63 protein-coding genes (2 of these 63 cut by a window edge) are annotated in these 57,671 nt (G+C 38.7%); 40 read left to right on the top strand and 23 right to left on the bottom strand.

The genetic code is table 11. The features are described 5' to 3' along the window. The 3 genes from ACU696_RS15365 to ACU696_RS15355 all read left to right on the top strand — a co-directional run. Nucleotides 1-745: the 3' portion of an anion permease gene (locus ACU696_RS15365; RefSeq protein WP_004910038.1), read on the top strand. Its footprint begins 728 nt before the window's first position; 745 of the gene's 1,473 nt are visible here — the last part of the coding sequence; its start codon lies beyond the left edge, outside the window; its stop codon occupies nucleotides 743-745. Between the two features lie 640 nt (nucleotides 746-1,385). Continuing rightward, on the top strand, nucleotides 1,386-2,258 hold the full coding sequence (locus ACU696_RS15360) for a DMT family transporter (protein ID WP_110731860.1): 873 nt from the start codon (nucleotides 1,386-1,388) through the stop codon (nucleotides 2,256-2,258). Nucleotides 2,259-2,488: 230 nt separating this feature from the next. Continuing rightward, nucleotides 2,489-2,809: a hypothetical protein gene (locus ACU696_RS15355; protein WP_004910043.1), complete on the top strand. Its 321-nt coding sequence runs from the start codon at nucleotides 2,489-2,491 to the stop codon at nucleotides 2,807-2,809. A 58-nt stretch (nucleotides 2,810-2,867) separates the two neighbouring features. Here the strand turns inward: ACU696_RS15355 and ACU696_RS15350 are convergent, their stop codons facing one another. Next, nucleotides 2,868-3,959: an NADH:flavin oxidoreductase/NADH oxidase gene (locus tag ACU696_RS15350; protein WP_123382052.1), complete on the bottom strand. Its 1,092-nt coding sequence runs from the start codon at nucleotides 3,957-3,959 to the stop codon at nucleotides 2,868-2,870. Nucleotides 3,960-4,499: 540 nt separating this feature from the next. Here ACU696_RS15350 and ACU696_RS15345 point away from each other — a divergent pair. From ACU696_RS15345 to ACU696_RS15330, 4 genes are all read left to right on the top strand, one after another. After that, nucleotides 4,500-5,816, top strand: a complete 1,317-nt coding sequence (locus tag ACU696_RS15345) for a CitMHS family transporter (protein ID WP_109911191.1) — start codon at nucleotides 4,500-4,502, stop codon at nucleotides 5,814-5,816. Between the two features lie 315 nt (nucleotides 5,817-6,131). After that, nucleotides 6,132-6,950, top strand: a complete 819-nt coding sequence (locus ACU696_RS15340) for a VanW family protein (protein ID WP_117162038.1) — start codon at nucleotides 6,132-6,134, stop codon at nucleotides 6,948-6,950. A gap of 227 nt (nucleotides 6,951-7,177) precedes the next feature. After that, entirely contained in the window at nucleotides 7,178-7,888 is a 711-nt protein-coding gene (locus ACU696_RS15335) for an RNA ligase family protein (protein WP_110732277.1), read from the top strand. Beyond that, a complete protein-coding gene (locus tag ACU696_RS15330; protein WP_117162037.1) occupies nucleotides 7,885-9,024 on the top strand; it encodes an AAA family ATPase in 1,140 nt (379 codons plus the stop codon). Before ACU696_RS15335 ends, ACU696_RS15330 begins: the two co-directional genes overlap by 4 nt. Before the next feature lie 46 nt (nucleotides 9,025-9,070). Here the strand turns inward: ACU696_RS15330 and ACU696_RS15325 are convergent, their stop codons facing one another. The 8 genes from ACU696_RS15325 to citC form a co-directional block, all read right to left on the bottom strand. Continuing rightward, nucleotides 9,071-10,123: a 4-oxalomesaconate tautomerase gene (locus tag ACU696_RS15325; protein ID WP_109911195.1), complete on the bottom strand. Its 1,053-nt coding sequence runs from the start codon at nucleotides 10,121-10,123 to the stop codon at nucleotides 9,071-9,073. A gap of 341 nt (nucleotides 10,124-10,464) precedes the next feature. Further along, the gene (locus tag ACU696_RS15320) at nucleotides 10,465-11,898 is read right to left on the bottom strand and encodes an anion permease (RefSeq protein WP_004910059.1); all 1,434 of its coding nucleotides are present in this window, start codon (nucleotides 11,896-11,898) and stop codon (nucleotides 10,465-10,467) included. Nucleotides 11,899-12,151: 253 nt separating this feature from the next. Further along, nucleotides 12,152-13,033: a triphosphoribosyl-dephospho-CoA synthase CitG gene (citG, locus tag ACU696_RS15315; protein ID WP_198634907.1), complete on the bottom strand. Its 882-nt coding sequence runs from the start codon at nucleotides 13,031-13,033 to the stop codon at nucleotides 12,152-12,154. After that, nucleotides 13,020-13,559 (bottom strand): citrate lyase holo-[acyl-carrier protein] synthase, encoded by a 540-nt coding sequence (gene citX / locus ACU696_RS15310; RefSeq protein ID WP_004910064.1) that lies wholly within the window; start codon nucleotides 13,557-13,559, stop codon nucleotides 13,020-13,022. Before citX ends, citG begins: the two co-directional genes overlap by 14 nt. A gap of 2 nt (nucleotides 13,560-13,561) precedes the next feature. Next, nucleotides 13,562-15,088 carry a citrate lyase subunit alpha gene (citF, locus tag ACU696_RS15305; RefSeq protein WP_209101363.1) on the bottom strand — a complete coding sequence of 509 codons (1,527 nt, stop codon included), beginning with the start codon at nucleotides 15,086-15,088 and terminating at the stop codon, nucleotides 13,562-13,564. 10 nt (nucleotides 15,089-15,098) lie between these two features. Next, nucleotides 15,099-15,995: a citrate (pro-3S)-lyase subunit beta gene (citE, locus tag ACU696_RS15300; RefSeq protein ID WP_004910068.1), complete on the bottom strand. Its 897-nt coding sequence runs from the start codon at nucleotides 15,993-15,995 to the stop codon at nucleotides 15,099-15,101. Further along, the gene (gene citD / locus ACU696_RS15295; protein WP_004910070.1) at nucleotides 15,995-16,291 is read right to left on the bottom strand and encodes a citrate lyase acyl carrier protein; all 297 of its coding nucleotides are present in this window, start codon (nucleotides 16,289-16,291) and stop codon (nucleotides 15,995-15,997) included. Before citD ends, citE begins: the two co-directional genes overlap by 1 nt. After that, a complete protein-coding gene (gene citC, locus ACU696_RS15290) occupies nucleotides 16,288-17,364 on the bottom strand; it encodes a [citrate (pro-3S)-lyase] ligase (protein ID WP_004910073.1) in 1,077 nt (358 codons plus the stop codon). The genes citD and citC overlap by 4 nt, the downstream gene beginning before the upstream one ends. Nucleotides 17,365-17,731: 367 nt before the next feature. Between citC and dpiB the strand changes: the two genes are divergently transcribed. Together dpiB and dpiA are read left to right on the top strand one after the other, a co-directional pair. Further along, on the top strand, nucleotides 17,732-19,360 hold the full coding sequence (gene dpiB / locus ACU696_RS15285; protein ID WP_109911200.1) for a sensor histidine kinase DpiB: 1,629 nt from the start codon (nucleotides 17,732-17,734) through the stop codon (nucleotides 19,358-19,360). A gap of 1 nt (nucleotide 19,361) precedes the next feature. Further along, nucleotides 19,362-20,042, top strand: coding sequence for a two-component response regulator DpiA (dpiA, locus tag ACU696_RS15280; RefSeq protein WP_004910133.1), 681 nt, complete (start codon nucleotides 19,362-19,364; stop codon nucleotides 20,040-20,042). 114 nt (nucleotides 20,043-20,156) lie between these two features. Here dpiA and ACU696_RS15275 read toward each other — a convergent pair whose 3' ends face one another. Next, nucleotides 20,157-21,185 (bottom strand): SEL1-like repeat protein, encoded by a 1,029-nt coding sequence (locus tag ACU696_RS15275; protein ID WP_272659113.1) that lies wholly within the window; start codon nucleotides 21,183-21,185, stop codon nucleotides 20,157-20,159. A 957-nt stretch (nucleotides 21,186-22,142) separates the two neighbouring features. Here ACU696_RS15275 and dtpA point away from each other — a divergent pair. After that, nucleotides 22,143-23,609, top strand: coding sequence for a dipeptide/tripeptide permease DtpA (dtpA, locus tag ACU696_RS15270; protein ID WP_109911202.1), 1,467 nt, complete (start codon nucleotides 22,143-22,145; stop codon nucleotides 23,607-23,609). Nucleotides 23,610-23,683: 74 nt separating this feature from the next. Here the strand turns inward: dtpA and glpX are convergent, their stop codons facing one another. After that, nucleotides 23,684-24,661, bottom strand: a complete 978-nt coding sequence (glpX, locus tag ACU696_RS15265) for a class II fructose-bisphosphatase (RefSeq protein WP_196719069.1) — start codon at nucleotides 24,659-24,661, stop codon at nucleotides 23,684-23,686. A gap of 162 nt (nucleotides 24,662-24,823) precedes the next feature. Beyond that, nucleotides 24,824-25,747 (bottom strand): AEC family transporter, encoded by a 924-nt coding sequence (locus tag ACU696_RS15260; protein WP_004910140.1) that lies wholly within the window; start codon nucleotides 25,745-25,747, stop codon nucleotides 24,824-24,826. Between the two features lie 591 nt (nucleotides 25,748-26,338). On the opposite strand from ACU696_RS15260, the gene ACU696_RS15255 reads away from it, so the two are divergent. From ACU696_RS15255 to ACU696_RS15220, 8 genes are all read left to right on the top strand, one after another. After that, nucleotides 26,339-29,203 (top strand): DUF2339 domain-containing protein, encoded by a 2,865-nt coding sequence (locus tag ACU696_RS15255; RefSeq protein WP_209101368.1) that lies wholly within the window; start codon nucleotides 26,339-26,341, stop codon nucleotides 29,201-29,203. Then, on the top strand, nucleotides 29,200-30,687 hold the full coding sequence (locus ACU696_RS15250; RefSeq protein WP_196719031.1) for a DUF3999 family protein: 1,488 nt from the start codon (nucleotides 29,200-29,202) through the stop codon (nucleotides 30,685-30,687). Before ACU696_RS15255 ends, ACU696_RS15250 begins: the two co-directional genes overlap by 4 nt. A gap of 165 nt (nucleotides 30,688-30,852) precedes the next feature. Then, nucleotides 30,853-31,122 (top strand): hypothetical protein, encoded by a 270-nt coding sequence (locus ACU696_RS15245; RefSeq protein ID WP_109911205.1) that lies wholly within the window; start codon nucleotides 30,853-30,855, stop codon nucleotides 31,120-31,122. A gap of 73 nt (nucleotides 31,123-31,195) precedes the next feature. Then, nucleotides 31,196-31,609, top strand: coding sequence for a GFA family protein (locus ACU696_RS15240; protein WP_209101371.1), 414 nt, complete (start codon nucleotides 31,196-31,198; stop codon nucleotides 31,607-31,609). Between the two features lie 183 nt (nucleotides 31,610-31,792). Continuing rightward, complete coding sequence (psiE, locus tag ACU696_RS15235) at nucleotides 31,793-32,200, top strand: phosphate-starvation-inducible protein PsiE (protein WP_371021253.1); 408 nt, start codon at nucleotides 31,793-31,795, stop codon at nucleotides 32,198-32,200. A gap of 295 nt (nucleotides 32,201-32,495) precedes the next feature. Further along, a complete protein-coding gene (locus tag ACU696_RS15230) occupies nucleotides 32,496-34,049 on the top strand; it encodes an AbgT family transporter (protein WP_109911208.1) in 1,554 nt (517 codons plus the stop codon). A gap of 67 nt (nucleotides 34,050-34,116) precedes the next feature. Then, nucleotides 34,117-35,349, top strand: coding sequence for a peptidase T (pepT, locus tag ACU696_RS15225; RefSeq protein WP_109911209.1), 1,233 nt, complete (start codon nucleotides 34,117-34,119; stop codon nucleotides 35,347-35,349). Nucleotides 35,350-35,752: 403 nt separating this feature from the next. Further along, complete coding sequence (locus ACU696_RS15220; RefSeq protein ID WP_447343171.1) at nucleotides 35,753-36,955, top strand: tyrosine-type recombinase/integrase; 1,203 nt, start codon at nucleotides 35,753-35,755, stop codon at nucleotides 36,953-36,955. 11 nt (nucleotides 36,956-36,966) lie between these two features. Here ACU696_RS15220 and xis read toward each other — a convergent pair whose 3' ends face one another. The 8 genes from xis to ACU696_RS15180 form a co-directional block, all read right to left on the bottom strand. Then, a complete protein-coding gene (gene xis, locus ACU696_RS15215) occupies nucleotides 36,967-37,158 on the bottom strand; it encodes an excisionase Xis (RefSeq protein WP_272669109.1) in 192 nt (63 codons plus the stop codon). Nucleotides 37,159-37,175: 17 nt separating this feature from the next. Then, nucleotides 37,176-37,487: a hypothetical protein gene (locus ACU696_RS15210; protein ID WP_447343170.1), complete on the bottom strand. Its 312-nt coding sequence runs from the start codon at nucleotides 37,485-37,487 to the stop codon at nucleotides 37,176-37,178. Nucleotides 37,488-37,510: 23 nt separating this feature from the next. Continuing rightward, nucleotides 37,511-38,056 (bottom strand): DUF2528 family protein, encoded by a 546-nt coding sequence (locus ACU696_RS15205; RefSeq protein ID WP_447343169.1) that lies wholly within the window; start codon nucleotides 38,054-38,056, stop codon nucleotides 37,511-37,513. A gap of 47 nt (nucleotides 38,057-38,103) precedes the next feature. Beyond that, nucleotides 38,104-38,307 (bottom strand): hypothetical protein, encoded by a 204-nt coding sequence (locus ACU696_RS15200; protein ID WP_447343168.1) that lies wholly within the window; start codon nucleotides 38,305-38,307, stop codon nucleotides 38,104-38,106. A 3-nt stretch (nucleotides 38,308-38,310) separates the two neighbouring features. Next, complete coding sequence (locus ACU696_RS15195) at nucleotides 38,311-39,207, bottom strand: hypothetical protein (RefSeq protein WP_447343167.1); 897 nt, start codon at nucleotides 39,205-39,207, stop codon at nucleotides 38,311-38,313. An 11-nt stretch (nucleotides 39,208-39,218) separates the two neighbouring features. After that, complete coding sequence (locus ACU696_RS15190) at nucleotides 39,219-39,494, bottom strand: hypothetical protein (protein WP_447343166.1); 276 nt, start codon at nucleotides 39,492-39,494, stop codon at nucleotides 39,219-39,221. Between the two features lie 304 nt (nucleotides 39,495-39,798). After that, nucleotides 39,799-40,254, bottom strand: coding sequence for a helix-turn-helix domain-containing protein (locus tag ACU696_RS15185; RefSeq protein ID WP_447343165.1), 456 nt, complete (start codon nucleotides 40,252-40,254; stop codon nucleotides 39,799-39,801). Between the two features lie 164 nt (nucleotides 40,255-40,418). After that, complete coding sequence (locus tag ACU696_RS15180) at nucleotides 40,419-41,087, bottom strand: LexA family protein (protein WP_447343164.1); 669 nt, start codon at nucleotides 41,085-41,087, stop codon at nucleotides 40,419-40,421. Nucleotides 41,088-41,192: 105 nt separating this feature from the next. On the opposite strand from ACU696_RS15180, the gene ACU696_RS15175 reads away from it, so the two are divergent. The 7 genes from ACU696_RS15175 to ACU696_RS15145 all read left to right on the top strand — a co-directional run bounded on the left by ACU696_RS15175 (nucleotide 41,193) and on the right by ACU696_RS15145 (nucleotide 46,263). Next, the gene (locus ACU696_RS15175) at nucleotides 41,193-41,414 is read left to right on the top strand and encodes a hypothetical protein (protein WP_447343163.1); all 222 of its coding nucleotides are present in this window, start codon (nucleotides 41,193-41,195) and stop codon (nucleotides 41,412-41,414) included. Nucleotides 41,415-41,911: 497 nt separating this feature from the next. Then, nucleotides 41,912-43,477, top strand: a complete 1,566-nt coding sequence (locus ACU696_RS15170) for a DEAD/DEAH box helicase family protein (protein ID WP_447343162.1) — start codon at nucleotides 41,912-41,914, stop codon at nucleotides 43,475-43,477. Further along, a complete protein-coding gene (locus tag ACU696_RS15165) occupies nucleotides 43,474-44,460 on the top strand; it encodes a DUF7146 domain-containing protein (RefSeq protein ID WP_447343161.1) in 987 nt (328 codons plus the stop codon). The genes ACU696_RS15170 and ACU696_RS15165 overlap by 4 nt, the downstream gene beginning before the upstream one ends. Before the next feature lie 5 nt (nucleotides 44,461-44,465). Then, complete coding sequence (locus ACU696_RS15160) at nucleotides 44,466-44,987, top strand: phage N-6-adenine-methyltransferase (protein ID WP_447343231.1); 522 nt, start codon at nucleotides 44,466-44,468, stop codon at nucleotides 44,985-44,987. Continuing rightward, entirely contained in the window at nucleotides 44,980-45,354 is a 375-nt protein-coding gene (locus ACU696_RS15155; RefSeq protein ID WP_447343160.1) for a RusA family crossover junction endodeoxyribonuclease, read from the top strand. Before ACU696_RS15160 ends, ACU696_RS15155 begins: the two co-directional genes overlap by 8 nt. Continuing rightward, nucleotides 45,351-45,890 (top strand): DUF968 domain-containing protein, encoded by a 540-nt coding sequence (locus ACU696_RS15150; protein WP_447343159.1) that lies wholly within the window; start codon nucleotides 45,351-45,353, stop codon nucleotides 45,888-45,890. Before ACU696_RS15155 ends, ACU696_RS15150 begins: the two co-directional genes overlap by 4 nt. A 25-nt stretch (nucleotides 45,891-45,915) precedes the next feature. After that, nucleotides 45,916-46,263 carry an antiterminator Q family protein gene (locus tag ACU696_RS15145; protein ID WP_070930085.1) on the top strand — a complete coding sequence of 116 codons (348 nt, stop codon included), beginning with the start codon at nucleotides 45,916-45,918 and terminating at the stop codon, nucleotides 46,261-46,263. Nucleotides 46,264-46,287: 24 nt separating this feature from the next. Here the strand turns inward: ACU696_RS15145 and ACU696_RS15140 are convergent, their stop codons facing one another. Continuing rightward, entirely contained in the window at nucleotides 46,288-46,773 is a 486-nt protein-coding gene (locus ACU696_RS15140; protein WP_447343158.1) for a hypothetical protein, read from the bottom strand. Nucleotides 46,774-46,796: 23 nt separating this feature from the next. Beyond that, nucleotides 46,797-47,618, bottom strand: a complete 822-nt coding sequence (locus tag ACU696_RS15135) for a hypothetical protein (RefSeq protein ID WP_447343157.1) — start codon at nucleotides 47,616-47,618, stop codon at nucleotides 46,797-46,799. Nucleotides 47,619-47,850: 232 nt separating this feature from the next. Between ACU696_RS15135 and ACU696_RS15130 the strand changes: the two genes are divergently transcribed. The 8 genes from ACU696_RS15130 to ACU696_RS15095 all read left to right on the top strand — a co-directional run bounded on the left by ACU696_RS15130 (nucleotide 47,851) and on the right by ACU696_RS15095 (nucleotide 51,903). Further along, nucleotides 47,851-48,048, top strand: coding sequence for a TrmB family transcriptional regulator (locus ACU696_RS15130; RefSeq protein ID WP_447343156.1), 198 nt, complete (start codon nucleotides 47,851-47,853; stop codon nucleotides 48,046-48,048). A gap of 141 nt (nucleotides 48,049-48,189) precedes the next feature. After that, on the top strand, nucleotides 48,190-49,242 hold the full coding sequence (locus ACU696_RS15125) for a DNA-methyltransferase (RefSeq protein WP_447343155.1): 1,053 nt from the start codon (nucleotides 48,190-48,192) through the stop codon (nucleotides 49,240-49,242). Nucleotides 49,243-49,367: 125 nt separating this feature from the next. Then, entirely contained in the window at nucleotides 49,368-49,697 is a 330-nt protein-coding gene (locus ACU696_RS15120; protein WP_447343154.1) for a hypothetical protein, read from the top strand. A 65-nt stretch (nucleotides 49,698-49,762) separates the two neighbouring features. Next, complete coding sequence (locus tag ACU696_RS15115) at nucleotides 49,763-50,113, top strand: hypothetical protein (RefSeq protein ID WP_447343153.1); 351 nt, start codon at nucleotides 49,763-49,765, stop codon at nucleotides 50,111-50,113. Between the two features lie 96 nt (nucleotides 50,114-50,209). Next, a complete protein-coding gene (locus ACU696_RS15110) occupies nucleotides 50,210-50,410 on the top strand; it encodes a phage holin family protein (protein ID WP_109913315.1) in 201 nt (66 codons plus the stop codon). After that, on the top strand, nucleotides 50,391-50,957 hold the full coding sequence (locus ACU696_RS15105; RefSeq protein ID WP_447343152.1) for a lysozyme: 567 nt from the start codon (nucleotides 50,391-50,393) through the stop codon (nucleotides 50,955-50,957). Before ACU696_RS15110 ends, ACU696_RS15105 begins: the two co-directional genes overlap by 20 nt. Before the next feature lie 58 nt (nucleotides 50,958-51,015). Beyond that, the gene (locus ACU696_RS15100; RefSeq protein WP_447343151.1) at nucleotides 51,016-51,519 is read left to right on the top strand and encodes a hypothetical protein; all 504 of its coding nucleotides are present in this window, start codon (nucleotides 51,016-51,018) and stop codon (nucleotides 51,517-51,519) included. Between the two features lie 15 nt (nucleotides 51,520-51,534). Beyond that, nucleotides 51,535-51,903, top strand: coding sequence for a hypothetical protein (locus ACU696_RS15095; RefSeq protein WP_447343150.1), 369 nt, complete (start codon nucleotides 51,535-51,537; stop codon nucleotides 51,901-51,903). A 65-nt stretch (nucleotides 51,904-51,968) separates the two neighbouring features. On the opposite strand, the gene ACU696_RS15090 is transcribed toward ACU696_RS15095, so the two are convergent. Next, on the bottom strand, nucleotides 51,969-52,574 hold the full coding sequence (locus ACU696_RS15090) for a DUF2441 domain-containing protein (protein WP_447343149.1): 606 nt from the start codon (nucleotides 52,572-52,574) through the stop codon (nucleotides 51,969-51,971). A gap of 223 nt (nucleotides 52,575-52,797) precedes the next feature. Here ACU696_RS15090 and ACU696_RS15085 point away from each other — a divergent pair, with 223 nt between their 5' ends. The 7 genes from ACU696_RS15085 to ACU696_RS15055 all read left to right on the top strand — a co-directional run. Next, entirely contained in the window at nucleotides 52,798-53,433 is a 636-nt protein-coding gene (locus ACU696_RS15085; protein WP_447343148.1) for a hypothetical protein, read from the top strand. After that, nucleotides 53,421-53,768: an HNH endonuclease signature motif containing protein gene (locus ACU696_RS15080; RefSeq protein ID WP_447343147.1), complete on the top strand. Its 348-nt coding sequence runs from the start codon at nucleotides 53,421-53,423 to the stop codon at nucleotides 53,766-53,768. Before ACU696_RS15085 ends, ACU696_RS15080 begins: the two co-directional genes overlap by 13 nt. Nucleotide 53,769: 1 nt before the next feature. Further along, nucleotides 53,770-53,970, top strand: coding sequence for a hypothetical protein (locus ACU696_RS15075; RefSeq protein ID WP_447343146.1), 201 nt, complete (start codon nucleotides 53,770-53,772; stop codon nucleotides 53,968-53,970). A 126-nt stretch (nucleotides 53,971-54,096) separates the two neighbouring features. Further along, nucleotides 54,097-54,564 (top strand): phage terminase small subunit P27 family, encoded by a 468-nt coding sequence (locus tag ACU696_RS15070; protein WP_071548472.1) that lies wholly within the window; start codon nucleotides 54,097-54,099, stop codon nucleotides 54,562-54,564. After that, on the top strand, nucleotides 54,518-56,260 hold the full coding sequence (locus ACU696_RS15065; protein WP_247047111.1) for a terminase large subunit: 1,743 nt from the start codon (nucleotides 54,518-54,520) through the stop codon (nucleotides 56,258-56,260). The genes ACU696_RS15070 and ACU696_RS15065 overlap by 47 nt, the downstream gene beginning before the upstream one ends. Continuing rightward, nucleotides 56,260-57,597, top strand: coding sequence for a phage portal protein (locus ACU696_RS15060; protein WP_211889666.1), 1,338 nt, complete (start codon nucleotides 56,260-56,262; stop codon nucleotides 57,595-57,597). The genes ACU696_RS15065 and ACU696_RS15060 overlap by 1 nt, the downstream gene beginning before the upstream one ends. Before the next feature lie 5 nt (nucleotides 57,598-57,602). Next, nucleotides 57,603-57,671 carry the beginning of a head maturation protease, ClpP-related gene (locus tag ACU696_RS15055; RefSeq protein ID WP_272686087.1) on the top strand. 786 nt of this gene lie beyond the right edge of the window, so only the first 69 of its 855 coding nucleotides appear in the window; it begins with the start codon at nucleotides 57,603-57,605; the stop codon falls past the right edge of the window.

Below are 57,671 nucleotides of genomic sequence, written 5' to 3'. Positions count from 1 at the left end.
AATGCCCTTGGTTATCTATTTTATGTATAAACCAGAAATTACCTCAACACCGGATGCACCAAATTTCGCCAAAGAACGTTTGCAGCAATTAGGTCCAGTTTCATTGCCTGAAAAAATAACGCTTGGTGTTTTTGGGTTATTACTTTTGATGTGGGCCGGTGTACCTGCAATGATTTTTGGGCCTGCATATAGTGTTAATGCTACCACTGCTGCCTTTATTGGGTTGAGTATTCTATTAGCGACAGGGGTCATTAATTGGGATGACGTGCTAAAAAACAAAGGGGCTTGGGATACGGTTGTCTGGTTCTCCGCTTTAGTGATGATGGCGAGTTTCTTAGGAAAACTCGGTCTCATTAAATGGATGTCATTAACAGTTGGTGCAACCATTGATGGAATGGGCATTAGCTGGGTATGGGGAATGTTAATTCTTGTTTTAATTTATGTGTATTCCCATTATTTCTTCGCGAGTACAACGGCGCATATTACGGCAATGTATGCGGCATTTTTCTCCGCGGGTTTAGCGCTTGGTGCTCCACCAATGTTATTGGCCTTAACGTTAGCATTCTCATCATCACTAATGATGTCATTAACACATTATGGTACAGGAACAGCCCCGATTATCTTTGGGTCAGGTTATGCCACTCTTGCTGAATGGTGGAAAACTGGTTTTGTCATGAGTGTGGTTAACTTAGCCATTTGGTTCTTCATTGGTAGCGTTTGGTGGAAATTCTTAGGTTATTGGTAATTAGCTGAATTAGTTATTAAAAACAACCAATAGAAATCGGGCTATCGGCTCGATTTCTTCTTTTTAATATCCCTTGCTACAAAGAAGTGGCTATTGTGACAACAAGGCCACCTATTATAGAAATCAACATCACTTTCCCCCAACTACAGACTGATGATGATTTTAATGCGTGTTGCCATAACAGACTTATTTCGTTGGCATGTGCATACTTTCTTTTATTGATCGCCGCCTTTACCTTTTTGATTGTATCGTTATCTATCGGTAATGTTTTTTGAATAACCATGCTATGACCTTCCATTAAGTTGAAGATGAAACTTCAATCGGTAAGATTGACACTGTTCGCCTGTCTTAATTATCTCAGGTCATACAAGAAGAAAAATTGATGAGCTTTTATGCAAACTTCCTCTTTTATCCTATTTGAAATGAGATTTAATCTATTTAATAAGGAAAAAGGTAGCTTAAGAGAAAAATCCTCTTTATTAAGAGGAAATGGCTCTTGATTTAAGGTTACATTTATTATTTTTGGGCGAGATATTTTTTATTTAGAGAAGTCGGAGATAAAGGCCATAAATGTGATTGGTTTACATGCAAAAGCCAGTATGATGTAGCTGCGAGTCAGTTAATTCATTCAGAGGAACACATGTATTCACAAAGGAAGGCAGAATTTTTCTTGGTGCTTACCACGATAATTGCAGCTTGGGGATGGGTATTTTCCCGAGAAGCTGTGCAGGGAATGCCAATATTTGCCTTTCTTGGTAGCCGTTTTTTACTAGCTGCTATCATTTTAGCCCCTTTTTGCCGAGGGAAAAAAAATAGAATAACGGTGAAGCAATTACCAAAAATATTAATGACAGGCGGTTGGATGTCATTAAATATGGCGCTCTGGATCCACGCGGTGGCAATAACAGACTCAATTGGCGAAGGGGCTTTTATTATGAGCCTCGCTATGTTATTTGTTCCGTTAGTTGCATGGGTTATTTTAAAAAATAAACCTGTTCGTTATTTCTGGGAAGCACTCCCTGTTGCGGTATTAGGGCTGGCATGCTTAACCCTATTTAAGGCTCAACTTGAATTTAAAGCAAGTCAACTGTGGTTTCTTGGCGCGGCAATTGTCCAAGCTATCTATTTTTGTTATACCAGTTTATATACCCGAACAATTCCTCTTTTACCGTTAACGGCCATTCAACTTGCTTGTACAGGAATGACAGGGCTAGTCTTGTCATTCTTTTTAGAAGAATGGCCGAGCAGCATGACAACGCCTACCATGATGTGGTTTATTGCTAGTGTGGTGATAGCAACGAGTTTGCGCTTTGTGTTACAGCTTATTGGTCAAAAAAATACCACAGCAGGAAATGCGGCAATTATTATGATCCTTGAACCCGTGATGACCGTTTTTGTCGCGGCGATTTGGTACCATGAAAGAATGCCTTTTATCCAAATTGTGGGTTGTGTGCTAATTTTATCATCATTATTCTACTATCGATGGCGCTGTTCTAATTCATTGCCAAGGTAGAATATACATAATAAAAAATGGGTTAATACAGCTTTTTTACCAGAAAACAGCTATGATTGTTATGAATAGTCAGTGATAGGGATATTAATCTTAATAAGAGCGTCTTATTTTGCGTATTAAGATTAATGGTATTGAAAATATAAACGATATATCCAAAATAGCGTGAACTAGGAATAATAGCGGTTTATTATTATCACCTTAGTTAAAGCTGAATAGGAAATGGGCATAAAATGAAAAAATTAGCATTAATATTAGGTATGGCGGGAGCGATGGTTGTGTTGTCTGCATGTTCTGATGAAAAATCAGAAATTGCGGAGTACAAAGAGAATTTTGTGAATACCTGTGTTGTTGCATCAGGAAACCCGCAAGGTGAAACGGCAAATGCGGTCAGTGCAATTTGTGGTTGTGCCTACGATAAAACAATTGAAAAATATGGTTTAGCTGAGTTTAAACGTATGGATGCGGAATTAGAAAAATCAGGTACTGCAGAACCTGAATTCCAAAAAACCATGATTGAATTTGTTCAACAGTGTTCGACTAACGCGCGTTAATTGTTTATTACTCGCAGCTATTTATTATCAATCAACAATAGCTGCGAGTTTATTATTTTTATTTAAATAAATGTTTAAATTGATGTGGAGCACTGCGCAAGTATTGTGGCGCAACATCTATCTGTTCATTCAATTCGCTCGCTGCTCGCCAAGGCCAACGTGGCTCAAATAGGATCCCTCTGCCAATAGCCACCAAATCTGCTTGGTGGGTTGCAATAATGGCTTCAGCTTGTAAAGGTTCAGTGATAAGACCTACAGCAATGACAGGCATCATGGTATTTTCATGAATAGCTTGGGCTAAAGGGACTTGGTAATTTGGGCTCAATGGTATTTGTTGCTCTGGTGATAGCCCACCTGACGAAACGTGAATGTAGTCGCAACCCAAATCCTCTAGTAATTCAGTAAGCTCAATAGATTCAGGTGTATTCCAACCCGATTCAAGCCAGTCTGTTGCAGAGATCCGCACGCCAATTGCAATATTAGGGTTAATCGCTTTTCTCATTTCATGGAAAATATTGATAAGTAATCGAGTACGCCCCTTAAAGCATCCACCATATTCATCTTGTCGTAAGTTTGATACTGGTGATAAGAACTCATGCAGTAAATATCCATGAGCGGCATGGATCTCAATAACGTCAAAACCTGCTTTTTCAGCACGAATAGCTGCATCAATAAACTGTTGTTTTAGCTGTAAAATTTCTTCAATGGTTAATGCATGTGGTACCGCATTATCACCAAAAGCGAGCGCAGATGGTGCAACAGTTTGCCAACCATTAGGTTGTGTGGGCTGGATACTTTTACCTCCCAACCAAGGTAAATCAGTTGATGCTTTCCTGCCTGCATGAGCGATTTGTACCCCTAAGCGTGCATCTGAAAACTGCCTGATATCGTTGAGCATTTGTTGCATTGCAGTCATTTGTTCATCATTCCATAAACCAAGATCTTTGTAGGTAATACGCCCTTCAGGAACAACAGCGCTAGCTTCTACAATAACTAAAGAGGCACCAGATAAAGCAAGGTTCATATAGTGGGCTTTATGCCATGCTGTTGGCATGCCATTTTCTGCGGAGTATTGGCACATAGGGGGAACAATAATTCGATTTTTCAGAGAAACTTGGCCTATTGATACAGGTGAAAAAAGGCGGCTCATTGAAACATTCCTTATTAGCAAACTTAAATTATTCTAATATTATACTCGGTTAGCCAAGTTTTTTTTGTGAGATGGTGTGGTTTTACGGGGAAATTTTATTTTTAGACGGATCGTTGATAGAAAATCAAGTAAAATTTTGCATATTTGATCAAAACCATAAAAAGTATATTTCCCTAGCAACATAATGAAAAAAGAGGGAAAAAATATAAAAAAATGAGATAAAAAATAAAATATAATAATAACTATTATTTTTTGATTGTTATAATTCTGTAACTTATAAATAAAATTAATTACCACCAACTTAGAGTGGCGTTAATTTATGCTTATGGTTTTAATGGTTCTAATAGAGAATAAAGCTATTTTTTTATTTTAAATGATAATTTAAATAAGAATTAATGCATTGTTTGTGAAGCAAAAATATAAAATATTCCTTGCGGTTATATTCAATGGTTTATATAAGAAACAAGCTTGTTAAGCTAATGCGAGCCAAGCTAAATTTTGTGTTCACCTGAAAAATATAATTCTAAGAAGGAAGTAGATGTGCTGACAATTATTGGTATTTTAATTATTTTATCGATAGTAACATTATTGATGATGGGGAAAGTTAGCCCAATTATCGCAATGTCTTGTATCCCCTTTATTGGTGCTTTATTTGCTGGTTACTCTGTTGCTGAAATTTCAGTATTCTTTGAAAGTGGTATTAATAAAGTGTCAAAAGTCGCTGCGATGTTTTTATTTGCGATTTTATTTTTTAGCTTAATGAAAGACCTGCACATTTTTGATCCGTTGATTCGTTTTATGGTTAAAATGACGCGTGGAAATATTATTATTGTTTGTATTATGACAACGTTAATTGCGGGGGTTGTCCATTTAGATGGGTCAGGCGCTGCGACATTCTTAATTATTATTCCTGCCTTATTACCTTTATACCGCCAACTAGGGATGAGCCCTTATTTAATGTTATTGCTGATGTGCGCCAGTATGGGGGTCATGAATATGGTACCTTGGGGTGGCCCATTAGGTCGAGCTTCGGCAGTCACTGGAATTGACGCCTCGACTCTATGGCAACATTTGATCCCTGTACAATTAATTGGCATGGCTGGCGCAGTGGTATTTGCTATTCTGATGGGATTACGTGAGAAAAGACGTATTGCAGCGGCAAGTTTGAAAGGCACTACGCCATATGAAATGGATTCTTTACTACCTGTTAGTGATGACACTGCAGATATAAGCGATACAGTTCAGAAACCCAAAAAACCACTTATCAATGGTGGGTTAATCATCGCATCTGTTATCTGTTTAGCATTCGGATTATTATCAGCGCCTTATGTTTTTATGATCGCACTTTCCATTGCTTTAATGGTTAACTTCCCTAACCCTAGGGACCAAATGAAAATTTTGGCAGCCCATGCACCGCAAGCGTTGGGAATGGTGGCCATAATATTAGCAGCGGGAGCATTCTTAGGTATTTTATCTGAAGGTGGGATGCTTGAGTCAATTGCAACAGACTTAACGGCTATTTTACCAACAGAATGGGTTTCTAAAGTCCATATTTTTGTCGGTATTTTAGGTGTACCGATGGATATTTTTACGAGTACAGATGCTTACTATTTTGCTTTATTACCAATAATTCAACAAATTGCAGCCACAGTTGGTGTTGACCCATCTTCCGTTGTTTACGCCATGGCGATAGGTAACAACGCGGGAACCTTCGTGAGCCCATTTTCACCAGCAGCTTGGTTAGCAATGGGTTTGGCTGGAATTGATATGGGCCGTCACTTACGCTATTCATTTGGTTGGATTTGGTTGTTTAGTTTCTTTTTGTTAGCAGTTGGGGCGCTACTCGGCTTGTATTAATTTGCTCGTTGGCTTCAAAAGTAAACCCTAGTCACATACTTGTGTATGCTCCTAGGGATTTACTTTTTTGCGGCCTAGCTGTGACATGAAATCCTTAGAGCAAATTATCTCTTCTTAAATCCTTATATCAAACCATCTTCATCTTGCTTGCCACCGCGTTTTTGGCTTCAAAAGTAAATTCTAGTGATAGGTAACTAGGGTTTGATTATTTTTTAGCTATTCAACTATCACGTATTAACTATCAGATAGTTACTATGTTGTAATACGAATGGCTATGACATGATTTATTGGTTAATTATATCAATAAGGTTTGTTATGCGTAGGCCACTTTCTTCCTATCATCCTATTCTCTATTGGCTGCGCGTGACTCAAAAGCGCTTAGTTCGAAGATTGCATTGGGTATGTTCTGCCAAGCATTATGCGAAGTCAAAATCCAGTGAACGCCTTGAGTATCGCTACAACAAGCATACATCTAAGCTGATCCGTAAATTAGGTGAATCAGACCTACGTTTGCAATACAACAAAGTAACGAACTTGCGTATTGCTGCCGAAGCGATGAATGGGGTTATTATTTACCCAGGAGAATATTTTTCATTTTGTCGGCTCGTAGGAAAACCGACTTCGCGCAGAGGTTTTCTTGAAGGTATGGAACTTTCATTTGGTGAAGCTCGTTCAGGGATTGGCGGGGGAATTTGCCAACTAAGTAATTTAATTCATTGGATGGTATTGCATTCTCCATTGCAAGTGGTTGAGCGCGCTAATCATAGTTTTGACCCATTTCCAGATGAAGGTCGTGTATTGCCTTTTGGTTCAGGGGCGGCAATCTTTTATAATTATATCGATTTGGTTTTCTATAATCCGACACAAAGTGCTTTTCAATTGGTATTTAATATCGCTGAGCATCAACTCGAAGGGGAATTATTGAGTTGTACCTCACGTGAACATAAATACCATATTTATGAGAAAAACCATAAGTTTACCCGAGAAAATGGAGTTATATACCGGCATAACGAAATTTGGCAAAAAGTGACAACTAAAGGACAAGAACCTAGTACTTTGCAGGATAATTGTTTGTATCGTAATAAGGTGATAGTGAAATATTCCTTAGATGAAAGCCAGATAGCGGTTGAATAATATCGCTAGCAATGAGATTAGGAATAAATTGATAGCCTTTTTCTTGACAATTAGACTAAAATTCAACTGTTTTCCTTCAATTTCGCTAATTTTGACCCTTAGCTAAGTAAAAATGAGGCCGTTACTCGGAATAGATATGTAATACCTACACTTGATTTCTCAACAATTAAAGACGCAAATCTAGCAAAAAGATTTGTGGTTATTTCTATTTCTTTAGAGAAAGCATGATGAATATGCAATCAAGAAAGTATGGTAGAACGTATCACTATCCGTTCTCCCCTGGTACGACTAGTGATGATCGCATTAATCGCGATTGGTGGTCGCACATCCAAAATATAGACAAACTGGTTCACACAGAAAAACTGGACGGTGAAAATAATTGCTTAAACCGTTATGGGGTTTTTGCGCGCTCTCATGGGGCTCCAACTCAATCGGCATGGAGCCAGCAAATTCGCCAACGTTGGCAGTTGATTAAAGACGATTTAGGGGATATTGAACTATTCGGTGAAAACCTTTACGCAATACATTCCATTGAATATCAACATATTGAAGATTATTTCTATGTGTTTGCTGTTAGGCAAGGGGAGTATTGGCTTAGTTGGGAAGAGGTGCAATTTTATGCGGCTTTATTTGATTTTCCAACTGTCCCCCAATTAGATTTATCACTCAGTAAACATATGGACAAGCAAGAATATGCAAGTTTATTAATTACTGCTGCATCATTAGATAGCCAATTTATTGCGCGTGATACTCACACAGGGAAAGCCTGTAGCATGGAAGGGATTGTGAGCCGTGATAGCCAAGGGTTTCATGTGGATGATTTTATGGCACATGTTTTTAAATATGTGCGTAAAAACCATGTCAAAACGGATATCCACTGGAAGCGGCATTGGCAGCGAGCCAAGCTGGCCTTTGAATTACAAGGAGAACAACCATGAGTTGGCAATTAACCCAATATCGTGATTGGGCACAGCTTGAAAGAGAGTTCGATTTTGTGCGTGATATGCAATATGTGCAGCAAGACCGTTTGCACCATGCGGAAGGCAATGTGGCTATTCACACTCAAATGGTGTTAGCGGCTTTGGAGGGGTTACCTGAATATCAACAGCTTCCAGAACTTAAACAACAAATCGTTTGGGCGGCAGCGTTGCTACATGACGTCGAAAAACGCAGTACAACAAAAGAAGATGAAGAAGGGCGAATTCATTCGCCTGGACATGCCAAAAAAGGCGAGTTATCGGTACGCAATATATTATTTCGACAAATAGAAACTCCTTTTGCTATTCGTGAACAAATTGCAGCTTTAGTTCGATTTCATGGTTTACCGCTTTGGTTAATGGAAAAGCCAGATCCTGAACGCACGTTATTTGCCGCCTCGTTGCGCGTTGAAATGTCTTTATTGTGTATGCTAGCGAAAGCCGATGCGATAGGGCGTACGTGTGAAGATAAAGCGGAATTGTTGGTCAGAATCGAACTATTTGAGTTGTTCTGTCGTGAGCAGGGTTGTTGGGATCAACCTAAATCATTTGCTTCGCAAGCTGGGCGTTTCCATTATTTTCATCACCAAAAGGGTACTACAGATTATCAACCTTTTGAAGAAACTGGGAGCGAAGTCGTTATGCTATGTGGTTTGCCGGGGATGGGAAAAGACCATTTTATCAAACAGTTTTACCCACGAACTCCGGTGGTATGTTTAGATGATGTTCGCCGAGAACATAAAATTAACCCAGCAGATAAAAATGCCCAAGGCTGGGTGGCGCAGCAAGTGAAAGAACAGGCTAAGGTTTTTTTGCGAACGAAAACGGATTTTATATGGAATGCGACCTCATTAAGTGCTTCGTTACGTGCCAGTATGATCAGTTTATTTGAACGCTACCAAGCCAAAGTTCATTTAGTTTATTTGGAAGTGCCATTTAAACAGTGGCGACAACAAAATCAACAGCGTAAATATGCGGTTCCAGAGCTGGTTATGGAAAAAATGGCAGGGAAGTTAGAATTACCAACGCCAGATGAAGCCCATCAGGTTTCCTATTATATTGACGGTAATTTTGAACCGTTACTTGCAGAAAAGTAAAATTAATCGCCTGCCTCTTAGCTAGAGGCAGGACGTGATATTAGTTTTAAGGAACGTACACATCGCCCTCGAAGAGTTTTCTCGCTGTACGAATAATTGATGCCTGAATCCCTTCCGGTGAATTGCCTTGCTGGTTTAACGATACGTCAAATTTTCCACTTAAATGTTCAATGGAAATATTATTCATATCAACAGAGTGAATATATTGCTGAGTAATACTATTAGGAACAATAGTACTTGTCGCAATGGCGATAGCACCAGTCACGGCAAGTGCGCCATGGCATTTATGTGGCATAAAATAACGGACATTAATTGTTCCACCGTGAATGGCTGGTGAAATCAATATAGGTTTAGGAATAACTTTTTTGCTAACATCACCAAGTCCCATCACTGCGCCTGCTTGTATACGAATAGCTTCGAGCTTTTGCATAAATTCGGCATCGGCTTCAAGCTGTTCCGCGGTTTCATAACCAGTTTTGTTAAGCTGAGGGGCATCAATTAACACCACAGGCATCGCCATATCAATACAACTAACATCAATACCTTCAATGGTGTCAATTGCATGGCCAGTCGGGAGCAATTTTCCTGTTTTAGTTCCACAAGCATTTAAAAATGTCAGTGCAACAGGCGCGGCATGACCGGGTACACTCGCAATTTCGGTGTCACCATCATAATCGACATGGCCATCAGGCGTTTGTACAGTAGAGTTGACGAAGGTGTTTGTATTGACATTACGGATCCTCACAGTCGTTGTTTCTCCTGTGATGGGCACCAAGCCTTTTTCAATAGCAAAAGAACCTACGGCACAAAGAATATTGCCACAATTTGGTGCCGTATCAACAATGCGCTCAGTAATAGAAACCTGAGCAAATAAATAATCAATATCAGCATCACTGTGAGTTGAAGGGCTAATAATAGCGACTTTACTGGTTTGTGGGCTGCCACCACCAATGCCATCAATTTGCAAAGCATGACCAGACCCCATAATCGCTAGGATCAGCTCATCCCGTTGTTTTATGTCTTTAGGAAGGGAGTCTGCTAAAAGGAATACGCCTTTCGAGGTGCCGCCACGCATTAAGGTACAAGGAATTTTTTTCATCTGTTTACCCGTTATATTTCACGCTGTGCCTGTGTTGGCTACGCTCAGTCACCCAAGTCACATACTTTTGTATGCTCCATGGATGCCTTCACTTGCCGCCTTGCCACAACGTGAACTATTTAGGGTAAACCCGTTCAGCTTCCCGCAGTGGCGGTGTTGGCTACGCTCAGTTACCCAAGTCACATACTTTTGTATGCTCCATGGGATGCCTTTGTTTTGCCGCCTTGTTACAACCCGAACTATTTAGAGGATTAGCGTGAATTACCGTTATATTTGGGTTTAGGGCACAATTTGCATTGCGCCCCATGGAATAATTTAATGAGAGATTAGAATAGAGCGCATTAAATCAGCCCCATGCTAATCAAGATCTCCCACCAACCTAAACCGATAGTCATGTGAACGAATAAGCTAATGAAGGCCACTAACCCGCCAATGATCCACCAAGAACGGATATCGTTATAACCCGCACCGAATACGATAGGTGCTGCGGCGCCGCCATAGTGAGTTACGCTTCCGCCGTAAGCATTCGAGAACAGCAAACCTAGAGCGAGTAACATCGGAGGAGCCCCTGCAACCATACCGACAGTGGCAAATACCGGAACCATGGCTGCAACATACGCACCACCAGAGGCAAATAAGTAGCGAATGGCAACACTGATGAACATGATGACAAAGAAAGCTAGCATCGCTTGGTCACCGAAGGAGAGATATTGACTCATGGTATCGGCGAGCCACTTGAAGAAGCCTGCTTTTGTGAGAACACCAGACATACTGATGATACCACCGTACCAAATCAGGGTATTCCAGCCGCCTTTATTCTTCAGTACGTCATCCCAAGTTACAACACCTAGGATCAGGGTTAATGCCATGACCGCAATCGCGACGCTAGAAGCGCTGACACCGATAAGGTCAGAGAAAATCCAGCCACACAGCGCGATAATGAAGACAATTCCCAGCAATTTTTCACGCATAGTCATTGGGCCTAAGTCTTCCAGGCCTTTGGCCGCGATCTCTTTGTTATTCACCTTTTTCAACTCAGGTGGATACAGTTTGTAGATCATTAACGGTGTCAAAATCAGCATGATTAAACCCGGTACAGAGGCTGCAAGTGCCCATCCACCCCAACTTAAATGGATGCCCATAATGTCACTCATCATGGCAAGGGCGAGTGCATTTGGCGCCATTGCGGTCAAGAACATATAGCTGGTGGTTTTAGTCACCATATAAACGTTGACGAGGAGATAATGGCCTGCTTTACGTGGACTTTTTTCTGGATCAGACCCTAAAGCAACGGCGACACTATTGATGATTGGGAAAACAATCCCTCCTGCACGTGCGGTATTAGAAGGCGTCGCTGGTGCGATAATTAAATCAAGGATTGCGGTTACATAACCGAGTCCTAACGTTGTACCACCTAACTTACCAATCAAGATATAAGAAAGACGTTTACCTAAACCAGTAATAACAAAGGCAGCGCTCAGAGTAAATGCAGCAAATACAAGCCATGTCGTACCGGATGCATATCCACTTAAAACTTCACTTGCTTTGACATCTTTAGTACCTGTTACTCCAATAATTACTGCACTTGCAGCAATAGTGGCTAATAAAATAACAGGCTCTGAATATGGTTTAAGTACCAAACCGACAATAGCGGCAAGATAAAGACCGAATAACAACCACGCAATATGTGGTAGCCCCGTTGGTGTAGGTATTAACGCAATAATAATTGGAATGGCTATTAACACGAATAGCTTCCATATTTTTTCTTTTTGCATAAGCCAATTTCCTTGATTAAATCAATATTAAATTTATTTAATATTAAATTGAATGAACTTTAATATTAGGAATTTGTTAAAATGATAATTTTTAATATGGCTGTATCTTGAATGAAATATAATGATTTTAATTTTCATTAATAATTCACTCTAAGGTATATAATTTAGTTAAATAATTAATTGGTTTTTATTTGGTTAAATTGTTTTATTTTTAAATTATTCCTGTTTTATTAATGTTAAAAAATACGTAATGTTAAATAAAGGATTGATTGGGTAATCGAGCAAAAAACCAAGTTAGAATTAATAAATCCGCACTTCCCCCAGGACTCACATTTAGCTGAATACATTCACTATCGAAATGTTTAACCTTAACTAAGTCATCATGGGTATTTATACCAGCAGTTAATAGCTGTTTTGCACGTTGCTTGATCCACGTTAAACTCTTGATACCACCACGATTGACAATATTCGTATCATCATTCAGGCTCATGAGTAAAATTAAAGTATCAAGTAGAGCGATATCGGCGAGTTTGCCTTTAGCAAGTTGCTGCAAATAATAAGGAAGTGAATGTTTGATTACTAACGAATAACCGCCCTCAGCTTCACCTCTTGCACCTGTTAACCCATGTCTCTGATATAAGCGATGGCCAGCAGTAGGGTTTTCGGTTTTTTGTTTAAGTTCATTGGTAATTCCCTTACACATACTAGCAACCAATAAGCTGATATTTTCAGGTGAGACACATTGTTGTTGTGCAATCAAACGGCCTATTGCGGTTAAAGCTAAACCTAAGGAGAAAATACTGCCTTTATGGGTATTAACCCCTTTTGTTGCACGGAACATCGACTTTTCACAATCCATTCCGATAGGGCGAATATGGGGTAATAGTTGCTCTATAGGACAATTTTTGTATTGAGCGCCTGCTTGCAAAAATTGAGGAAAATGTGTCGCGATGGCATTGGCACTTAAATGAAAATCTGTCAGTGCCATATCTTTATGGGCACCGGTATTATGTTTATCCACTAACCCAGGTTTAGGGGTTAAGTTTACTTCAGCTAACATCGCTTGCCATGCTAATTGGCTGTAATAGTGGGTTAATTTATCATTTATATGGCTGAGTTGTTTAATGGGTTGCATGCGCTAACTCCTCGATACGATTAAGTATCTCAACCAATGAATGTGTCCGCTGACGAGCACAAATTTTCGCTTCATTTTCACAAATTAGGCATTGTCTTGGTGGCAGATTTAATTGACTACGTGAATATTGCTGCCCCTTGGCATCAAACACATCAAAATCCCATAACCGACCAACAGCAGACGATTCTTCCATGCGAATTAACGCTTTTTTAATCTCGATAGCATCTCCGTCAACGGCAACCAAGCATTCCGGCCCCGTTTTTAATGCCCAAGATTGTTGTGATAAAAACACCCACTGCCCGCATGAAGCAATTTGTTTAAGCGCATTTAGGCCCTGATTAAACACATGTCTAACAAGAGAGTTGTCTTTGACAGCTCCAGGAAAAACGACAGTAAATGAAATCAAGGTTACCTGATGGAGACCAATCCACGCTTGTTGGCGAGCCTGACGGGCATCTCGGCTATCCAACAGTTCAGGTAAAGAAATATCAAATTGCTCTTGAGTATCAGGCAGTGGGTAAAACATATTTACTCCTTCACTTGATGAACAACATCAATGACTGAGCCATCACGATAACGAACAACCGCAACAGCTTTATCTGTAAATTCAATTGGGTTAGGAGTACCAGTTAATAATTGTGCTCGTTCTCGTAACCAGTTCATTGAAACGGTTTTAATACCTTGGCTTTCAAGTTGCTGTTTTAATTCAGGACGAGCAGGGTTAACTGTAATTCCATGGTCAGTGACAAGAATATCGACACTGGAACCAGGTGTAACACACGTGAGCACTTCATCCACTAATGTTGGAATACGGCCACGTACCAGTGGTGCAACAATGATAGATAATTTTGATGCAACAGCTGTGTCACTATGGCCACCAGATGCACCACGAATAATGCCATCAGAACCCGTTAACACATTGACATTAAAGCGAGTATCGATTTCTAACGCGCTGAGCACAACCACATCAAGCATATCAACGGAAGCACCTTTTGAATCAAAGCACGCATATTGGTTAGCACTGATTTCAATATGATTCGGGTTGCGAGCAAGTGATTCTGCTGCCGCTTTATCAAAACTTTGGACATCCAATAATTTACGAATTAATCCTTTTTCATGTAAATCAACGATAGTTGAGGTAATGCCGCCAAGTGCGAAGCCAGCCTGAATATTATGGCGTCTCATTTTGTCTTCAAGGAAGCGAGTGACGGCAAGAGAAGCACCGCCCGTACCGGTTTGTAATGAAAAACCATCTTTAAAGTAACCCGATTTTTCGATAACATCAGCTGCAGTACGAGCAATCAGAAGTTCACGAGGGTTCGACGTCATACGTGTCGCATCAGCCCCAATTTTATCGGCATCACCCACCCGTTTAACTTTGACGATGTAATCGACTTCATCTTGCTTAATACTGGATGGGTTATGGGGGTAATCTAATATCTCTTCAGTGAGCATCACCACTTTTTTCGCGGTCTCAGCATCAATTTTGGCATAACCTAAAGAACCGCAACTCGCACTGCCAGTGTAGCCATTGGCATTGCCGTATTCATCACAAGAAGGAACCCCAATAAACGCCACATCAATAACTAGCTCACCGCTATGAATTAGATTGGCTCTTCCACCATGCGAATGAATTTGTACAGGTTCTTCTAATTCACCACGTGAAATAGCTTCAGCGAGTGGGCCTCGGATACCAGAGGTATAAATTTTGCGGATAACACCATGACGAATATGTTCAACAAGTGGTGAATGGCAAGCACTTAATGAGCTTGATGCAAGTGTTAAGTTGCGAAAACCCATTTCAGCAATGACTTGCATCACCATATTGACCGTAAGATCTCCACCGCGAAAGGCGTGATGGAAAGAAATAGTCATACCGTCTTTAAGACCAGAACGACGGATCGCGACTTGTAAGTCATCACATAATTTGCGATTTCTCGGCTTTTGTACCTGTTGTTGTACTTTGCCGATATCTTTAAATTCACGTAGTTCATCGTCAGTATTTGGTTGTAAGTAGGCTGATACGCGAGCCTGGCGCTGAGTATTATTTGTCATTTTTATTGCCTCACTCTTCCCGAATTCCTGATAATGCTGCTCGTGATAACACGAGGCGAGCTCTGTCAATAACTGGGCCATCGACCATTTTTCCGTTCAATGAAACCACACCTTTACCTTCAAGGGCTGCGGCATCAGCGGCTTCAACAACACGCTGTGCATGGTCGACTTCTTTTTGAGTTGGTGCATATAAATTATGAAGTAACTCAATTTGTCTTGGGTTAATTAATGATTTGCCATCAAAGCCGAGCTGTTTAATGTGAGCGGCTTCGCGTAGGAAACCTTCTTCATTATTCGCATCAGAATATACGGTATCAAACGCTTGAATACCGGCTGAACGAGCGGCTTGTAAAATGGCGCACCGAGCATAGAGGAGTTCTACGCCGTCTGGAGACCGCTCGGTGCGCAAATTGCGGACATAGTCCTCGGCACCTAATGCGATGCCTATAAGTCTTGGTGATGAATGAGCAATATTGACTGCTTGAGTGATGCCCATTGGAGATTCGATAGCGGCGAGCAAACCCGTGCTACCTTCTTCGCGGCCACAACTTTTTTCTATACGTAAGATTTCACTTTCAATATCAATAACATCTTGCGCAGTATCTGTTTTAGGAAGGCGGACAATATTTGCACCACCACGAACAACGGCCTCAAGGTCAGCAACACCAAAGGCGGAATCTAATGCATTGACCCGCACAATGGTTTCAATATCTTGATAAAGCGGGTGCTGTAATGCATGGTAAACCAAGCGACGAGCTGTGTCTTTTTCGCGTAAAGTTACAGAGTCCTCAAGGTCGAACATTAAAGCATCCGCTTTATAAATAAAGGAATTGCTTAACATGGCTGCATTGGAACCGGGCACAAATAACATACTTCTGCGTGTACGTGATTTTTGTTCTGGAGTCATTATTTATCCTCCCAAGGCAGATAGTCGATATCACAGGCGCGAGCCAATAAGGCTTCTAAACGCGCTTTAAGTACGCATTCCAGTGCACCTTTATCATCTACAATGATTTGTGCTCCTTGAATATCATGCTGCTGAATCATTTCTTGTACGATTTTTGCGATAGCATCCCCAAACTGCTTTTCAACACTACTGGTAATTTGTATTGAGACCTCTTGAGTGTCTTCTAGCGGTTCGATACGAACCATGACATCACTTGATTCAAGTGTGCCAGCTACTGCTGCGTGTTTTATCTTCATATTTCACCTATGGCTAATTCAGAACTTTCGGTGTGGCTTTGAGCGGATGCGACTTGATTGGCGACCATCTCTTGTAAATATTGATAGGTTGCCTCAGGTACAATCGGCTTAATCGCCGCAAGATCTTTTTTAGCGAGCAATCGTCTAACTTGTGAGGCAGAAACTGCCGTTCCATTGATGATTGTTCGCGGAAATTCAACGAGTTCTATAGGTGGAAAATTCATAGCATCGGTTTTTAACCAAAAGCGCATGTCTTGGTTATATTGGTTGGTGACTTGGCAAAATGGTTCCGAGCCTACGAATCGATGGGTTATCCCCAGAGCAGGGGCGATATATTGACGAAATATCTTAATGTCTATTTCGGTATAACAGTTATTGGCAACCGTTTTGTCTTTAATAAAGTAACAAGGAAAAGTCGCGCGAGAAATAATATACTCGGAGCCTTTGTGGATAGTGAGATTTTCTATTCCTTTAGTCCCAGCTTCGATTAAATTTAATCTAATTTTATAAGGGAAACGAGAGGTATCTTCTTTGACAACAAATAGGTGTAGCCAGTCACAGGCCTTCGCGGCTTGTTCTATTAAATAGCGATGGCCAAGGGTGAAGGGATTGGCATTCATGACGATTGCGCCAATTTTTTTTCCTTCCTTACGTTGTGCTTTTAAACTTTCGATATAACGTTTTAGATAACAGCAACTGTTTTCCATCAACACCATAATATCAGGAACGGTGGCAATAGTATGGAAGCCACATTGTTGGAATAAGCTTTCATTTTGAAATTTAGTATAAATAAATAAATGCGTTGTATTATTTTCGTAAGCAAGATTAACCAGTTCTGTTGCTAATTTTAATGCAAGGCCTTCACCTCGAGCATCATCACTAATAGCAACGCATTTAATAACATTTTTTGCTAAGCCTCCGCACGCAATTAATTTTTCATTGCGTGAGATTGTAATAAAAACGTCAATGCTTGAATCAAGCTCTAAATCGTTTTCCTTTAAAAACTGAGTTATTTCAGCAAGTTTCCTGTTCTCATGACGTTTTACTTGGTTAAACGTTATGTTTTCGAACATAATAGTATCCTGCATCTCATTTAGAGATGTTTTTAAAATGTTGCTAATGTTAAAGTTAATTAAATAAATATTTTTGATTATTCTTATAAAAGTAAATATAAATTCTTATTTAATTATCCTCTCTGATATTTATATTAAAGATACTGTATTTAATATATTTGACCTATTTCATGTTTCTTAAATGAGATTGTATTTGTTTAATGGTTTTAAAGTTTTTAATTATTGGATATGTTTTTTATTGCTTGGTTTTAATGTGTTTAATTATTAATATGTGTATTATACCTTTGGCTTGAATCCGATTTATCGGTTATCCTACCTTTTTTGAATTAACAAATTTTTTACTTTTCAGCCAGTAACGAGATATAACATGAAAAAAGAATATGCATTCTCTTCATTGAAAAAAGTAAATTCAGTTTCATTTTCAGTACGAGTTTTTTTTCTGTTATTGATTGTTTCTGTTTTTTTAACGTTCGGGTTGGGCAAATATTTCACGGATACGGCTGAAAATCGATTGATTGCAAACATTCAATCGTTAGCGATGAGCCAAGCAAAGCTGATTGCTTCTATTGATGGTGTGGTGCAATCAGTAAAGAATAGAGATATTCCGAGACTGAAGGTTATTGCTGACAAACTAAACCAAGATTCCAACTATGATTATGTAGTTATCGGTGATGAAAAATCAATTCGGTTATATCACCCAAATAGCCAAAAAATTGGTTTTGAAATGCAGTGGAACAAACCAGGCGCCTTAGAGAAAGGGGAAAGCTATTTCATTAATGGCGAAGGCTCGATGGGAAATGCTGTTAGAGCCAAGACCCCTATTTTTGATGAACAAGGTAAAGTGATTGGCGTTGTTTCTATTGGTTACTTATCCAACAAAATTGATACGTCACGCAGTGAATTGTTTGTGCAAACAGGTGCTACCTTTTTAGGAATATTGATTATTTTGCTGTTTTTATCTTGGGGGTTTTCACGTTTAATTCAAAAACAAATGTTGGGAATGGAACCTGAAGAAATTACTCAACTGGTGTTAGTACAAAAAGGAATATTTGAAGCCGTTTTTGAAGGTGTGATTGCGGTAAATACACAAGGGCAAATTATCAATATCAACTCAAATGCGAGAAAAATGTTATCCCTAAGTAAGCCATTGGGCCAGTTAACAGGAACATTTGTGTCAGAGCATATATCGCCAGCTGATTTTTTTATTACCGACCTTGAAACAACTAAGCATGATGTGATTGGCGAGTTTAATGGTTTAAATGTGATTGCAAACCGGGTTGCGATTCGTGATGGTGAGCATCTGGTGGGGGCGGTTATTAGCTTTCGTAGTCAAAACGATATTGAATCGTTAAACTCTCAGTTGACTCAAGTTCGTCAATATATTGAAAATTTACGCACTTTACGGCACGAACATCTTAATTGGATGTCAACATTAAGTGGGTTATTGCAAATGAAAGAATATGACCAAGCGTTGGCTTTGATTAAAGGGGAATCAGAATCTCAGCAGCAATTAATTGATACACTCCGTGGGCAGTTTTTTGATAAGCAGGTTGCAGGTTTACTATTTGGTAAGCACCATCGAGCCAAAGAATTAGGGCTACAATTAAAATTTACTGCCGGTAGTCAGTTGCATGAATTACCTGATTCGTTAAATAGTACGGAATTTTGTGCCATATTGGGAAATTTACTTGATAATGCATTTGAAGCAAGTTTGAAAAATAATCAGGGTAATAAACAAGTGGAATTATACCTTTCTGATGAAGGGAAGGAGATTGTCATTGAAGTCGCGGATCAGGGGTGTGGTTTCCCATCAGAAATGCAAGATAAATGGTTCGAGCGCGGTGTGACAACGAAAACCGATGTGACAGATGGCCATGGTATCGGGTTATATCTTGTTGCGTCTTATGTTAAACGCTGTAATGGTGCGGTTATTATTGAAGAAAATCAACCGCATGGTACAGTATTTTCAATTTTTATTCCGAAAGTGAAGATATAAAATGATTAAGATAAAAATCCTCATTGTGGAAGATGAGTTACTACTTGCTGAAATGCACAGTGAGTATATAAAAGCCTATCCCGCATGTGAGAAAGTGTGGCTTGCAGGTAACCTTGCTGAAGCGAGAAAAATGATTGAATACATGAAACCAGACCTGATTTTATTAGACAACTATTTACCAGATGGTAAAGGGATTGATCTGGTCCATGAGTTAATACAAGAAAGGAATAATGCAGATATTGTATTCACTACGGCTGCAAGTGATATGGATACGGTTTCTGAAGCTATTCGTTTAGGCGTTTTTGACTATTTAGTGAAGCCAATTGCCTATGAGCGTTTAGGCCAAACATTGGATAGGTATATTCAACGTAAATCTGTTGTACAGGACAATAGCAAAACCAACCAAAGTAAAATTGATGATATGTTCAATACCTATGCGCGAGGGGAATCAAAGGAAGAACTTCCAACAGGCATTGATATTATTACACTTGAAAAAATACTCGCTTTGTTCACTGAACCTGATGTGCAATATACGGCAGAAAGTATTGCTGAAACCATCAAACTCAGTCGGACCACGGCAAGGCGTTATTTGGAGTATTGTTTAGCGAAGGATAAAATTGAAGCCGAAATTGAGTATGGCAAAGTTGGCCGACCGCAGCGAATTTATCGCGCTAAATTGTGAGTGTCTGAACTAATAAGTATATGCCTATAGAAGCTCTGCATTGGCTATAAACAATGCAGATTTTCTTTATCTTACTTATATTAGTGGTACAACAGTAAGTTGGAAAAATAGAGTTTATTGTTGCTGGTTTTCTAAAATTAACACTTTCTTTTCAGCCCGCTCATGGCCTTTAGCGGCTGCGAGTTGATACCAGCGTAGGGCTTTTTTATCATCGGCTTCAACACCCATACCATATTGGTAGCAAGCTCCTGCTGCATATTGCGCATCGACACTATTTTGCTGAGCGGCTTTTATAAACCAGTGACACGCTTTTGCTTGGTTAGCCTTGATACCATCACCGCGTGCATAGATAAGCGCAACATTAAATTGAGCCGAAACTTCACCTTGTTCAGCGGCTTGGGTTAGCCATTTTATGGCTGATTGGGTATTTTTTGGGGGGCCTTGCCCGGTTAGGTACAGCATACCTAAGCTATTTTGGGCGGGGGAAAAGCCCAATTCTGCGGCACGGGTAAAATATTGAAAGGCAAGAGGGTAGTTCACCTTATCATACATGCCTACAGCAGCCTGATAACCCAATAAATAGAGTGCTTGAGGATGGTTTTTTTCAGCAAGAGCAAGATATATTTTTTGGGCTTTTTGCGGGTCTTTTGTAACAGCTTTTCCCTCTTCATACCAATAGGCGAGGGTGAGCATAGCAGGTTGGAAATGTTGTTCGGCCGCTTTTTCTAGCCACTGTTCTGCTTTTTCTGGGTTTTTCTCTAATAAATTATCAAGGCCGTATAAGGTATATTCGGCCATATTCATTTGGCCAATAGGATCACCATTTTCGGCTGCTCTGCTCATCCAGTGCAGCATTTGTTTCTCATCTAACTTAACCCCGGTACCTTGTTGGTACATCAAACCAAGGTTAATTTGTGCTTTTGTAAAGCCTTGATTAGCAGAGAGAAGATACCAATGTAAAGCTTGGTCAAACTGATGGTGAGACTGATAAAACATACCTAAATTAAACTGAGCTTCGGCTTGGCCCTGTTCCGCAAGTGCAATTAGCGTTTTTTCATTAATTAGTGGCGTTGCTTCTTCTGCAAAGGCAGGAGAGAAAAATACGTTAATAAAGATAAAAAACAGTAAAAATACTTTTTTCACATGACATCCTTTGGACTAAGCTCTTAACGGCTACGTTATCTTGTTAGATAAGTTCCTGCAATGATATGAAGGACATTTTATATTAATTCTACTAAATCAGATGGTTAATTGTTGCTATTAGCGCATAGAGCAAAAAATACATAAATAATTTAAAAAAAGATGAACTTTTTTCAGTGATACTGTGTCTTAGTAGTATCTATATACTGTTTGCTTGCGTAAACATTCATATATTTACCCTCATCATTCATTTCTTTACACGAAGTAATGTAATAATGCACCTACGTAGTGATAGTTTGAATTTAGCAAAAAGATCCTTGAGTAGAATGCATTATGCCCAGTTTTTAACTGGGCTTTTTTTTATCCAAAATTCCAGTTTGAATGTCTCTTTAGCTGCGACTCTCTAAATCCTTTCTTATCATAAAAGATCATAAAAGAAAAAAGTGTTCATTTGTTATGGATATTTTTAGTTTCCCATAACGTTTAAAGCAATAAATCATAGAGTTATAAACAGGGTGTTATAGTTTCACTATAGAATAATGTTCTTAACATTTAATAAACAAATGACTAATTAGTAATCGATAATAATTTGGTGATTTTGTAAAAAATTGAAGTAAATCACGATTAAATTCAATTCAAGCAGTAATTAATACTAGCTAATTCTTTAATTTTGGTGCATAAATAACGTATATGGCTTAATTGATTATTGGGTTCTGGGCGGGTTATCTGCCAATTAATGTTGAATAAATAATCAAATGTGCTTTAACTCATTGAATTTATGTTTGAGATCCATAAACAAGTCTACACACAGTTTTGTTTGTTTTGAGGTCAGGGAATGATACTCCTCCTACCAAAAGTGAATCTTTTCAACTTTGAATTCTTGAGATCATAACAATGCGAGAGCGCATAGAGCGTTCCGTGGTTTTTTTGCATATGTACAGGTTGTACTAGAGGTAACTTGTGTCCACAACAAATAACAAAGAGGAAGTCAGTCTTAACGCGTTTAAGCAACCTCGCTCATTCTATCTTATTTTTTCTATCGAACTCTGGGAACGTTTTGGTTACTACGGTCTTCAAGGGATCCTTCCAATATACCTAAGCCAAGTGCTGGGTATGTCAGAAACAGAATCAATTACACTTTTCTCGGCGTTTGCAGCATTAGTTTATGGTTTTGTTGCGGTAGGTGGTTGGTTAGGGGATAAAGTTCTCGGAACAAAACGTGTTATTGTTCTTGGAACGATAACACTGATTGCGGGGTACGCATTTGTTGCTTTCTCAGGGCATGACGTGTCGATGGTGTATGTTGGCTTAGCGACTATTGCAGTTGGTAATGGTTTGTTTAAAGCAAACCCATCATCACTGTTATCAACCTGCTATGAAAAAGACGACCCTCGTTTGGACGGTGCATTCACCATGTACTATATGTCCGTGAATATCGGCTCATTCTTCTCAATGATTGCAACACCATGGTTAGCAAAACATTATGGCTGGGATGTTGCGTTCTCTCTTAGTGTTGTAGGCCTGATTATCACATTGATTAACTTCTATATGTGTAAAAAATGGGTTTCTCAACATGGCTCAAAGCCTGACTTCGCTCCTGTCGTGATCTCAAGGTTGGTCGCAACTGTCGCTGGTGTTGTTGCACTCATTGCGATTTCAACATGGCTATTGCATAACCTCGGTATTGCTCGTACAGCATTAGCGATTATTTCTTTGGGTATTTTAGTTATCTTTATCAAAGAAACATTAGCACTGAAAGGTACGGCGCGTCGCCGCATGATTGTTGCATTGATTCTAATGCTTGAAGCGATTGTATTCTTTGTTCTTTATAGCCAAATGCCTACATCGCTAAACTTCTTTGCATTACATAACGTAGAGCATGAAGTTTTTGGTTTTTCTATTGAGCCTGCACAATACCAAGCTCTGAATCCATTATGGATCATGATTGGAAGCCCAATTTTAGCTGCAATTTATAATAAAATGGGCGACAACTTACCGATGCCACATAAATTTGCTATTGGTATGTTGCTATGTTCCGCGGCATTCTTAGTTTTGCCATTAGGTGCGAAATTTGCAAATGAAGCTGGGATTGTTTCTGTTCAATGGCTAGTTATCTGCTATGGCTTCCAAAGTATTGGTGAGCTGATGATCTCAGGTCTTGGCCTTGCGATGGTAGCTCAGTTAGTTCCACAGCGTTTAATGGGCTTTATTATGGGCGCGTGGTTCCTGACTAACTCAGCAGCAGCATTTATCGCAGGGTATGTTGCCTCAATGGCAGCGGCACCAGAAGGTGAACTTACTAGTAAAGTTGAATCTTTAGCTGTGTACAGTGACGTATTCCTGAAGATTGGTTTAGTGACTGGTGTGATGGCAATTTTGATGGTTTTAACTGCTCCGATGTTAAATCGTATGACTCTTGAGCGTTAATTTTCATCTTAAATAGTTGTAATCAAAAGGGCTGAAAAGCCCTTTTGATATATATGACATACTGTATTGTTGCATTAATTAAAATAGCGATTATTAATCAGTTTTAGCGAACGGTCACGGCCATTAACCAAAATGGTATTTGAAATACGGCTGTAAGCATCTATTGATACACCATCCATCAAGATTGTTGGTGTGATAGCTGTGGCGGCAAATATGACATCAGAAGTACTCACCATCTGGTCTAAAGATAACACCTCACCAATTTCTAACCCCATTTGCTGACAGCGCAAAATTTCTTGTGCCGCGAGCTGTTTGTTTTCTTCGCTATCACCTTTGGCTTTATCTCGAGAAATTAGCCTTGCTTGCATATCACCGCCTAAAGCGCGTGCGATGGCTGCACTGATAATGCCTTCAGGAGCACCACCAGTCCCATACATCATATCAATGGGATGCTCCGGAAGAATGGTAAGTAATGAGGCGAGTACATCACCATCAGGGATGGTAATCACATTCGCACCAAAATTACGGATAGTTTTAATAATATGTTGATGGCGAGGTTTATCAAGCACTGCGATTGAAAGATTTGAAATGGGTTTATTCAGTGAGGAGGAAAGAAATTCTAAATTTTTTTCTAGGGGATTTGCTAGGTGAACAGCTCCTTTCGCTGCGGCACCAACAACAAGTTTTTCCATATACATATCAGGTGCTTGAAGCAGTGTTCCCGTTGGCGCGGCAGCAAGTACGGCAATGGCATTTTTTTCATTACAAGCCACCATACGTGTTCCATCAATAGGATCTACTGCGATATCTAACCCAACAGACCCGGATTGTTTGCCAACTTGCTCGCCAATATATAGCATGGGAGCATCGTCGATTTCACCTTCACCAATGACAATTTTGCCATGAAAATCAATTTCATTTAGGCGATTTCTCATTGCTTCAACAGCGGCTTTATCTGCGGCATTTTTATCTTGTTTACCTACCCAATCGAAGGCAGCTACAGCAGCGACTTCAGTAACGGAAGCGATAGCGGAAGCTAACTCATCACTAATTTTCATTTTTTGTTCGTATCCTAGGTGTATAAAAGAAAAGTACTTATCTCTATGATACGTTTTTTGTGATCTGTCTGGCAAATTATAGGTGATAAAAGCAACAGAGAATTTAGTGCCGCAATGAAATGGCAGCCTATGTTTAGGCTACCATTAATTTGAAAGCTAAAGCATTTCGACGATAGTGATACCGCCAATAATCGAAATTAAGGCAGCAAGTGTACTTAATAACACGGTTCCAGCAGAGGTTTCCGTATAGGCCTGATTACTAATTGCTAATGCAGGAACAGCGGTCGCGGTGGGTAATACACCAATGATAAACGCGGCTTTAAGTAAATCATCTTGTAATCCTAAAGCGAGCCCAGTCCCTAAAATAAGAGCGGCTTGAACAAAGTTTTTTATAAAGACGTTAAATATAATTTCCTTACTTATTGTCAGTTTGATTCCTGAAAGGAGCAATCCAAGGAAGAATAAAGCGACTCCGCCTGCTGTTTTACCTAATTCATTAACTGAGTTTTGTAATATTTCAGGTAATTTAACACCAAAAATAGCCAATAATGCCCCTAGAATAGGAAGAAAAACTAAGGGCTGGGCAATGGCTTTCCCAACAGATTTAAAGACACTATGCCCTTGTTGTGAGCCACTGATCATTAAGAGAGTAAATGGGATAATAATGACAGTATAAATAAGGTTGCCTAATACCATAGCGATTAAGCCTGATGACCCGACAGTTGCGAGTAAGACAGGTGGCCCACAGTAGGCCATATCAGGAAAAGACACCGACAATGCTTGCATTGCAGCATCTTTCTTATTGTGACGAAAAATAAACTTACCAAAAATAAAACCAATCACGTATGTTGCAATTAGTCCTACGGCTAATGCTAATAAGTAGTCAATATTGAGCAATACCGAGGGTGGAGCCTGTGCAGCAGCTAGAAATAATGCAAATGGTAATGCTATTTTAACTACAAAGTCAGCAAAGGCTTGGGAATACTCTCTTTTGATAAACCCATATTTACCCGATAGCCAACCGACGGCTAATCCAAGAACAATGGGCCCTAAAGCAGCAAGTATAATGTGAGTTAACATTAAAAATTCTCCCGATATTATGCGATAGGCTTTGTCGAATAAAAAATCTGTGGAATGACAGTTAACATTTTCCCGTGTGTTAACTTTATTTAAATTAAAACATTTATGTTTTTATCAGTGCTTAATTAAGAAACTAATTAACATAATTATAAATGACTTTAGTCATTTAAGGATAATAAGTATTAGAGTAATGTTTGCAGATAAAGCTATTATATAGATAACATAATAAAAAAAATTGTACTAATAAAATTTTAATGACTAATTTTTTGAGCATCTAAAAAGGAACATTAAGAATAGATAGTTATATCAGTTACCTATTCTTTATGAATGAAATTATCATTAAATGATGATTAAGGGTTTTCTTAGTTACTAAAATAACTAATGGGAGTATTAATAAGTCATACATAAAAGAAGGGAAATATCGCTTCTTTTTTGTCTAAGGTATACCTAAAAGCAGCATGTAACGAATTATTTTGTAACAGTTTATTACATTTAGTTGGCAAGGGGATCAATGCTATTTACACTAGCAGTAATCGTGGTCATTATTTTCCAGATTCTCAATTGTGAATTTTATTATGAGGAAACCTATTTGTGGATACTTGGATACTAGTAGGACTCGTATTAGTTTTTCTGCTAGTGCTAGCTCCGATTCTTGCTATCATTGCCATCAATCGAACAGGTCGGTTGCAGTACCAAATTTCGCTGTTAAATCAGAAGGTTTCCTCATTAGAGACTTTGCTTTCAAAAGCAAAATATACGCAGAGTATATCCGTTGATGGTGTGGCATCTCCTCAACCAGTTTTAAATGAAATACAGGATGCGCCTGTAGAGCAAGAGGGAAATGAATTCTCTTCTAGTGCGGACGTTAAATTAGACAACGAACAGGGAGCAACTCAAGAGCTTGCCTCGATGAGCCATGTTGCTTACCAGCAAGCTGAAAAAGAACATGGTTTATCTGATAATGTGAATTCAGCTCCGATGAGGGAGCAATCTACTCATGAAAATACCAATCCAAATAGGTTTGATAACACGCTAGTACAGCAAATTGACCCAAATCGATTTAATCGTAATAAGTCTAATACAAATCAAAACAATCAGCATTCGGTTAGTCACGATAAATCAATATTCAGCTATTTCTTTAGTTGGCTATTTAAAGGAAACCCGGTTGCGAAAATAGGTATCCTGCTGTTATTCCTAGGTGTGGCATATTTACTGAATTACAGCGTGCAAAATGAAATTATTTCACCGCAAATGCGGTTAATTTTCAGTGCAGTAGGGTGCTTAGCCTTACTAGGGGTTGGCTGGTGGTTACGAAATAAAAAGGCATTATTTGGGTTGATTTTACAAGGAGGGGCGATAGGCTGCTTGTATATCACTATTTTTGCTGCCTTTAAATTATATACGATGGTGCCATATGGAATGGCATTCGCGTTTATGTTACTTATTTGTGCAGCAAGTATTGCTTTGGCATTATTGCAGCGAACTATTAGTTTAGCCGTTTTAGCATCAATAGGTGGGTATTTAGCACCGGTATTGCTTTCTACTGGCGGTGGAAGTCATGTTGTCTTGTTCTCTTATTACCTGATGCTGTCCATTGGTATTTTGGTTATTAGTGTGTGGCAAGCTTGGCGCCCTTTAAATTTAGTTGGTATGGTGATGACTTATAGTGTTGCCATTTTATGGGGATTAGAAAATTACCAACCAGGCTATTATTTATCTTGCCAACTCTTTATCATCGCTAATTTAGTTGTATTTAATGCCTTAACTCAACTGTTTTCACTGCGTTTTGAACATAGCAAGCAACTGATTGTTGATAATACACTTCTGTTTGTTCCACCTTTTATTAGTATTGCCCTTCAATTCTTTATTTCACAAGGGGAAGGTCTATTACCAGCCTTTATTTCACTGATTGTTGGTTTGTTATATCTGATTACTGGATCACAAGTACATAAGCGCTATAAATCTGCTGGCAAAAATATGGCATTAGCGAATATTATTATTGGTGCTGGTTTTATTACTTTAGCTATTCCACTAGCGTTAACATTTGAGTGGACTTCCATTATTTGGTCATTAGAAGGGCTGTTAATTCTTTGGTTCGGTTTACAGCAAAACCAGAAAAAAATGGCGGCTATTGGCTCTTTATTGATTGTTATTAGTGCAATAACCTTATTAAGTGATTATCCTTATTTATATTGGAGTCGCAGTAGTACTTATATGGTGCCAGTGCTATTAATCGCATGTTTTATGGCCGGAGGGCTTTTCCATACTCGTCGTCATGAAGACAGCAACTTTACTTTATTTAGCTACGGTTTCTTAATTATTGGCTTGGTGACTTGGTTTTGCTGGCTCCCCTTATTTACGGATATTTTATCATGGAGCCGTGAATCTGAAGGCTTTATTATTTTAGTTTTGGTCGTTATTTCTGTTTGGTTCTGGCGTTTATATGCTATCCATATAAATTGGGTGCCATTGCTACTTTGCCAATCCATCCTATGGATTGCGGGATATTATTATCTTGGTTTAGATTTCTTAAACGACCAAAACCCGATGGGGCGTGGCGAAGGTTCTCTTATATGGCCAGTTGTATTGGGTAGTTCTGTTTTATTTGTTATTCATGCGTATAAACTTCGTGATCGCTGGATGCAAAGAGTACTTCATAGCGCTAATTTATGGCTAATTCTTGCATTTATTGGTACTCAGGTGAATTGGTTTGTCTCCATTTTGCCATGGGGAATGCACGAAGTGGGGTATTTTATTTATGTCATGGCGATAACGCTAACCGTGATTATTCTTTATTGGCTACAACAAAATAGAATGCCACCAATGAAACGTAATGGGTTAATTTACTGGTATGCAATGCTCCCTGTGACAGTGGGGTTAATTGTATTATCTTGCTATGCGAATTTAGAAGATGGCAAATTGACCTTTTGGAGTTATGTGCCGTTAATCAACCCATTAGATGAAGCTGGGTTATTTAGTATTGCGACTCTAATTTTAATACGTAAAGGTTTCACTCAAAAAATACGCAACATGACAGTGGCTAATTTTTGGATTCTACGTAGTTTATTAGTGGCTATAATTGCACTTTCTGCTTATTGGTTTAACGGTATCTTAATTCGTGCAATAGCAGATTTCGCTGAGCTAAATTGGAACTATGATACTCTTTATGATTCGCGCTTATTGCAAACTGTGCTTTCTATCAGTTGGGCATTGGCTGCACTAGCCTGTATCACTATTGCCGCTATTAAGAAAAATCGTATTTGGTGGTTTATGGGAGCCGGTATTTTTGCTTGTGTTATTGCCAAGTTATTCTTAATTGATATTTATGGGCAGGGTGGTATTTCTCGCGCAATTTCATTTATTGGTGTTGCATTATTAATTTTAATTGTTGGGTATTTTTCACCATTACCACCAAAAGAAACAAAAGGGAAAGTCGAACAGGAGAAACAATCATGAGTTTAATAAAAAATACCGGGCTAAGAAGGTTTTTTGCAGTCTTCTCTTTGTCATTATTGTTTTCAAGTTACTTAAATGCGCAGACAGTAGAAGAGGCTACACCTTATAGCTTTTATCAAGGCTCAGAAATAAATGTACTCGATACATCGACTCCTTTTTATTGGTTAGAGCTCCCTGTAAATGCATACATTAATTCAGCGTACCCCAAGACCTTGCAAGATGTTCGCGTCTTTAACGGTACGGGTAATGAAATTCCTTCAGTCTTATTTTCTGATACGGAAAAGTCCATTTCTAATGAGAAGGTGACTTTTACGCCACAACGTTTAGTGACGCAGGTTGATAGCGTTAATTCTCATGATGATGTGCGTAGAGAAAGGCAACATCTATTAGTTGAATCTATTCCAGGCAAGGTAGATAGAATTGAGTTGCCTAGTATGCAGGTAAAAGACAATGTTGCTTATCAGGCTTATTTATTAACGAGAAATCAAAGTCAAACCAAAGATACGCCAATTAAAAACCTGACATTAGACTGGGCTAAAAGTGAGAATGAATGGCAGGCAAAGGTATTTGTTTTTTCCAGTGATGACAAAGAAAACTGGCTAAATATAGCAACAAACCAGCCAATTATGAATTTGAAGTTAAATTCTGAAACTATTGCAAGTAATAATATTGAATTATTAAATGGTAATTCAAAGGCATTGAATGCACCTTATCTTATGGCTGTGATTGTCAGTGGCCCTGATATTGTTATCCCTGACTTATTAAAAGTAAATGCTACTTCTAGTATACTTAATTCAACTTATCGCCAGGAATTATTCCATTTTGAAATGACCAATGATGGAGTTTCAAAAGACCATGTTATATATCAATTGCCAAGAGCTCAGCCATTAAGTGAATTACAAATACAATTGCAGCAATCAAATCGCGTGGTCCCACTAAAAATAGAGTATTCATCTGATAGAGGTGAAAGTTGGAAATTACTCACTAATATTGTTGCATATAATCAAATAATAGATGGTGAATTAGTTAGTAATCCGAGCACTACACTTTATGGCGAAATGGTAGGTAAAGTAAGAATTTCTGCACTCAAAGGCAGTTGGGAGGACCAACCACCAAGGCTAACGGGGAAACGAGATGCTTATAACCTTATTTTTAATTTACAAGGTCCCGCTCCGTATTTGCTTGTTTGGGGGAATAAACAAGCAAGCTTTGATAAATTGACCACAAGCCAGCTGATAGGGAAACCAGATAGCATTGATGAACTAATGACGAATTACCCTCAGCTCTTTCTTGATAATACAGTCATTGAATTGGGTGGTGTAGATAGGTTAACTGCAACAGACGCAGTTGATGATAATTTTAACTGGCTGACAATTACCTTATGGGTATTGTTATTTATTGGAATATTAGTATTAGGGTATTTTTGCTGGTATTTATTAAGAGAAGTTAACTCTTCAGATAAAACAAATAATGAAGAGCTATAACTAGATTTTTATTAACCAAATAGGGAATGGTTCCCTATTTGGTATTAATTTACGTCGTTGACAGTTTTGACATCTCTTTACTTAATCATGATAACTCTTACTTGTAGTCTGTTTTTTCTGACGGGGATTTGCGCTAAAACAGTTCTAACAGAATAGGAGATGATGATGAAAAAAACATTACTGGCTCGTATATTTATTATGGTTGTTATTTTGACTGGTTTTTCAATAGCTGCCCAAGCTACGAGTAATACGGTATTAACAGAAATTGCAATGCATAATAAAGTGACGTATGAATATGTACTACAAAACACAGATGGAAATGATGCAGATATTGAATTTGAACGGGAAACGAAAGAATTTGATAGTTCACAGCTGCGCAGTATTGTTAACGATAAACGTTTTAGCGGGCGACAATTCAGAATAGATGAAAGGTAAATCATCACTTAACTTTTCTGCGGACATGTTCATATTGAGATTATAAATCTACGATCAAAATAAAGGGGATTCTATGCATCAAGGCCAATGTTTGTGTGGTTCTGTAAAAATCACAACTACAAAAGATATTAGTCATGTCAGTGTATGCCATTGCGGAATGTACCAAAAATGGAATGGCGGCCCAGGTTTTAGTGTTGATTGCGGTAACGATTTAATAATTGAGGGGCAAGAAGCTGTGACAATTTTTGCGTCATCTCAATGGGGAGAACGTGCATTTTGTAAAAATTGTGGTTCACACCTTTTTTATCATTTACTTTCACCTTCAACATATTATGCATCAGCCGCTTTATTTAAAGAGAGCCAAGATGCGCAAATGTGTATGCAAATTTACATCGATAGCAAGCCTAAGTATTATAACTTTGTAGAAAAAACACCTATGTTGACAGAGAAGGATATTATGGAAATGATGTCCCCATCATCTGACTAAAGTTTCTAGTTATAGTATTAATAGCAAGAAATAGGCAATTCGGCAGTAGCTATTCAGACTGTATTTTTTGATTTTATTGGTTAAATTAAGTTCTTATTTGTCATGCGAACGACTTAAATTTGTTTTACAATTAAGGTAATAAATAGACTTAGAAGTTGTTCAGAGGGATAAAAAATGAACAGTATGAAAGGAATGCGTCATGCGAGTAATATCGCGTGGGTACTGCAATGGATATTAAATATAGGCTTGATAGCACTCGCTGCTGTACTTGTATTCTTCTTAGCTAAAGAAACAGTGACAATGGCTTCATTAATGTTTGGTAGCTCAAAAGGAGCAACGGCTTATGAGTTACTAGAAGGTATTGTCATTTATTTTCTGTATTTTGAGTTTATTGCTTTGATAATAAAGTATTTTATGTCGGGCTATCACTTCCCACTAAGGTATTTTATATATATAGGTATTACCGCAATTATTCGCTTAATTATTGTTGACCATAGTGACCCAATGACAACTCTGTTACATGCAGGGGCGATTTTGGTTCTTGTTGTAGCACTTTATATTGCAAATACTGAAAAATTAAAGCGTGAATAACATACATTAGTGTAATTTACTTGCATACAAAAAAAGGTGTAATTATTATTCCTTTTTTTGTATGCGTAACCACGAAGCCAAACACTTAAGTGATATATTCTACATCTAAACCTATAAGTTTATAAAATTTAAGATATAGCATATTTGAAATATAAAATTAATATAAATAATTCTAATGTTTTAATTTGCAACTGGTTTATCCTGTTAAAACTAATCACAAAAGTATTTTACTTTTATATATAGGTTATTTACTGTTATAAAGTTTCTATTCTAATAACATAAGTAGCTTGTAAATATGACAACTAAAACACTTCCCAAGAAAAAAGGGTTCTTAAACCGTGTTGAGCGCATTGGTAATGTTATGCCTGATGTGACTATGCTGTTTGTTTATGCCCTGATTATATGTTGGTTTTTATCTTATCTACTTTCTTTCGTAGATTTTAGTTATTACCATCCTATTTCAAAAGAAAAAATTGCTATAGTTAATATGTTTCAGTATGAGGAAATAATATTATTTATTACTGCGGCAGTTAAAAACTTCATTAATTTCCCTCCTCTCGGTATAACGATAGTGGCAACGTTAGGTATTGGTATTGCTGAAAGCAGTGGTTTTATTAATACTGCATTGAAAAAAATGTTGTCGTTTATTTCTCCTAGAATGTTAACGCCTACCGTGGTGTTTGTCGGGATTGTTTCTCATATTGCTTCAGACTCTGCCTATGTGATTTTAATGCCAGTGGCAGCGATGATGTTTTATGCGAGTGGTCGTCATCCATTAGCTGGGATTGCTGCTGCATTTGCAGGTTTAGCGGGGGGATTTACTGCAAGTTATACGCCGTCAATTATTGACCCAATAATGCAAAGTTTTACGCAAGATGCCGCACAAATGCTAGCGCCAGGTTATAGCGTAAATGTTTTATGTAACTATTTTTTTAGTTTGGGTGGTACATTTGGGGTTATTTTCACGTGTTGGTTTATCACTGAAAAGATTGTTGAACCATGGTTAAATAAAAATTGTCCGATCAATTCAAACGAAGTGGATACTGATTCTGAAAAAGATTTAGGTAAAATTACGGCCACTGAGAATCGTGCTTTTCGTATTTCAGGTTTAGTGCTAATTGCGTTAGGTATCGGATTATTTGCATTGTTATGGCCAGAGAATTCTCCATTACGCGGGCCTGATGGCAGCTTAACTAGCCCTAAAGCACCTATTATGCAAATCGTTGTGCCTTTACTGTTTATTTTCTTTGCTTTGCCAGGCATTGTTTATGGTTATATGACGAAATCTTTTACGTCAACAAAAGATGTTGTTAAGGCAATGGAAAATATTACTAAGTCACTTATCCCATTTATTGTTTTTGCTTTTTTTGCTGCCCAATTTTTATATTCATTTCAACATTCTAATTTAGGCACATTATTAGCACTTTCAGGAGCTGAGTTATTACGTACACTTGATATGCCATCTGGAATGACTGTTTTTGGCGTCATTCTATTAACCGCTATTTTAAATATCATGATTACTTCAGCGACATCAAAATGGGCAATCATGGCGCCAGTATTGGTACCGATGCTAATGGCAGTGGGAATTTCACCTGAGTTAACACAAGCGGCATTTCGTGTCAGTGACTCAGCAATGAACGTGAGCACACCGATGTTTCCGTTTTATCCGTTAATCCTGATGTATTGTCAAAAATACTATAAAAATGCAGGAATAGGAACATTGTGCTCAATGATGATCCCGTTTACTGTTGGGTTATTAATTATTTTGACTTCAACATTATATTTGTTCTGGGCTTTTGATATCCCAATTGGTTTCGACAGCGGTTACACATGGCATCCTGCACAGTAAGTAGGGCCAATACCTTATCTATTAAGTAAGTAGATAGGGTAAATATAGTCAATGCAAGGAATATGAAATGAACGAATTAGGTAAACAATTAGAGCAGCGTTTTTACCGCTATCTCGCTATTGAAAGCCAAAGTGACGCAGCAAGCATAGTTGTTCCAAGTACAGAAGGGCAACGTGAACTAGCAAAATTATTAGCTCAAGAGCTTGAAAACTATGGTCTGAAAAATGTTTATATTGATGACCATGCCATCTTATATGCAATGCGTCCAGGAAATAAGCCTTCAGCGCCAAAAATAGGTTTTGTGACTCATTTAGATACTGTCGATGTTGGGTTATCTCCCATCATTAAGCCTCAAACTTTGAGGTATGAAGGCCAGGATTTATGTTTAAATGAAAAAGAAAACATTTGGTTTAAGACTGCCGAGCACCCTGAAGCTGCACCTTATATTGGTGAAGATATTATTTTTAGTGATGGAACCAGCGTACTGGGTGCTGATAATAAAGCCGCTGTAACGGTTGTTATGGAATTAATGCATAAACTGCAATATGCCGATTTTGATTGTGGGGATATCTACGTTGCGTTTGTACCTGATGAAGAAATTGGTCTACGCGGTTCTAAAATTATGGATTTAACCCGCTTTAATGTTGATTTTGCTTATACTATTGACTGCTGTGCGCTTGGTGAGGTTGTGTATGAAACGTTTAATGCAGCTTCTATCGAAGTTTCAATTAAAGGTATTACCGCACATCCCATGTCAGCTAAGAATGTATTATTGAACCCTATTCGGGTTGCGCATGATTTTATTGGCTGTTTTGACCGTTTTGATACCCCAGAGCACACAGAACATCGCGAAGGCTATTTTTATGTCACAGATTTAATCGCAAACCCTGATAATGCTAAAATTAAAATGGCGATCCGTGATTTTGACCGCCATAGTTTTGCAGCTCGAAAACGTTTTATAGAACAAGCTATTGAATTAATAAAAGCACGTCATCCAAGAGCAAAAATTGAATGCAGCATTGTAGATGTGTATAGCAATATTAGTGACTCGTTAGGTGATGATCGTACAGCGATTGATTTAATTTTCGATGCATTGAAAATTCAAAAGGTTGAGCCTAAAGTGATCCCGATGCGTGGTGGTACGGATGGTTCAGCTTTATCAGCAAGAGGCGTCTTAACCCCAAATTATTTTACTGGCGCACTTAATTTCCACTCATGCTTTGAATTTTTACCAATCAGTTCTTTTGAGAAAAGCTACCTAGTATCAGAAACTATTTGTCGTTTAGTTGGAAAAAAATAACGCATCAGTTAACTCTTAATAATAAGACCACTTAATAAGGTGGTCTTTAATTATTAATTTCCATGAGTCATTCACCTAAATTATAATTTAATATTATTTTTAATAAAACAAAGATAAATTAAAAAGTGTATATGACTTTTTTATTTATTCATTTATTATTTTCACAATTAATTTTAAAATCCAATAGGGGAATTAATTGATTAATATTATAATAATTGACGACTAGACTACCTTTGACAAGTTAAGCCAGCTCTAGCCATGATATTGTTTTAATTTGTTGATTTTAAATACATATATAAAATAACCTCAGACAACTATAGACACCTAAAGTCAACATAAGACATAATGAATGTGTCCACCAATGTGTCCATCAAAACTGGACGATTACAACAAATGAGGGGTTATGGCTATATCTGATACTTTCCTTCGGGCGAATCATGGAAAGAAAAATGACTCTGTAATAGAAAAATCAGACCGTGACGGTTTATGGGTTCGTATATCTAAAAATGGGGTGATTTCTTTTTTTTATCGTTATAGGTTTGCAGGCAAGCAAGATAAAATGACAATCGGTCAATATCCTATCATGTCACTAAAAGAAGCCCGATCAAAAACTTTGTATTGGTCTAGAGTTTTAAGTGAAGGACAAAATCCGAAGTTAGTCAAATCAATGGAATCTGAGCAATTAGCATCGCTCGGAAAATTTGAAAATTTGTTTAGACAATGGCACTCAATTCACTTTAGTAATAAAATAAGTTCTGATTTAGTAATGAGAAGTTTTGAAATTCATGTTTTCCCAAAGTTAGGTAAATACCTACCAGAACAATTAACAACAAAAATATGGGTTTCATTTCTTGATGAATTATCCAAAAAGTATACCGAGATAACAAAAAGGGTTATAAATTGCTCCTTCAATTGCTATGAGTGGGCAAGAAAACGGAATATGTTGGAATATAATCCGTTAACAAATATTAGCCCAAAGGATTTTGGGATAAAGAAAAAACATAGTAGTAGAACGCTATCTGATGAAGAATTGCATTATATTTTTAGGGCATGCGATGAATCTAGGATGACTGAGAAAAATGCATTGTTCGTAAAACTTTGTACGTTTTTCGCGTGCAGGGTAGGCGAGCTTAGATTAGCCAAGAAAGCTGATTTCGATTTTAAAAAAATGCATTGGATTGTACCAGCAGAAAACCACAAAACAGGGCATGAAACTGGACAGCCACTTATCAGGCCAATTATTCCTGAAATACTGCCAACGATAATAGAACTCTTTGCAATAGCCGACTATGATATTTTATTCAACACAGGCGAAGATTACGCTGCATTTAATTTCCATCTAACATTCCCTAAAAATATCATTAGGTTTGTCTCAAAGAACTACGGGGTGGAAATTCCTCACTTTTCAATGCACGACTTACGGAGAACAGCTAGAACTAATTTTTCTGAACTCACAGCTCCTCATGTTGCAGAAACAATGTTAGGTCATAAATTACCCGGGGTATGGGGGGTTTATGATAAATACGGCTATATGAATGAAATGAGAGAGGCTTATAAAAAGTGGTGGGATAAATTAGAATTAATAACTAAACTCGCCCCAAAGTAGGGGCGTTATTTTCATTTGTGTCTCACTTTACTTAATTCAGAATCTTTCGTTTGCCACTCCAAAACTTTATATTTAAACCATCTATTTTCAGAGCCTTGATAACTACAGTCAGGTTCAGGAAATGGCAATACCTCACGTTTTCTTCTTCTGTCTAAGGTTCTTGATGAAATTCGTAGATGCTCACATACATCTTTAGTTGTCATATATGCGCTATCAAGAGTCACTTATCACCCCCTTTCTTGTACCCGTTTCTTAACACTTCAGCAGCGATTTCTTCAGGTGTACCAATCCAACTAGCTTCTTCAATTAATCCACTTAGATGATATTTTGCTAAATCATCCACCGTCTTTGGTAGGGCATCATGTTTCATGCCCAGATAAATACATGTGGCGGTTTGGTCGGCTGTCATTTGAATAATCTGTTCAATGGTAAAATCAATTTTTTTATAACCAGCTAATAGAACTGCTTCAGCGATATCAGATGGGTGGCTTCCAGCATTTTTAACTATATTCACAAGATTCTTAATATTCATGATGATCCTCAGCTGGTGGGCTTTTAAACCAAAGGCCAGTCAGTTATTTCTATTTCGTCATAATCAATAAACCATGGCTCAATTTCATCGATTCGAATACCCATGTCATCCAGTGAAGGGTAACCTTCTATTCCTTTATCTTTAGACCAATCGAACTGTTCAGTTAGCCACTCTTCATCTTTGAAGTTATTAAATGCTATCTGTTGAAAACACTCGGCACAGAACATTGCAAACCCAGCTTTCTCATGGCTTCCGTAGTTTTTAGCTCTATACTCTGCATCACAAAAGAATTTATTAATTTGTTTACACTGAGTTTTGAATTTATCTTCATCGATAACAGTGATAACCATTTCTAAATCTTTCTGCCATGCGCCAGTGCTTACTTTTATTTTCTTGTTCATTTTTTTATTTTCGCTCATCGTCATTAATCCTCGCGATAAATTACTGTTTATAATAATTTCAGCATCTTCAATAGTTGCAAATAACCCAGCCTCATAATGGCAGTGTGGACACATAATCATGAATCCGTGGCGATTTGATAATTCGCTATATTTTGGAACTATCTTCATTTCCTCACCGCAATCATGGCATTTATATTTATTAGCCACTGTTTGCCTCACGTAATAATTCTATAAACTGACTTGACTGTTTTTATATAGCCATCAGTTAAATAAGTATCTATATTTAAAATTTCTGATGTGTATATTTTGTATCCATTCGGGAATCGTCTTTTTTTATCAGAGTAAACTTTTCCGAATGCACGGTTATCATGTATTTCCTCTAATTCTAAATCAGCATCAAATTCAGGTGTGATAGACATAATTTAATCTTTCCTATTATCAAAATTGTTAGCGAAGTCTTTTATTCTTTTTTGTATTTTTGATATTTTTTCCACTTTTCGTTCCCAGTGAAAATCATCGATATAATTTTTTATATGGCCTTCAACTAAATTATTTAAATATGAAGGAGTGAGAGCGTCTAACTCCCAACTAGATGTACCATATAAGGCCCTATACCCAGCAAAACGCGCATCAGTAGATTTGGCAGGGTTCTCTGGTGGGTTAATCTCTTCTATTTGGTCCATGTTTAAAGCTATTCGGTGAACATGAATATCGCTATAGACTTCACTGAACAAATCAAGTCTATCTTTCAAATCCCTTGTCATATCAATCCCACTGGGGTCATGGTCACCTAAGTGAAGTATCTTGCAGAAAATACTACGAGTCATATTTGGTAATAGATGGTTTTTGGCGAATTCTCTTAATACGGTACCACTTGGATATCCTCGAGCAGCTAGAAGAGGGACATCATAGCGATGGCATAACCTCTCTAAAACACCCACAAGGGCTTCTTTCTCAATAATAACGAACACACGGTGTTTCTGATTATCCCACAGGTCTTCGTGATATTGATTAGCGCCAGCCATGATTATATCTGCTGGATCATCCCAGTGAGCACGAGTTTTAAATTCTCGCGTTCTGTCCTCTAGTGCGTCCCAGTCAATAGCACCAGCTAATTTTCCATCATTAATAAGTCCAGCAATACGTTTGTAGCTATTAAGAGTATTTTCAATAATATCTCTAGCCACTAATTGATAATAAACCTGTCTAGTTGTAAGTGTGTAGCCTTCAGCCTGATAATCATCGACAATATCATTAATGACATGAATTAAATTACAACTCTCAGAAGAAAACCTTTTTTCAATATATTGTTGTTTCATAATTATTCCAATTAAGTAAATTTGTTATTTGAAGGTTCACTTAATGCTTGATTTATTTCTCTTTCTTTTTTTCTTTTTTTCTTTTTAATAGTTGTTATTTTTGGCTTTATAACTTGTGGTGCTGGCGGAATAGGAGGACAAATACCCATTCTTATATAACAACGTTGTTTTATTCCGTGAATAATACGAGCAGTCCAATCACGTCCATCATCTACATAATGAGTAGAGCGAATGGTTGTATCATCAAAATCAGCGATATCATTTTCGGTTTCTTCATATTCAGACATTTCAATTCCTATATTTAGATAAAGTTAATCCCTCAGCATTGACGCTGATAAAATAGAAAAGTTATTTTTATTTAATTAGTAGGTATACGAGCGCACAATACACAATGCGACTTAAAGTTATTTAAATTATTAATTGCTTCCTCTTCGGTATTTGCAGTTGTAGATAACTTTAGAAATTTACCATCTTTTTCAGTCCAGAAACGATAAGTGAAAGTCGTACTAACTGTACGTATATCAGGTTTCGGTGCTGAGGGATTTGGCGCATAATGTATAGTCGGCATTTTTTGAGCCTCATTGCTATTGGTTAAAAATCAACACCATGTATTTCGCCTATGCCATGTGCTAGCCATAAAGAGCTAACATCTAGAGCTCCGGCAATAATACCTTCAATAGCAAGGTCACCACCTTTCTTTCCTGTAGCTAATGCGCTAATAGTACTCTGAGATACCCCAATCTTTTTGGCTAATTTCGCCTGTGTCATACCTTGTTCTTTGAGAGCCAATTTTAGGCGTTCAGCGAAAGAGTTTTGAGGTTTAATATTATGTACTCTATTTTTTAATGCTGTTAATACAGTACTAGTAGTTCCTATTTCTTCTGACTCATTTTTTATGATGGTGTTAGCTAATTCATTTTTTTCTATAGCCATTTCAATTAGAGATTGAATTTCTTGAGTTGAACTAGATTCAAGCGCACAAAATAATAAAGTGGCCACTTGCTTGTTTAGTTGCAATACTTTCGTATTGTTTTGCGAAAAGTTCATTAGGTGTCCCTCATTTTATGTTTCTCGAAACCTAAGTTACACAAAGGTGGTTTTTGTGTCAATAGAAAAGTGAAAGAAAAGTTTCGGAAATAAAAAACCAGCTTTCGCTGGTTAATTGAATACATCGAAGAGGTGTTCTAGTTGGCGGGCATACTTAATTTTGTTTATACAAAACGCATCATCATTTGAACAACTACACCTATTATTTTGCAGTTCCCATTAATGGATAACATAGGCCAAGAAGGGTTTAACCCTTTAAGGAAGTGGCTATTTCCATCGATAATTAATTTCTTAAATGTCGCTTCGTTTGAGTCTGTTAGCTTAGCTATGACTAGACTACCATTAATTGCATCCCTGCCTGTATCAACCAGCACTAACGACCCGTCAGGTATACTTACCCCAATGGGGGCTGTCATTGAGTCGCCCTCGACTCGAAGCCAAAATGCAGATCCATGTACATGCACTTCTGATTCATACCATTCATCAATTTGGTCTAGTGTATAGGCTTCACATGCTTCGTTCCAACTGCCTGCTTGAACCAGGCTTAAAACTGGGTATTTAGGTGACGGCCTATAAGGTCTAGGGTTTGAAACGTTGTTATCAAGTTTTATGGAAGGTTCAGATATTGGTTCTTCTCCACTAAGTAACCATTTTGGCGAACACTTTAGGGCTGCTGCAATTTTAAAAAGGTTTGCAGACCTAGTATCTTGTGATTCCCCCAGCTCAATCTTACTTATTGTTACTCTTGATACGCCCGTTAATTTGGCTAGCTCATCTTGAGACATCCCCATTTCAGTTCGTCGTTCAAGTAATCTTTCTGCAAATGTGCTCATTTTCTCACCTCTAAAATTTATCCCGAAACTAATATATCAAAAAACATTGAAACTTAGGTTTCTTTTTAATATGATTTAACGAAAGAAAACTTTCAAGAGGTTTGTATGAATCTGTATGAAATCCTAAAAATAATTTACAAAACAAATACGGCCATTGGGAAAGCTTACCCGCTAAAAGGCAAAAGCCGTAGTGGTCAAGCAGTTGGGAAATGGAAGCGTTTTGGTGTTCCTGAAGATGTAGCAATTTTATGCCACTACGACCCAAGTATCCCATATACGCATGAGCGATTAGCAAATGAATCGAACATACAACATACCGATGCCTAAGCACTATTTTCCTGATGACGCTAAGTGGATTCAAGAAATGTTATTACAACTGTCACCAAGCTCTAGAAATAGGGCGCTGGTGGCTTACTCAAATGTTTATCAAGAGTTTTGGGATATAGAGCCCGTTTCATACAAAAAAGATAACGTAGCGCGGCATGAAGCAAATGCCCGGTTGAGAGAGTTTGTTAGGCGCTTATCAAGATCGATTCAAGGGTATGCATCAAAACCTCTAGCAGTAACTCGATAACCAAAGATTTAGAGCTAAAGATGTCTGGACGTCTGTTTGTTATTTTGGGGAAGAGGGGAAAACTTTCTAGGGGGGTAAGGGGGGTGATCTTTGAAAGGGGTGTAGGGGAAGGCACTGCCAAGGAAGGGCAAGATCTTTAATACAGATCACTGTGCGTTTTACAAAAAGGCCACCAGCCGCTTAGACGTCTAGATGGTGAATTGTTGAGAAAAGGCTTCGTCCTTGGCATGGCAAATTAAGAGAGGGTCGGATGTTAAATATCACACCAAATTTTGCACAAGAGCGCGGGTTAGCTATGTTGCGCCAAAACTGGAAACAAAACCGCACATTCATGATTTATAGCCCAACGGGAAGTGGTAAGACCGGGCTAGCGGCATTTATCACAAATGGTTATATCAAGCGTGGTATGCGAGTTATGTTCTGTGCCCCATATACCATTTTGATAGCTCAAACAGCAGAACGTTTTCAGGAATATGGAATTCCTATGGAAGAAATCGGGTTCGTGTGGGCTGACCATCCAAATTATGATCCTACAAAACTCGTTCAAATTGCTTCAGCAGATACCCTCATTCGCCGTGAATTTCCAGACAACATCGATTTATTAATCATTGATGAGGCTCATCTTCGTCGTAAGAAAATTTTAGAGGTTATTCGTGATACCGAAATTAAGGTGATCGGGTTATCTGGCACCCCTTTTTCTCCATTCCTTGGCAAATATTACGAAACACTGATCAAACCGACGACGATGAAAGAATTAATTCAGCGTGGTGACCTCAGCAAGTATGAATTTTATGCGCCCACTAAACCTGATTTATCGAAAGTAAATACAGCACGTAGCCGAGAGTTTGGTACAGATTATAAAGAGGCTGAAATTGCAGAGATTATGTCCGGTGCGGATCTTGTTGGTGATGTAGTTGATAACTGGTTAGCAAATGGTGAAAACCTGCCAACTATTTGTTTTTGTGTCACCGTCAGCCATGCGAATTTCGTCACTGTTGCATTCAATCGCGCTGGAGTGAATGCCGAAATTATCACGGCAGATACACCGCATGATGAGCGTCAAGTTATTGTTCACCGATTTGAGCAGGGTGCAACTAAGATCATTGTTAACGTCGGCACACTCGTTGCGGGTTTTGATAGTGATGTTCGATGCATCATTTACGCGCGTCCGACTAAATCAGAAATTCGTTGGGTTCAGTGTATTGGGCGCGGACTTAGAAAAGCTCACGGCAAAGATAAATGTATTATTTTTGACCACTCAGGTTCAGTACTTCGTTTAGGGTTCCCTGATGACATCGAATATGACGAGTTACTAGATAAAACTGATGGAATGCAAGAGTCTAGTAGCTTCCGCGAAATCGTAAAAACTGAGAAAACCCCCAAAGAATGCACATCTTGCCACTACATGAAACCTGCAGGCGTTTATGTGTGCCCTAAATGTGGATTTAAGCCTTTGGCTGGTGAAGATATTGAAGTCGATGATTCTCGCAATATCAAAAAGTTAAACAAGAAACCAAAGGTCTACACACAACAAGAGAAGCAAAGCTTTTACTCTCAACTCAAATACTACCAAAACATTCGAGCTACCGAAGGCAAGCCATTAAGTGATGGTTGGGTAGCGAACACATACAAAGAAAAATTTGGCTGTTATCCGCGAGGGATGCACGACACTCCACAAGAATTAACGCCAGAGGTCAGCAACTACATCAAACATAAGCAAATTAAATATGTTAAGGCCAGACAAAAATCTGGTGAACAAGTCGACAAAATTAGAAGCAAATTAAAATCTCAACCTCAGCAAGGGGCATTACTGTGAATACTATTGATGCTGCACATGGGCAATGGGCAAAGATATTTGCACATTATGGCCTCCCTCCAATTACAGGAAGAAAACACTTTAAAGGCAAGTGCCCTATTTGTGAGCAGAAGGGCAAATTTCGAATTGATGATAAAGATGGTCGGGGTACTTACATTTGCAAATGTAGTGCCGGTACCGGATTTCAATTACTCGAAAGAACACAGGGGAAAGCGTTTAAAACGTTGGCTGATGAAGTAGATCAGCTACTTGGAAATGTCAGACAAAAAGAAGCGCCAAAACAGTCAGTTAATACAACAAAAGCAGACTATCAAAACAAATTGATTAAATGTTTCGCAGGTATGCCTGATTTGAAAAACACTTCAGCGGCGCTGTATTTGCAAGAACGTGGTGTGTTTTCTCTGCCAGCTGAAAGTGTTCGGTTTTGTGAAAATCAACCGATTAGATTGTCTGGTGGAGTTCAGCATTTTCAAGCTATGTGGGCGATTGCGACAGATAGCAAAGGTAAAGCCTGTTATTTGCATAGAACATATCTAAATGGCGCTAAGAAAGCCCCTGTTCCCGTGCCTAAGAAAATGAATTCATTACAAGATGATAAATATCTTGATTATGCCGAGTCAGTTGCGATCCGCATGTTCCCTGTTGCATCAACATTAGGCGTCGCTGAAGGGATAGAAACAGCCCTTTCATGTAAACAAATTTATAACGTCAATACATGGTCAACGATGAATGCCAATCATATGACTAAATTTATTGCGCCAAAAGGTGTTAGGCACTTGATTGTGTTTGCTGATACCGATTGGAGTGCAACAGGTCATGCAGCTGCATTTGAGTGCGCGAATCGAAATTTAATGGCCAATAACGATGTTGAGTTGGTTAGCGTACGTTGGCCTGACACGGGTGATTTTAACGATGTTTTAGTCGGTGCTTGTGAAGTCAGAGAGTTAGTTTTCGAACATAAAAGTAGGAAGGTGGCAGCGTGACGACAATAGTTTATTCAAGCAAAACACCTGTTGAAGATAAAGATTGCTGGCAAACACCAGTGTGGCTATTTGACGCATTAACTCTTGAGTTCGATTTCTGGCTTGATGCAGCTGCCAATGAACAAAATGCATTATGCGCATACTTTCTGACATTAGAGCAAGATGCTTTAAAAAATGACTGGGTTAGTTATGGAGCCATCTGGTGTAACCCACCTTACAGCAACCCGAAACCATGGATTGAAAAAGCAGCTGAACAATGTGTAAAGCAAAACAAAGCAGTTGTGATGTTATTACCTGCTGATCAATCTACATCCTGGTACTCATTAGCATTAAAAAGTGTTGATGAGGTGAGGATCATTACTGATGGACGAATCAATTTTATTAATCCTAAAACAGGTAAAGAAAAAAAAGGAAATAGTAAAGGGTCCATGTTTCTTATTTGGCGTCCATTCATTGCCCCTAAAGCAACAGTAACGCATGTATCAAAAAATAGGCTTATTGAACTAGGAGCATCGGTTAATGAATAAATCTATTACGTTTATTTTACCTTTTCCTCCGAGTGTAAATGCCTGCTGGCGGAATATTAACGGGAAAACATTAATCAGTGCTGCAGGTCGTAAATTTCGTGCTAATGCAATAGCTGCAGTCTATGAACAATTACGAAAAAGGCCAAAGTTAATTACTGAAAATGTATCAGTCATTGTGAAGATGTATCCACCCTCGCGGCAGCGTCGAGATATTGATAATTATCTAAAAGCTCCATTTGATGCGTTAACTCATGCAGGCATTTGGAAAGATGATGATCAAGTTAAGCGCGTAGAAATGGAGTGGTGTGAGGTAGTGAAAGGTGGGCGTTTTGAAATCACTATTAGCATGCATGGAGAAACAGCGTGAATTACAAATGGATACTCACACCGATCATAGTTCCAGAAATTGGAGCAGTGATATTTAGACCAGGAGCTCACTTAAACACATTCAATGGGCGAATGTTACTGATGACATTACCTGAAGATCTAAATCATAAGCCTTCTGGACTTATTCAGCTTTCTCAGCAATACCACAGCAAGACATTGAATGAAATTGAGTCATTAAAGAGCGTCTTAAATTTATCAGTAGATCCTGAGCCGCCAGCAAGCTTTATGAAAAAGCCAAAGCTACAGCGTTGGGAAAGTGTGAAGTACTTACAGTGGGTAAAATCGCAACCTTGTTGTGTCTGTGGTGCTACGGCAGATGATGCCCATCACCTAATTGGCTATGGGCAAGGCGGGATAGGTACAAAAGCACATGATTTATTCACGATTCCATTGTGTCGAGTTCACCACAGCGAGTTGCATAAGGATCCGAAAGAGTGGGATAGGGAGCATGGAAGCCAAATCGTTTTTTTATTTCGTTTTCTAGATAGGTCTATTGGTCTAGGTGTATTTGGGTAATGGCGGCGCAGTGGAGATTAATTATATGAGAGATATTCAAACCAGATTAGAGCTATGGGGAGCATGGGCAGCATCCGATAATAGTGGTGTAGATTGGAAGCCTATAGCAGCTGGATTCAATGGGTTATTAATAGATACAAAAAAATCACGCCCTAAATGTGATGATGATGAAGGAATTCTTTTAGATAGCTGTATAGCTTGTTTAAAAAAGTTTCAGCCAAAAGAATACGAATTAATCATTGCACACTTTGTAGGTGGTGTTTCTTTACGCTCAATTGCTAAAAAAAGAAAATGTGCTGATGGAACAATAAGAAAAGAGCTACAATCAGCGATGGGATTTATAAATGGTTGTTTATGCTTTATTTTAGTTTGATGGAAATAAAAGCCGCAATGCGGCTTATTTTTTATTTAAATCTCTTTTTTCTTTAAACAACGCTTTTATTTTTAAAGGGATAAAGGTGGATTGAATAAAAGAAAAACAGGTTAAAAATGAAATAGCATAACCAATACAAGATCTTGCAAATAAAAAATATTCGCTTGTGTTATTTTTATCTTTAGATAGTAGATAAAAAATAAAAATCAAGGCAAGGGTTAGTATATAAAGTAAAAACAACATATAATACTTAGTAAATCTCATTAAAAAACGTCTTTCCTGATTTGCTTCATCAAGCAAGGAAAGTCCATTCATTACTGTTGAGTTCTCACCTGACATTGTTATGACTAATAGTAAGAAACCAGAAAGAATAGAAAACACATTGGCGACAAGATTTAGTGCATCAGTGTTGTTTGTTAAGCTATAAGTTAGAAAATAAGAAAAAGCAGCTGAGGCTAAAATATTTAATGCTGTTACAAATATTCCTGTGACGTTAAAATTTTTAAACATGTTAGCCCCTCCATTTCTCTGCATTATAACTCTTTTGCAGCAAAATCTTCTAGAATTTCTTTGGCATATTTAGCGTTGATGGATTTCGAGCCATATGGAACAGTATAGTAGGTTTTGGTTAGCTTCATATCATCACCGTATATTTTTTCACCTTTTTTGGTTTCAATGTAAAAATCGGAAGTCAGTTCGCTAACCCATTTAGATGGGTCTGTTTCTATCGATTGAGCCAGTTCTAAATTCCCTGCAGCATCAATTTTAAGATGTCCTGTAATTCCTTTTGTTTTTGTCTTTGGTTCTTTTTTAAAGATTGACTCTAAAAATTTTGGAGTGGTAACAAAGTCAGATTCATCAACTGCAAGATCTAAGTGTAATGCTCTCAGTTTTTGCTCTTTAATTTTTGCAACAACGGTTTTTTCTAAAATAGGTGTTGGAGTAATTGTAATTCCAAATTGCTCAAAAATTGTAGCAATTTTATTTTCACACCAATTAGTTGATATTTGCATTAAAGATGCAATGTCATTATTTTTTACTAACAAGAAAGCATGTAAATTATCAAGATTTTCAACATCTAATAAATCACTTTTATTTTTAGTACTTGGTGTTATAGAAACTTGTTCTTTTGGGTTGTATAAGGCAAAGTGCAAATAATGACAATTATTTGCTGTTGAGAACTCTTTTAATTTTAAATGTTTATCTTTACTTATTTTGATGACTGTATCAGGGATGAATTTAGTTGAATTAGAAATTTGATTAAAAAGAACATCATTAGATGACGTGTTAACTTTAAACGCTCTTACTAAGCATTTTTTTGTATTTCCATCTTTTTTAGATTCAGAAAAGTTCATATATAATCCATTAATAAAATTTGGGTTTGGTGATTGTAATAAAAAACTAACGCGTACGCAAAAATGTTGGTATTGTGATAAGAGTGAATACGTTGTAACCGAACTTATAGAATGAAACCTTGCCATTTGTGCGGGGTTTTTTGCTTTATAAGCAAATAGAACTTGCTGTTACGATTGGTCAGAGGTACATGTGTAGTTATGCACAATAACTGACCAAAGGTTTGAAAATATCATGTTAAAACAGACTGATATGACAGAAGAGGCAAAGATAGTTTTAGAGGTTGTTCCGCACTCCTGGTGGGCGACAATAGAAGAAATCTCAGACTATACAGAATTAGCAAAATCACGTTGTCAGTTGATATTAACGCAACTAGCGATAGCGGGATTAATCAAAGAAAACATCGAAGAAAATACATTTCAAAATATCTAGCACTGTGAAAATGGGCGGCTGGTGGGTGTTGGTAGCACCTTCCAGCCATTCGCCCGTTGAGAACGGATCACGGACAAACTAAAGCCCACTGCTTATGTGCACAAAGCAAGTGAAGCTTATCAAAAAAGGTTTCCCTGATCTATGAAAAACACTGTGAATTTAAACAGTATCAATTTAGTCAATGATGACTCACTTAGCTACATAAAGACACTTCCCGACAATTGTATCGACCTAATTGCAACTGACCCACCTTATTTTCAGGTTAAGTCATGCAATTGGGATAATCAGTGGGAAAACGTCACTACATATTTATCGTGGCTTGATGAAATGCTTGCGGAATTTTGGCGTGTTCTGAAGCCAAACGGCAGCTTATATATGTTTTGTGGTTCAAAGCTTGCGGCTGATACGGAATTATTAGTGCGTGAGTGGTTCGATGTGCTTAACCATATTATCTGGGCTAAACCATCGGGACCATGGCGACGACAAAACAAAGAAAGCCTGAGAAGTTATTTCCCTGCGACAGAGCGGATCTTGTTTGCTGAACACTATCAAAGCCCTTACAAGGGGAAAAGCAGTGGTTATCTTCAGCGACGCAGAGAATTGAAAGAAAATACACTGAGGCCATTGATTGAATATTTTAAGCAAGCAAGAGATTCATTAGGCATAACGGCAAAGGAAATACATCAGGCCACTGGAAAGCAAATGGCTTCTCATTGGTTTGGCTATAGTCAATGGCAATTACCGAACGAATCAGACTACTTGAAGCTACAAGAGCTATTTAACCAAGTAGCAGTAAAACAGTTCAGCGACAATCCATTAAGCCGCCAGCACGCTGATTTAGTTAGTGAACAAAAACTACTAAATCGTGAATATCATGAGTTATCTCAGCAATACCAACTATTAAGGCGTCCGTTTACTGTAACAGTAGATGTTCCTTATACCGATGTATGGGTATATCCACCCGTTCAATATTACCCCGGCAAACATCCATGTGAAAAACCTTCAGCAATGATGGAACACATTATCAATAGTAGTAGCCGTGAGGGTGATGTAGTTGCTGATTTCTTTATGGGCTCTGGCGCCACAATAAAGGCGGCATTAAAACTTAATCGTCGTGTTATCGGTGTTGAGCTAGAAACAGACCGTTTCGAACAAACAAAGTTAGAGATAGAGCAGAATAAACCGCGTCAATAGTTGTAGTGGCGTACAACAGCTTGCCTGAGCTAAATCAGGCAGTTACAAAAATCTAACTATAACCACAGAAGTACAATCTTAAAAATGATATAAGTGATGAGTGTTATATCAGATTAGAGGTTTATATGAATAGAGTATATAAAATTCCGTTAGGTGAGATAGCCCCTAATGATTTAGATGGAATTAGACAATTAATTAAGAATAACGAGTCAATTTTTGAAAATTATGTTTTAAGTGATTTCGCTGCTGACGATCCGAGATATTGCTACTGCGATGATTCTTTGTTAGTGGAACAAATTGAATCAGATTATTTTTCATTTTCAGCCAAGGTTTCCTATTATGCTGGTTGTAGTGATTTGAATAAAGATCATGATGTACTCAAGAGCGTTTGTTACAAAATCCATGATAGCAGTATAGTTTTTGAATTGGATGAAACCCCATGGGACGTTCGATGATAAAAAGCTAATAAATAATTAGAGGCTACGAATTAGTAGCCTTTTCTTTTTTTTCAGGGGCTTATATGACTATCGATGAAATAAAGGCTGTTAACGATGCTTATATAGCCAATGAAAAAAGAAAGGCTGTAATTGAGAGGGCCAACAAAAAAGCCGATGGCTACCAAGCTATGAAGTATATATTTAAGCTAATGGTGGATGATCGCTACGTCAAAAGGTATGAAACCTATATTGATATTACCGTAATGGGATATGACCACGCGACTATATTTTATAATGCACTTCGTGATATTCCATTATTTATTAAATATGGCAAAGAAAACGGAGTGTGGCAGCATCGATTATTTAAGAAGCTATTTTTTTATGACCAAATAAACTGGTCGTATGGCAAAAACTATGTTCGATTGATGCTGTAATTCTTCTTTCACTTCTTCTTTTATCCCCTCAAATGAGGGCGAAAAAACAGAAATCCCTACAACCATAATTAACGGAACACTCCGAAGGGGGTGGATATGCGTATGCACGAAAAATACTCAAGCCCTTTTTCTTATGCTCTCGGAGTAATTACTACAGCAGCAGGGGCATTATCTCTAGACCAATGGGCGGTGCTCATCGGGATTATATGCACTGTCGCTACCTTCTTGGTGAATTGGTACTACAAACGGAAAGAATTCAAATTAAGAGAGGCTAACAGTGGCAAAAATACCAAATAAAATAAAAATGGCTGCCGCTGGTGGCTTACTTGCTTTGACTGTAAGCATGATTGCTTATTTTGAAGGCATGGAAACTAAACCTTATAAAGATGTTGTGAATGTTACCACGGTTTGTTTTGGGCACACGGGCTCTGACATTATCCCCACCAAAACCTACACAGAGTCGGAATGTTTAGCTTTGCTTGAAAAAGACCTCAGCAAAGTCAGAAAGGGCGTAGACCCTCTAATCAAAGTTGATATCGACGATAACACCCGAGCCGCTATTTATTCCTTTGCTTACAACGTGGGCACGGGTGCTTTTGCACGTTCTACGATGCTAAAGAAACTGAATGCAGGCGATATCGCTGGTGCTTGCAATGAATTAAAACGCTGGACTTATGCAGGGGGTAAAGAGTGGAAAGGCCTAATAACACGCAGGGAGATAGAAAATGCAGTATGCCTTGGAAAGTTCGACTCGGCTTACTTTTATTCTTTATCGGATTCCCCATCTACTTGGCAACTGGCGTATATGTACTCAGAGACGATACCTGCAGTATTGACAAGGTAAGTTTAGAAAAGCGTTGCCAAAAAGCCCTAGATCACTACCGAGGTAAGCAGGTGAACTTATGAAAATCGATAATTCATTCTGGTTATTTCTGGCGCTATTTGCTGTGAGCTGGTGGGCTGTTACTGAATATGAAAACAATTCATTACTGAAAGATGACAATATCAAGAAAAGCCGTGTCATTGCCAAGCAATCACTTGAGTTCAATCGATTCAATCAAATAGCTACATCGGCATACCGTTATGGTATTCAGGCAGAAGTTAAATCACAGGAGAGAGTAATTGAATACAGAACGATTCTTAAAAAAGAGCCTACTTGTGATTTGCCTGTGCCTCAGTCTATTGCTAATAGGTTGCTCAAATACACCGATAATCTTAGGTCAATGTACACCGATACCGGAAACATTAACTCAGCCAGTATTAGTACCGTTACCCCCCAAACTTTAACGTATTGCGAAGCGGTAGTTTGGGTTGATTACTTGTTAGCAGCGCTTGATAAGGCTAACGGGCAATTAAAAGGCATTAGAGATATTGAAGTAGAAAAAAATAACCCAAAACCACATTAGAACGGAGTGTTTACGATGAAGGCGAGACTGCTAGCAATACTCATTGATGTGGTCGTTGCCGCATCACTTTATTTTGGGTTGACCCTGAACAATGAAGGGCTAACCAATATCGGGTATTTCACAGGGTGGCTATTTGCTGTCATGGGGATATTACTTATCTTCGTTGATAAAGATAAATTCGCAAAAACCTACAAGCACCAATCAATGGCATGGCGAACTTATGATGTATTAACCAATGTGGCTTATGTAGCTTTTGCTGCTTATTCTGGCTGGTTCGTACTTGCTACATTCTTTGCTATTGCTTCGATAATCAAAGCGGCAATAAAGAGTGACGCTGAAAAATCCTTACTAAAAGCCCGACAAGAAAGCAATACGGGAAATTGAACAACAAAGAATTGCTCCAGATATTGGAGCAATTGAGTTAAGGTAATCTTAGGGTAAGCGGTAATTTATGCCACTCTTTCGCCAATCACAGCAGGACATTCAATTAGGACTTCTAATTGTGGATCTTCAGATGTTGAACCTGACCAATACTTTCTAGCCATAACTAATGTTGATAGGTGATTAGACCCTATTTTAAGTAAGGAGGAGTCTGCTATAAAGTATTTTTTATTTGTAGATATTTCAAATATAGGAAGGCTAGCATCGTTAAAGTAATTCTGCGCATCTTGAATGGTTAGACATGCATAAGCACAAGTCATTCTAGATGGTTTATCTGGGAACTCGCTCCGTCTTATTGTTTCATAGATGATTTCTATTGCTGGGGATAAAGTAATTAATGGCTCTGCATAGCCCGAAGAAATAAGATTTTTGTTGTCTAGTAAATATTGCATACCATGATATGAAATTCCAGATGGAAAAAATTCTGATAGATAAGATTTTAATTCTGCTTTTTTGCAAAATCTTTCATCTATTGCGGTAATGGCGGATGGAAGGTTTCGTGGTTTAGTGTAAAGGTCAAATATATCCCCTTTTTTTATAAGTTTAGTTCTGTCGGCAGTATAATATTTCATGATATTGATAGATGCGCTAATAGCTAATTTTCGGTAGTTCATATTATAACTAAAATGATCTTTCAGTTAAGGTAAATATAAGAGAGTTTTATTTAATTCTACAAATGCTATTCATTGAGTAGCATTGATAGAGTTTTATATTGAGTAAAAAGAGTCATGTATCAAAATTCACGGGGTTTTAATGAAACCCTGATAAATCAGCTAGAAGAATATTCTAAATAGCCATCAGTTAGCCGCTGGTGGCTTTTTATTTGAGGAGACAGTCATGTCAGATAAGCAAATTAACTTTGAAGCAATAGGTCATTGCACTCACCTTGAAAAGAGATTACAGCAGCTTATTAGTGATAGGCGTCAGCTATACCTAGAGTTACATAGCACCTCGCTGTCTAGTGCTGCAGGTTACAAAACAGAGAGAAATTACAAAGATATTGAACTAGTAGGAATTGATAAGCCAGCTGAGATGCTTAAAAAGATTAACGATATCAACCAAAGTATAGTTAATGCAGCTAAAACTTATAATTCATGGGCTGATAAGGCTGGCTATGAGCATTACATCATCAGTGGTGGTAATAATTGCAACATCAGTGTCTCTGTCGGTTTCGCTGCTCAAGTGTTCAATGTTAGTTGTGGGCAGGCGCTTATTGAAACAAGAGCAATTAAAGGAGCTGTAATTTACTCAATTACCCTTAAGCGTGCAAAGGGTGACCTTTTAAACGAGACAACTAAAATAGAAACGGAAGACCAACGCCGTATCAAAGCACTGGAGACAGGCTTAAGCTTATTACAGTCATCCATGGCATCAATACAACAGACCATGACTGATTCAGAACAAGCGCTTGCAGCTTCTCTAGAACATCTTCGCACTGATATTCAATCCGTTAAGTCTGGATGGCATCAGTGAAAAAGCCCAATGTCTACGGTGGTCGGTGGGCAAAGGTTAGGCTTAACTATCTTGCTAAGTATCCCCTATGCGTGATGTGCCAAGAGCAAGGTCGCATTACTGCAGCAACTGTGGTCGACCATATTACCCCGCACCGATTGAAGGATGCGCTTGACTCAGGTAATGCCGAACAGATAGCCAAAGCCCAAAAGTTATTCTGGGATACCAATAACTACCAAAGCCTATGTGCATCACATCATAACTCCACTAAGCAACGCATGGAGAAGAGTGGTGTTGTTGTCGGCTGCAGTGAAGATGGTATACCGCTTGACCCTAATTCACATTGGAATAAATAGTATGATTGAAACTAAGCAAGTAAAACTTTCTAAGCTGTTCAAACATGGCAAACAGATTGGCTACTGCCTTACCGTTGATGGTCAAATGTTGTCTAATCAAAAACAAGTCAGCATTAACACGTATCCATCAGATGCTTCAGTTGATGTTGAATTCGTGTGGCATGAATCAATGATCACAGACGCACCTGATATTTACTTATGATAGTTTCATTTTGAAATCATAACGGTAGGGGCGGGGTAAAAGTTCAAAACCTTTGCCTTAAATTACCGACCGTAGTCATTCGTGTGCACAACCGCGAAATGAAAAGTTTTTTTCTGGGAGGTTCCGATGGCAGGAAGACGCCCGAAACCGACCAACTTGAAATTGGTAACGGGTAATCCGGGGAAACGAAAACTTAACGACAAAGAACCCAAACCTCGGCGTGAAATTCCAAGCCCACCCGAGCACTTAACGGATTGGGGAAAAATCGCATGGGCAAAATTAACCTTGCTACTTGATGGTATGGGCGTTTTAACCATTGCAGACGCTTTGGCTTTGGAAAGGCTTTGTGATATCTACGCTGATATTCTTCAGCTACGCGACACGATAGCGATTGAAGGTCGCACTTATACAACAAAAACCCAATTGGGTGATTTTCTGATTAAAGCGCACCCAGCAGTAGCAATGTTGGCTGATGCGGATCGCCGTTTTAAAAGTTATTTAGTCGAGTTCGGTTTGACTCCGGCTGCTCGCTCAAAGGTGAAAATCGATGGTGGAGAAGAAGAGGAAGACCCGCTCAACGCGTACTTCGGTTGACCCTGCAACGCAATATGCCCAAGACGTTCATGACGGTAAAATTCTTGCTGGCCCCGACATTCGAAATGCTTGTGCTAGACACCTTAAAGACCTAAAAGAAGCTAAACAACGAGGTTTAGTGTGGGATATTGATGCAGTTCAGCGTGCAATTGGTTTCTTTGCAAAGGTACTAAAACTTAATGGTGGTGAGCACGAGGGGAAGCCTTTTATTTTGCTGCCATGGCAATGTTTCGTGGTTGGTTCGATTTTTGGTTGGCAAATGGAAGATGGCACTCGTCGCTTTCGCATGGTGTATGTTGAGTCAGGGAAGGGCTCGGGTAAATCACCCTTAGCAGGTGGAGTAGGTCTTTATTGCTTAACGGCTGACAGTGAGCCGCGCGCTGAAGTTTATGCCGCAGCAACGAAGAAAGACCAGGCTATGATTTTGTTCCGTGATGCGGTTGCAATGGTTGACCAATCACCTGCATTGAGCCAGCGGATCACCAAATCAGGTGGTACAGGTAAAGAATGGAACTTAGCATTTTTAAAAACAGGGTCATTTTTCCGACCGATTAGTGCTGACGATGGGCAGTCAGGCCCACGCCCTCATTGCGCATTAATTGATGAAATTCATGAGCATAAAAATAATAACGTTGTTGAAATGATGCGTGCTGGGACTAAAGGTCGACGGCAAGCATTGATATTTATGATCACTAACAGTGGCCATGATAAAACCAGCGTGTGTTATGACTACCATGAATATGGTCGAAAAGTTGCTGAAGGTTCGATTGAAGATGACAGTTTCTTTTCTTATATCTGTTCACTTGATGAGGGGGATGACCCCTTTAAAGATGAATCGTGCTGGGGAAAAGCCAACCCCTCTTTAGGTTATACCTTTACTGACCGTTATTTACGGGAGCAAGTTACACAAGCTCAAGGTATGCCCGCAAAAGAAAGCATTGTTCGTCGGCTTAACTTTTGTCAGTGGGTCGATGCTGATAATCCATGGATAAATGGTGATACATGGATGAGTTGTGAGAAAGCGTTCAGATTAGAGGACTTGCAAGGCGAGGAATGTTATGGCGGGCTGGATTTGTCAGGAACACGAGATTTAACCGCGTTAGCACTTTATTTTCCACGAATCAAACATCTTTATGTCGAATTCTGGACACCGAAAGACACCTTGCTAGATAGAGCTAAAACTGACCGCGTTCCTTATGATGCATGGGCTAGAAAAGGCTTTATCCATACCCCTCCTGGTAATGCAGTTAAATATGAGTTTGTTGCTGAGCGGATTGCTGAAATAACAACACATGTGAATTTAGTCGCCATTGCATTTGACCAATACAGGATCAAATACTTAGAGCCTAAATTAGATGAGGCTGCAGTCACGGTACCCTTAGTTCCTCACGGACAAGGTTATTACAAGGCGAAAGATTCTGGCTTATGGATGCCTCACTCAATTGAACTATTTGAAGGGTTAATTGATGACCAGACCATCATTATCCATGCTAATCCCTGTTTACGGTGGAATGCGGCATCAGCAGTGACAGAGGCGGATCAAAAGGAAAACCGCATATTTGCGAAAAGGAAAAGTACAGGGCGCATTGATGGTGTTGTTGCTTCAGCAATGGCAATTGGTGCATCTGAAGAAGAATATGAAAATGATGGAGATATTGAAGGTTTCTTTGATAATCCAATTATGGTGGGGTTCTAATGGCCAGACGGAAATCACAACGCAAAGCGCAGCGGTTGAATGCTAGTCAGCAAAATCCCCCTGCAGGGATTGAGACTCAAGATTTATTGAAAGCGCTGGGCGGGTTAAGCAGCAGTGGAAAATCCGTATCAACAGACAAGGCGCTACAGCTCTCTGCTGTATGGTCATGCATTCGTCTGTTGAGCGAATCTATTTCAACGCTACCCTTAAAGATTTACCAGTACCAGACTGACGGCTCTCGAGTGATAGCGAAAGATCATCCCGCTTATCGCGTGCTGTGTCGACGGCCCAATGCAGAAATGACCCCATCACGATTTATGTTGATGGTGGTAGCCAGTATTTGCTTGCAAGGGAATGCCTATGTTGAAAAACAGTATATTGGTTCAAAGTTGGTTTCCCTGCAGCCGTTATTGCCGCAATCAGTGACAGTAAAACGGCTCGATAATGGGCTATTGGACTATCAATACGCGGGGCAAGGCGGTAAAAATCGACCAATCCCCGTTAAAAATATGATGCACATTCGTGGGTTTGGGCTAGATGGTGTGGTTGGACTCACGCCCATTCAGATGGGGCGTAATATTTTAGGCTCGGCGATTGCCACCGATGAAACCGCCGCCAAGATTTTCCGCAATGGCTTGCTGGCATCAGGCTTCTTATCCTCAAAAACAGCACTGACAAAAGAGCAACGTGAAAAGCTACGCGGCTACTTGAATGCGTTCATCAGTTCTGAAAATGCGGGCAAGTTGATGATCTTGGAAAATGACCTGAGCTATAACGGCATTTCCATGAACCCCGAAGATGCGCAGCTGTTACAAAGCCGGTCATGGAGTATTGAGGAAATTTGCCGCTGGTTTCGTGTGCCGCCCTTTATGGTGGGGCATGCGGATAAACAGAGCAGCTGGGCGTCGAGTGTAGAAGGCATGAATATGCAGTTTCTGACCAATACACTGCGCCCGCTTTTGGTCAATATTGAGCAAGAAATCAGTCGTTGCCTACTCGATAGCGATGATGAATATTATGCGGAGTTTTCTGTTGAAGGTTTATTGCGTGCCGACAGTGCGGGACGTTCAGCTTATTACACTACTGCCCTACAAAATGGCTGGATGAGTCGCAATGATGTGAGGCGACTTGAGAACTTGCCACCAATTGACGGGGGCGATATTTATACCGTTCAACTCAACCTCACGCCGATTGACCAACTCGGGAAAGATAGCGCGGGCAATGAAGCCGAGAAGCTGAAGGCACAATTGAGCAGCTGGCTATTTCCTGAAGGTAATCCATCAGCTCAAGCTAACAAACCTTCCCCTGAATCTAACAAACCTCATTCCGAGGAGTAAATTGAATGAAAAAAAGTCATTTGCCAGTTGCGCTGGAGGATCGCCCCTGCGCATCGATTAGCTATGAACTCAAG

It is taken from the genome of Providencia sp. PROV_01 (assembly GCF_053098325.1).
The sequence above is the reverse complement of the archived record's forward strand: the minus strand, read 5'-3'. Positions and strand labels throughout refer to the sequence as shown.

Bases quoted from the DNA above. Each gene is read 5' to 3' on its own strand.
- ACU696_RS15360 (WP_110731860.1), top strand. From the start codon at position 1,386: ATGTATTCACAAAGGAAGGCAGAATTTTTCTTGGTGCTTACCACGATA.
- ACU696_RS15355 (WP_004910043.1), top strand. From the start codon at position 2,489: ATGAAAAAATTAGCATTAATATTAGGTATGGCGGGAGCGATGGTTGTG.
- ACU696_RS15350 (WP_123382052.1), bottom strand. From the start codon at position 3,959: ATGAGCCGCCTTTTTTCACCTGTATCAATAGGCCAAGTTTCTCTGAAA.
- ACU696_RS15340 (WP_117162038.1), top strand. From the start codon at position 6,132: ATGCGTAGGCCACTTTCTTCCTATCATCCTATTCTCTATTGGCTGCGC.
- ACU696_RS15335 (WP_110732277.1), top strand. From the start codon at position 7,178: ATGAATATGCAATCAAGAAAGTATGGTAGAACGTATCACTATCCGTTC.
- ACU696_RS15330 (WP_117162037.1), top strand. From the start codon at position 7,885: ATGAGTTGGCAATTAACCCAATATCGTGATTGGGCACAGCTTGAAAGA.
- ACU696_RS15325 (WP_109911195.1), bottom strand. From the start codon at position 10,123: ATGAAAAAAATTCCTTGTACCTTAATGCGTGGCGGCACCTCGAAAGGC.
- ACU696_RS15320 (WP_004910059.1), bottom strand. From the start codon at position 11,898: ATGCAAAAAGAAAAAATATGGAAGCTATTCGTGTTAATAGCCATTCCA.
- citG (WP_198634907.1), bottom strand. From the start codon at position 13,033: ATGCAACCCATTAAACAACTCAGCCATATAAATGATAAATTAACCCAC.
- citX (WP_004910064.1), bottom strand. From the start codon at position 13,559: ATGTTTTACCCACTGCCTGATACTCAAGAGCAATTTGATATTTCTTTA.
- citF (WP_209101363.1), bottom strand. From the start codon at position 15,088: ATGACAAATAATACTCAGCGCCAGGCTCGCGTATCAGCCTACTTACAA.
- citE (WP_004910068.1), bottom strand. From the start codon at position 15,995: ATGACTCCAGAACAAAAATCACGTACACGCAGAAGTATGTTATTTGTG.
- citD (WP_004910070.1), bottom strand. From the start codon at position 16,291: ATGAAGATAAAACACGCAGCAGTAGCTGGCACACTTGAATCAAGTGAT.
- citC (WP_004910073.1), bottom strand. From the start codon at position 17,364: ATGTTCGAAAACATAACGTTTAACCAAGTAAAACGTCATGAGAACAGG.
- dpiB (WP_109911200.1), top strand. From the start codon at position 17,732: ATGAAAAAAGAATATGCATTCTCTTCATTGAAAAAAGTAAATTCAGTT.
- dpiA (WP_004910133.1), top strand. From the start codon at position 19,362: ATGATTAAGATAAAAATCCTCATTGTGGAAGATGAGTTACTACTTGCT.
- ACU696_RS15260 (WP_004910140.1), bottom strand. From the start codon at position 25,747: ATGTTAACTCACATTATACTTGCTGCTTTAGGGCCCATTGTTCTTGGA.
- ACU696_RS15250 (WP_196719031.1), top strand. From the start codon at position 29,200: ATGAGTTTAATAAAAAATACCGGGCTAAGAAGGTTTTTTGCAGTCTTC.
- ACU696_RS15245 (WP_109911205.1), top strand. From the start codon at position 30,853: ATGAAAAAAACATTACTGGCTCGTATATTTATTATGGTTGTTATTTTG.
- ACU696_RS15240 (WP_209101371.1), top strand. From the start codon at position 31,196: ATGCATCAAGGCCAATGTTTGTGTGGTTCTGTAAAAATCACAACTACA.
- psiE (WP_371021253.1), top strand. From the start codon at position 31,793: ATGAAAGGAATGCGTCATGCGAGTAATATCGCGTGGGTACTGCAATGG.
- ACU696_RS15230 (WP_109911208.1), top strand. From the start codon at position 32,496: ATGACAACTAAAACACTTCCCAAGAAAAAAGGGTTCTTAAACCGTGTT.
- pepT (WP_109911209.1), top strand. From the start codon at position 34,117: ATGAACGAATTAGGTAAACAATTAGAGCAGCGTTTTTACCGCTATCTC.
- ACU696_RS15220 (WP_447343171.1), top strand. From the start codon at position 35,753: ATGGCTATATCTGATACTTTCCTTCGGGCGAATCATGGAAAGAAAAAT.
- xis (WP_272669109.1), bottom strand. From the start codon at position 37,158: ATGACAACTAAAGATGTATGTGAGCATCTACGAATTTCATCAAGAACC.
- ACU696_RS15210 (WP_447343170.1), bottom strand. From the start codon at position 37,487: ATGAATATTAAGAATCTTGTGAATATAGTTAAAAATGCTGGAAGCCAC.
- ACU696_RS15205 (WP_447343169.1), bottom strand. From the start codon at position 38,056: ATGAAGATAGTTCCAAAATATAGCGAATTATCAAATCGCCACGGATTC.
- ACU696_RS15200 (WP_447343168.1), bottom strand. From the start codon at position 38,307: ATGTCTATCACACCTGAATTTGATGCTGATTTAGAATTAGAGGAAATA.
- ACU696_RS15195 (WP_447343167.1), bottom strand. From the start codon at position 39,207: ATGAAACAACAATATATTGAAAAAAGGTTTTCTTCTGAGAGTTGTAAT.
- ACU696_RS15190 (WP_447343166.1), bottom strand. From the start codon at position 39,494: ATGTCTGAATATGAAGAAACCGAAAATGATATCGCTGATTTTGATGAT.
- ACU696_RS15185 (WP_447343165.1), bottom strand. From the start codon at position 40,254: ATGAACTTTTCGCAAAACAATACGAAAGTATTGCAACTAAACAAGCAA.
- ACU696_RS15180 (WP_447343164.1), bottom strand. From the start codon at position 41,087: ATGAGCACATTTGCAGAAAGATTACTTGAACGACGAACTGAAATGGGG.
- ACU696_RS15175 (WP_447343163.1), top strand. From the start codon at position 41,193: ATGAATCTGTATGAAATCCTAAAAATAATTTACAAAACAAATACGGCC.
- ACU696_RS15170 (WP_447343162.1), top strand. From the start codon at position 41,912: ATGTTAAATATCACACCAAATTTTGCACAAGAGCGCGGGTTAGCTATG.
- ACU696_RS15155 (WP_447343160.1), top strand. From the start codon at position 44,980: ATGAATAAATCTATTACGTTTATTTTACCTTTTCCTCCGAGTGTAAAT.
- ACU696_RS15145 (WP_070930085.1), top strand. From the start codon at position 45,916: ATGAGAGATATTCAAACCAGATTAGAGCTATGGGGAGCATGGGCAGCA.
- ACU696_RS15140 (WP_447343158.1), bottom strand. From the start codon at position 46,773: ATGTTTAAAAATTTTAACGTCACAGGAATATTTGTAACAGCATTAAAT.
- ACU696_RS15135 (WP_447343157.1), bottom strand. From the start codon at position 47,618: ATGAACTTTTCTGAATCTAAAAAAGATGGAAATACAAAAAAATGCTTA.
- ACU696_RS15130 (WP_447343156.1), top strand. From the start codon at position 47,851: ATGTTAAAACAGACTGATATGACAGAAGAGGCAAAGATAGTTTTAGAG.
- ACU696_RS15125 (WP_447343155.1), top strand. From the start codon at position 48,190: ATGAAAAACACTGTGAATTTAAACAGTATCAATTTAGTCAATGATGAC.
- ACU696_RS15120 (WP_447343154.1), top strand. From the start codon at position 49,368: ATGAATAGAGTATATAAAATTCCGTTAGGTGAGATAGCCCCTAATGAT.
- ACU696_RS15115 (WP_447343153.1), top strand. From the start codon at position 49,763: ATGACTATCGATGAAATAAAGGCTGTTAACGATGCTTATATAGCCAAT.
- ACU696_RS15110 (WP_109913315.1), top strand. From the start codon at position 50,210: ATGCGTATGCACGAAAAATACTCAAGCCCTTTTTCTTATGCTCTCGGA.
- ACU696_RS15100 (WP_447343151.1), top strand. From the start codon at position 51,016: ATGAAAATCGATAATTCATTCTGGTTATTTCTGGCGCTATTTGCTGTG.
- ACU696_RS15095 (WP_447343150.1), top strand. From the start codon at position 51,535: ATGAAGGCGAGACTGCTAGCAATACTCATTGATGTGGTCGTTGCCGCA.
- ACU696_RS15090 (WP_447343149.1), bottom strand. From the start codon at position 52,574: ATGAACTACCGAAAATTAGCTATTAGCGCATCTATCAATATCATGAAA.
- ACU696_RS15085 (WP_447343148.1), top strand. From the start codon at position 52,798: ATGTCAGATAAGCAAATTAACTTTGAAGCAATAGGTCATTGCACTCAC.
- ACU696_RS15080 (WP_447343147.1), top strand. From the start codon at position 53,421: ATGGCATCAGTGAAAAAGCCCAATGTCTACGGTGGTCGGTGGGCAAAG.
- ACU696_RS15075 (WP_447343146.1), top strand. From the start codon at position 53,770: ATGATTGAAACTAAGCAAGTAAAACTTTCTAAGCTGTTCAAACATGGC.
- ACU696_RS15070 (WP_071548472.1), top strand. From the start codon at position 54,097: ATGGCAGGAAGACGCCCGAAACCGACCAACTTGAAATTGGTAACGGGT.
- ACU696_RS15065 (WP_247047111.1), top strand. From the start codon at position 54,518: ATGGTGGAGAAGAAGAGGAAGACCCGCTCAACGCGTACTTCGGTTGAC.
- ACU696_RS15060 (WP_211889666.1), top strand. From the start codon at position 56,260: ATGGCCAGACGGAAATCACAACGCAAAGCGCAGCGGTTGAATGCTAGT.